The following is a 57671-nucleotide window of genomic DNA, read 5'->3' as shown; positions in this document are numbered from 1 at the left end:
CATTCCACCAGACCGCGCTCCGCCTGATCGTCATAGTCGGACGAGGAGCCGAACCAGGCCTCGAAGCCGTGGTCGCGGTCGCAGGAGAGGGCGTAACGGATCATAGGGGCAGGTCGAAGTCGCGGTCGTGGCGCAGGGCGGGCACGCTAGCGCGCGCCTTCTCCACGGCCGAAAGGTCCAGCCGGGCGTGCAGCACGCCCGGTTCGTCATGGTCAAGCCGGGCGATCACCTCGCCCCACGGGCCGACGACCAGGGAGCGGCCCCAGGTCTGGCGGCCGTCCTCATGCGTTCCGCCCTGGGCGGGGGCCAGGACAAAGGCGCCCGTCTCGATGGCGCGGGCGCGCAACAAGGCCTCCCAATGCGCCTCGCCGGTCGGGCGGGTGAAGGCGGCGGGGACGGCGATCAGCGTCGCGCCCGCCTGGGCCAAGGCGCGGTGCAGATGCGGAAAACGCAGGTCGTAGCAGATGGTCAGGCCAAGACGCCCCCAAGGGGCAGCGGCGACCACCGCCGCCTCGCCGGGCCGCACCGAGGCGCTTTCGCGATAGGTCTCGCCGTTCGGCAGGTCGACGTCGAAGACGTGGAGCTTGTCATAGCGGGCCGTGATCGCGCCGCTGGGGTCGATCATCAGGGACCGGTTGGCGGCGCGCGGGTCATCCGCCACGCCCGAGCGGACGATCGTCGAGCCGACCAACAGCCAGACGCCCAGTTCGGCGGCCAAGGCCTTCAGCCCTAGGACAGCCGGGTCGGCGCCTTCGTCCGACAGGGCGGCGTCGCGCAAGACGCGGCGTTGCTCGAGAAAGTTGGTCCCCTCGGGCGTCAGGATCAACTGCGCCCCCTCGGCCGCCGCCTGACGGATCAGGGGCTCGACATGCGCCAGCCCCGCGGCCGCCGTCGCCGGCGTCCGCGTCTGGATCAGCGCGATGTCGAGCGTGTCGGTCACCTAGGCCGCCAGCAGGGCGTCCAGCTCGCCCTTGCGGTCCAGGGCGTGGATGTCGTCCGAACCGCCGACGTGCTTTCCGTCGATGAAGATCTGCGGGAAGGTGGAGGCGCCGCCCGAGCGTTCGACCATCTCGGCCTTCTTGGCCGGATCGTTGGAGGCGACGATCTCCGTATAGGCCGCGCCCTTGCGGTCCAGCAGGGCCATGGCGCGGATGCAGTAGGGGCAGCCGGGTTTGGTGTAGAGGACGACTTCGGCCAAGGGGAACTCCTGAAGGCGGATGGGAAGGTTCTCCCTCACTTAAGCGGTTCGCGCGCGTTTTTCACCCTCGCGATGACGGCCAGGTCGACAGCGCGCGCTCCGGCCTCGATCAGCGCCCGCGCGCAGGCCTCGGCCGTGGCCCCCGTGGTCAACACGTCGTCGATCAGCAGCAACCGCCGCCCCTTGATCCGCCGCCGCCCGGCCTCGGTCACGGCGAAGGCCGCCTTGACGTTCAGCCGCCGTCCGCGCGCGGACTTGCCGCCCTGGCTGGCGGTCGGCAGAGGGCGGATCAGGGCGTCCGGCAGGTAGTCGAGCCGCGCCGCGCGGGCCAGCGGCCGGGCGATCTCGGCCGCCTGATTGAACCGCCGCGACAGCAGACGGGCGCGATGCAGCGGCACGGGGACCACGGCGTCGGCCGTCTCGATCAGGGGCGCGGCCGAACGGCTGATCCAGCGCGCGAACAGAGGGGCGAACTGCTGCTGGTCGCCATGTTTGAACTTGAGGATGATCCCGCGCGACGCCTCGTCGTAAACGCAGGCCGCCCGCGCCCGGCCGAAGGCGTAAGGGCTGGCGACGCAGGCCGCGCACCGCTCCGCCGCGAAGTCGCCGCCGTCATATTCGAACGCCGCGCCGCAACCGTCGCAGACCGGCGCCTCCAGAAAGGCCACCCGGCTCCAGGCGTCCGGCGACAGGCCCGCGGACGCCGCCGCCTCGCGGCTGTCATGAGCGACGGGCGGCAGCAGAATATCCAGCAGGCCCCGGCCCGTATCGCGCGCGCCGGATGCTAAAGGCGCAACGACGCCTTTCAATCGACCTCGCCAGCCCCCATCCTGAACCGACATGAGCGCCCCCTCTCCCTCCTCCGGTCCCCCGATCATCTTCGACGCCGCGCGCCGCGCCGCGCGCCTGAGCCGCGCCGCCCGACATTTCCCCGACGCCGACTTCCTGCACCTGCGCGCCGCCGACAATGCGGTGAACAGCCTCGAAGTGATCCTGCGCGAGTTTCAGACGCCCGTCGACCTGTCGCCTCACCCCGGCGTCTTCGCCCGCGCCCTGGCCGACAGCCCGGCGCGTGAGCGGGTGGGCCAGGTGCGCGCCGTCGGCTCGACGGCCGAGCGCGCCGCGCCGGGGGCCGGGCCTCTGGGGCTGGAGGACGGGTCGGCCGATCTGATCGTCAACCTGCTGGGCCTGCACTGGGCCAACGACCTGCCCGGCGCCCTGAGCCAGATTCGCCGCGCGCTGAAGCCCGACGGCCTGTTCGTCGCCAGCCTGTTCGGCGCCGCGACGCTGAAGGAGCTGCGCGGGGTGCTGACCGAGGCTGAGCTGGAGGTCAACGGCGGCGCCCAAGCGCGCGTCTCGCCCTTCGCCGATGGCTTCGACGGGGCGGCCCTGCTGCAACGGGCCGGGTTCGCCCTGCCGGTGACGGACGTGGACCGGGTGACGGTGCGCTATGGCGATCCCTTCGCCCTGATGCGCGACCTGCGGGCGATGGGCGAGACCAATGTGCTGGCCGGGCCGATCCGGCCGCTTAGCCGCGCCGTGCTGGCCCGCGCGGCCCAGCTCTACGCCGAGCGCCACGCCGAGGCGGACGGGCGCATCCCCGCCACCTTCGAGATGGTGCATCTGGCCGGATGGGCGCCGCACGAGAGCCAGCAGAAGCCCGCCAAACGCGGCTCGGCCAAGACGCGGCTGGCCGATGCGCTGGGCGTCAGGGAGCAGACCGGGGAAGAGGGCTGAGCCCCGCTCTTCCCTGGATCTAGGCTCCGCCGATAGCGCCGCTGATGGTCGTGGAGATGTAGTCGTACATGGCCGTGGAGCGCGCCGCGAAGGCGCTGACGGCGGCGATGATGACCAGGAAGATCAGGCCGCAGATCAGGCCGTATTCAATGGCCGTGGCGCCGCCTTCGTCGCGGTGGAACCGGCAGATGAAACCCTTCACGCCCGGCCCTCCCCTGTCGTCGGCCTGTCAGAGCAGATCGCGCAGCCAGGCGATCAGCGGTTCGTCGGCCGGAGGCATGGGATAGGCCGACAGCTTGTCCGGCTTCACCCAGGCCAGACCCGCGTGCTCGCGCGCCTCGACCACGCCGGACCAGCGCCGGCACAGGTAGAGTGGCATCAACAGGTGAAAGGATTCGTAAGCGTGACTGGTAAACACGAAGGGGGCCAGGCAGGCCTCCTTGACGTCGATGCCCAGTTCTTCCTTCAGCTCACGGATCAGGGCCTGTTCAGGCCGCTCGCCCGGCTCGACCTTGCCGCCGGGAAACTCCCACAGGCCCGCCAACTGCTTGCCCTCGGGGCGTTTGGCGATCAGCACGCGGCCGTCCGGGTCGATCAGGGCGACGGCGACCACCAGAACGGTGGGAACAGACGCCTCGCTCACGAGCGGTAATCCCCGTTGATCTCAACGTAGCGTTTGGTCAGATCGCAGGTCCAGACGGTGGCCGAGGCCCGGCCCGAGGCGACATGGACGGTGATGTCGATCTCGGCGTTCTTCATATAGGCGCTCATGACCGCCTCGTCGTAGGTCGGCGAGGGGGCGCCGTCGACGGCGGCGACGTGCGGACCGAAGCGGATAGCCAGGCGGTCGCGGTCGACCGCCTCCTCCGTCTTGCCCACGGCCATGACGATGCGGCCCCAGTTGGCGTCCTCGCCCGCGATGGCGGTCTTCACCAGCGGGCTGTCGGCGATCGACTTGGCCAGTTTGCGCGCCGAGGCGGGCGAGGCGGCGCCCTCGACCGTCACCTTGACGAACTTGGTTGCGCCCTCGCCGTCCTTCACCAGCTGGTGCGCCAGGTCGAGCATGACGGCGTCCAGCGCCGCCGAGAATTCCTTCAGCCGACGGTCGCCGACGCGGCCGATGCGCGGCGCGCCGGACGCGCCCGTGGCGAACAGCAGCGCCGTGTCGTTGGTCGAGGTGTCGCCATCCACCGTCACGCTGTTGAAGGTGGTGCGGACGTGCAGGTTCAGCAGGGCCTTCAGCACCGGCGGGGCGATGTCGGCGTCGGTGACGATGAAGGCCAGCATGGTCGCCATGTCCGGCGCGATCATGCCCGAGCCCTTGGCGATGCCGGCGATGCGGACCTTGACGCCCTCGATCTCGCACTCGGCGTAGGCGCCCTTGGGGAAGGTGTCCGTGGTCATGATGCCCAGACCGGCCTGCGCCCAGGCGTCAGCCTTCAGACCGGCTTCGACCTCGGGCAGGCGGGCGGTGATCTTTTTGTCGTCCAGCACCACGCCGATAACGCCGGTCGAGGCCAGCATGACGTCGCGCTGGCGACAGTCGAAGCGTTTGGCGACCTCGGAGGCCGTGCGGCGCGCGGCGTCGGCCCCGGCCTTGCCGGTGAAGGCGTTGGCGCAGCCGGCGTTGACGACCAGGGCCTTGACCCCCTCGCCGCCCTTGTCGGCGTCCAGATGACGCTTGCACCAGTCGACCGGGGCCGAGCCGACCTTGTGCCGGGTGAAGACGCCCGCGCAGGACGCGCCCTCGGGGAAGCGAAAGACCACCAGATCGTCGCGCTCATGCTTGTAGAAGCCCGCGCGCGCCGTGGCGATCTCGACCCCGCCGATCGGCGGAATGGCTGGGAAAGGCACGGCCAGGGGCGAGATCATCAGGCCCGGCTTGCCGGGCGAGGCGGCGACCGCCTGGGTGGCCGATTGCGTCGCGCGCTTCAGCGCCGAGGCCAGCGGATCCAGCGCCTTCTCGATGGCGGTTTCGATCTTCTTGCCGGTCGAGGCGGACTTGGAGGGCGGCTGGCTCATGAGGCGTTTCCGGCGGGAGAAGCGGAGGTTTTCTGGGCCGCAGGCGGGGCGGCGGACTCAACGGGGGCTGAAGGCGGGGCCGTCTTGGTCCCGTCCAGGGAGATCTCGACCTCGGCCTGGCCGCGCAGTTGCTCCAGCAACTGACGAACGCCTTCATAGGTCAGGTAGCGCACGATCTGCGGCCGCGCCTGCTCCAGCGTCGGCGGAGTTTCGACGCGGCGATCCTCGACCTTGAGCACGGCCCAGCCGGTCTCGGTCTGGATCGGACCGACGACCGCGCCCGGCGTCTGGCCCTGCAGGGCGGCGGCGTAGGGACCGGGCAGAACGTCGAGCGTCGAATAGCCCAGGTCGCCGCCGGAATAGCGGGTGGCGTCGTCGATGGAGCGTTGGGCGGCGACGGCCTCGAAGGCCGCCCCCTGCCCCAGGACGCCCAGGACGGCGTCCGCCTGTTCCTTGGTCGGCGCCAGAATCAGGCGCACCCGCACCTCTTCGGTCGCGCGGGCCAGCCGCTGCTGCTCGGCGTAGAGGCGTTCGACCGCCTGTTCGGACACGGCGCCGGACACCACCTTCTCGACCAGCATGTCGCCCAGGATGCGTTCGCGCACGGCCTGCAGGCGGCGCTGGGCGGCGGGGCTGGAATCGAGGCCGCGACGTTCGGCCTCGGCGGCCAGCAGCTTCTGATCGACCACCTCGTCCATCACCCGGCGAAACAGTTCGGATGAAGCGTCCAGGGGATCGTCCTCGCCGATCAACCCCTGCGCCACCGCCTCGCGGCGCACGTCTGAGGCCCAGACGGCGCGATCGTTGACCCTGGCCACGACGCGGTCGTTCTTTTCCGGCGCGGCCTCGTCGCCGCCGCGCCCGCAGGCGGCCACGCCCAGCGCCAAACCGGCGACGACGACCAGAAACAGGCTGTGGAGGGGACGTCGCGCTCGCATCGGACGCTCCGGGCAAGGGTCTGTGGACAGGCCGTCGAAACGGACATTCGCGCCTGAAACACGCCGCCTTAAAAAGGCCCTCGCGTTGACAGGGATAAGGGCGGTGCTTAAGTCCCGCCTGCGCCCAAGTCGAGGGGTTTTCGATCGTCTGCGCGGCCCTTCGCGCGCCCTCATCTGCAGGGAAGGCCCGGGGCCGGCGTGATCGCGGCCCTCCGACCGGGTGAAACTGTCTTTCTCAGAGCCTTCAGCCGCTCGACCGCCTGACCCGGATCGCCCATGCTCGGCTTCGCCAAGAAATTTCTCGGTTCCTCCAACGACCGCAAGGTCAAGGCCTTCATGGGCCAGGTCCAGAAGATCAACGCCCTGGAATCCAAGTTCGAGGCCTTCTCGGACGACGAACTGCGCATGATGACGCAGACGTTCAAGGATCGCATCGAAGCCGGCGAGAGCCTGGACAAGCTGCAGAACGAAGCCTTCGCCGTGGTGCGCGAAGCCTCAAAGCGCGTGCTGGGCCAGCGTCAGTACGACGTGCAGATGACCGGCGGCATGATCCTGCATGAAGGCGGCATCGCCGAAATGCGCACCGGCGAAGGCAAGACCCTGGTCGCCGTGGCCCCAGTCTATCTGAACGCCCTGGCCGGCAAGGGCGTCCACGTCGTCACCGTCAACGACTATCTGGCCCGCCGCGACGCAGAGCAGATGGGCCGCGTCTATCGCTTCCTGGGCCTTGAGGTCGGGGTCATCGTCAACGGCCTGTCGCAGGGCCAGCGCCAGATGGCCTACAACGCCGACATCACCTACGGCACCAACAACGAATTCGGCTTCGACTATCTGCGCGACAATCTGGTCTACGACCGTCGCGAGATGGTGCAGCGCGGCCACCACTTCGCCATCGTCGACGAGGTCGACTCAATCCTGATCGACGAGGCGCGCACGCCGCTGATCATCTCGGGCCCGACCGAGGACCGTTCGGACCTCTACAAGGTGCTGGACGCCCTGGTGAAGGAATTGATCAAGGACAAGGACACCTACGACCTCGACGAGAAGCAGCGTCAGGCCCTGCTGACCGAGCTGGGCTCGGAGCGGATGGAGCAGATGCTTCAGGACGCCGGCCACTTCGCCGAGGACACCGTCGACCTGTACGACCCGGCCAACGTCAGCCTGGTCCACCACACCAACCAGGCCCTGCGCGCCAACACGCTCTACACGCGCGACAAGGACTACATCATCAAGGACGGCGAGATCGTCCTGATCGATGAATACACCGGCCGCATGATGACGGGCCGTCGCCTGTCCGAAGGTCTTCACCAGGCCATCGAGGCCAAGGAAGACGTCAAGATCATGCCCGAGAACCAGACCCTGGCCTCGGTGACGATCCAGAACTATTTCCGCCTCTACGAGAAGCTGTCCGGCATGACCGGCACGGCCGCCACCGAGGCCCAGGAATTCCTCGACATCTACAAGATGGACGTCCTGGAAGTGCCGACCAACCGTCCGATCCAGCGCAAGGATTACGACGACGAGGTCTATCGCACCTTCAAGGAAAAGAACGCCGCCATCGCCGCCCAGATCGCGGAATGCCACGTTCGCGGCCAGCCGATCCTGGTCGGCACCGTCTCGATCGAGAACTCCGAAGAGCTGTCCGAAGTCCTGAAGACCTACAGCTACAAGGTCGAGCGTTCGCGCACCCTCAAGCCCGAATACGCGGGCCGCGAGAAGGAAGCGCAGAAGGTCGGCGACGCCGCCTATGACATCGACTACGCCACCGGCCGCGGCATTCCGCACAACGTCCTGAACGCGCGCCAGCACGAGCAGGAAGCCTACATCGTCGCCGACGCCGGTCTGCCGGGCGCGGTGACGATCGCCACCAACATGGCCGGCCGCGGCACCGACATCCAGCTGGGCGGCAACCTGGAGATGCGCCTGCAGCGCTGGAGCCAGGAACAGCGCAACATGGCCGTCGCCGTGACGCCGGAAGACCTTGCAGCCAAGGAAGCCGAGTTCAAAGCCGAGATCGCCGCCGCCAAGGAACAGGCCATGGCCGCCGGCGGCCTGTTCGTCCTGGGCACCGAGCGCCACGAAAGCCGCCGCATCGACAACCAGCTGCGCGGCCGCACCGGCCGTCAAGGCGACCCCGGCACCTCGAAATTCTACCTGTCGTGCGAAGACGACCTGCTGCGCATCTTCGCCGGCGACCGTCTGGACGCCATCATGAAATCCTTCGGCGTGGCCGAGGGCGAGGCGATCAGCCACCCCTGGCTGAACCGCGCCGTCGAGACCGCCCAGAAGCGCGTCGAAGCCCGCAACTACGACATGCGCAAGAACGTGCTGAAGTACGACGACGTCGTGAACGACCAGCGCAAGGCCGTGTTCGAACAGCGTCAGGAGTTCATGGACTCCGAAGACTTGTCGGAGCTGGTCGCCGACTTCCGCAACGACGCGATCAACGACCTGGTCGAACGCTATATGCCGCCCAAGGCCTATGCCGAGCAGTGGGACATCGACGGCCTGGACGAGAAGGTGAAGTCCACCCTCGGCCTCGAACTGCCGCTGCATGACTGGGCCGCCGAGGAAGGCGTCTCCAACGAGGAGATCGAGGAGCGCATCGTCGCGGCCGCCGACGTGCGCGCCGCCGAACGCCTCGAACTGATCGGCGCCGACCAGACGCGCGGCCTCGAAAAGCAGTTCATGCTGCAGATGATCGACATGCAGTGGCGCGAGCACCTGGTTCATCTGGACCACCTGCGCGGCGTCATCGGCCTGCGCGGCTACGGCCAGCGCGACCCGCTGAACGAATACAAGACCGAAGCCTTCAACCTGTTCGAGACGCTGCTGCACGACCTGCGCCACAACGTCACGCGCTGGCTGATGACGGTCGAGTTCCAGTTCCAGGCGCCGCCGCCGATGGAAATGCCCGAGTTCCAGGAAATCCACCTGAACCCCGGCACCGGCGAGAACGAGATGCTGAACCCGATGGCCCAGAACCCGGAAGGCCAGCTGACCGGCGACGACCGCTCCAAGCTGCCGGTCGAGGCCCTGCCCGTCGGTTGGGAGCGCACCAGCCGCAACGCCGACTGCCCCTGCGGCTCGGGCCGCAAGTTCAAGCACTGCCACGGTAGTTTGATCTAAGGCGCGCTGACGCGCGCGGCGCTACGCTCGCGACGCGGTCGCTCGCTGCTTGAACGCCAAAGACCGACTTGAGAGAGGCGGGTTCGCGAAAGCGGCCCGCCTTTTTCTTTGGCCGCGCCTTTCCTTACCGCTCATCCGTCTTTTCTGTTGGGCCGCCCGCTGATCCGGGTAAGGTCGGACCATGAACTACAAGCCCCTGTTCTCGCGTGCGCTGGGCCTCGATCCGGAACGCCTGCATTTCGCCGCCCACAGCCACCACCTGTGGCCCGACGTCAGCTTCGACGGCCAGGTCCAGGCCTGGGCCGAGGCCAACCGCTTCGCCGACCGCAAATGGGATCTGGTGTTCGGAGAGGTCATCCCGGAGGCGCAAGCGCATGTCGCCAAGGAACTGGGCCTGCCCTCGCCCGACAGCCTGATCTTCGCGCCCAATACGCATGAGATTCTGCTGCGCATCGTCTCGGCGGTCGACAAGGCGCCGGTGCGCATCCTGGCCACCGACGGCGAGTTCCACTCCTTCCGCCGCCAGTCGGAACGCTGGGAGGAGGCGGGACAGGCCGTCGTCACCCGCGTGCCCCTGGCTCCGTTCGAGACCTTCGCCGACCGCTTCGTCGCCGCGGCCAGGGCGGGCGGGCACGACCTGATCTTCGTCAGCCAGGTCTTCTTCCGCGCCGGCGGGCTGTTCGAGCGCATCGCCGAACTGGCGGAACTGGCCGACCCGGCGGGACCGTGGGTGGTGGTCGACGGCTACCACGGCTTCATGGCCACGCCGACCGATCTGTCGGCCGTGGCGGACAAGATCTTCTATCTGGCCGGGGGGTATAAGTATGCGATGGCCGGCGAAGGCGCCTGCTTCCTGCACGCCCCGCCCGGCTTCGGCCCGCGCCCGGTCGTGACCGGCTGGTTCGCCGAGTTCGGCCACCTAGAAGGCCCGCCCGGCGGGGTTCAGTACCGCTCCGACGGCGGCCGCTTCTGGGGCGCCACCTTCGACGCCAGCGCCCTGTACCGCTTCAACGCCGTGCGCCGGATGCTGGACCAGCACGGCCTGACCACGGCGACCATCGCCGAGCACGCCCGCGGCCTTCAGACCCGGTTCCAGACGGCGATCCAGTCGGACGAAGCCGGGGCGCTGGCCGAGGCCGAGATCCTGAACCCGGTCGAGGGGACAGCGCCGCGCGCCCGCTTCCTGGCCCTGCGCCACGCCGACGCGCCGCGCTGGAAGGCGGCGCTGCAGGAGATGAACGTCATCGCCGACGTGCGCGACGACGTGATCCGCTTCGGCTTCAGCCTGTATCAGAGCGAGGACGACGTGGAGAAACTGATCCACGCCTGCGCCCGCCTGAGCTAGGCCGTCAGAAAAACAGGCTGTCGGCGTCGCGCCGCGCCTCGGGCGGATCGGTGCGCCGGGACGAGGCGGGGCGCGCAGACGAAGCGCGGGGCGCGGGCGACGCCTTGGCTTCAGCTCGCCTGGGCGCCGGATCCCCCGGCAAGGACGGCGCCGGGGACGCAGCCCGCGCCGGAGCCGCAACGGGCGGCGCAGACGGCGCGGCGGTCTTGGCCGGCGGCGGGCCCAGGCGCGGATAGGCCGCCCCCTTCGGCTCGACCGCCCGGCGCGGCGCGACCACGGAGGGCGACGCCGGCGCCTCGACCGCATCCGCCGATGTCGCGGCCGAGGCCGCCAGCAGCTGCCGCGCTTGCGCCCGCGCGCGCGGATGATCGCAGCGGCACAGCATCAGCCCCGCCAACCCTCTCCAGATCAGCAGCGGGCGGCGCGGCGGCTCGGCCCAGCGGCGGGCCAGGCGCTCGATCTCGCGGACCAGTTCGGCGTCGTCCGTCGGCACGGGCCGAAGCTCATGGCCCTGGGCCTCGAGCTCGGAGGTGATCTGGGACAACCAGACGGCGCCGCTGGAATCGGGGCCGTCGTGATCATGGACGTAGACGGGCGTAAGGCCGAAAGCGGCGCCCCCGGCCGCCGCTTCCAGCCGCGCCTCGAACCCCTCGGGCGCGACGATCGGCTGAGGCTCATGACGCGCGACCGCCAGCCACCAGGCGGCCAGCGCTACCCCCAGCATCAGCAGGCCCAGAACAGCGCCGATCAGCGCCCCCAGAAGGATGCGCGGCAGTTGAGAAGAAGAGGCGGACGACGTCATCGTCCGTCAGGACTAGCATCGAACCGACGCACGACAACCCCTGAGGCTAGGGCGTGGTCTTCATAGCCTGGGCCGACCAGCGCACCACGACCTTCTCTTCCTGCTCGGCGCCGAGGCGGGCGTAGAAGCGCCGCGCGCCGTGATTGTCCGCGCGAACCTCCCAGCGGCCGCTCAGCCCCTCGCCCGCAGCCTCGGCCGCGAAAGCCCGCATCAGCGCCTCGCCTACGCCAGCGCCGCGCGCCTCTTCGGCCACGAACAGATCGTCGAGGTTGAGGTAGTCCCCGCCCCGCCAGATGCCGTAGACCCGCGTCCAGGAGACGAAACCCGCCGCCCGCCCCGCGATCTCGGCCAGAAGGAAGGCGGCGCGCGGCGGCTGGGTCGACAACGCCTGCGCCAGACTGTCCGGCGTGGCGGCGAGATAGGGAGCCAGGCCCTCATGCTCCGCCAGAGCGCGCATCAGGGCGTGGATGCGCCCGGCGTCCGTCGCCGTCGCGCGGCGCACCGTCAGGTCTGCGGTCATGGCGGCCCTCCCCCTCCCGGCTGGTTCCGTACGGCTTCTTGGCGCGACGGAGACGTTCCGCCAAGCGCAGGATTCAGACCGCCAGGTCGAACAGGGCGTCGCGCGTGATCTCGGCGTGGGTCATGGGGAACAGATGGCCGCCGCCCGCCGTCGTCTCGACCTGCATGGCCGCGCGACGCGCTGAGGGCCGAACCGCGCACAAGCTGCCCGTCTCGCCCTTGAGGATGCGCACCGCTCCCGGATAGCGGGCCAGCGCCCGCCACGGGTCGTGCGCCTGGGCGGCGTAGTTGGAGGCCTCCCACGCCGGGCTGCAGGTCAGCTCCAGACCTCGATCCGTCTCGGCCAGGCCGTCGGCCAGATAGTCGGCCAGCATCAGATCCGGCCAGCCCTTGAAGGCGCCGCGTCCGCGATAGGCGGCCAGGGCCTGTTCACGGCTGTCGAACACCGCGCGGCGCTTCAAGGTGCGCGAGACGATGGGAAAGCCACGCGACAGTCGGCCCGCCAGCGGCAGGTTCAGCGCCATCACCATGGGACGCGGCCAAATCACCGGGTCGAGCAGCAGCAGGCGCGACACCCGTTCGGGCTGCTCGGCGGCGGCCAGCAGGCCGCTGGTCCCGCCGATGGAGTGGCCGGCCAGAGCCACGGGCGGGCCGCCGATCGCCTCCAGCAGGCCGATCAGGTCGTCGCGGTGATCCTTCCAGCTGCGATGGCCTTCCGGCTCGGCGGGCAGGCGCGTCGCGCCGTGGCCGCGCAGGTCGGGCGCCCAGATGCGCAGGGCGCTGGACAAGGGCTGCAGCAGGGTGCGGTAGGTGCGGGCGTTGAAGCCGTTGGCGTGGACGAAGACCAGATCGACCGGCCGCTCGCGATCGCCGAAGTCCAGAACCGCCATCTCGCCGCCGCCCCAGCGATTGTCGATGGGGACGCTGATCCGGCGCGGCGCCGACAGGGCCAGGGCGTCCATCAGGTTCAGGCCGCCACGCGACAGGCCGGGCAGCGGCCATGCCCTTCTATGGTGGTGCGTTCGATGGCGTAGCCGGCGCCGGCGGCGGCGCGGGCGAAGGCGTCGCCGCCCTGGACCGCCACCTCTTCGGCGGCGCCGCAGCAGTCGCAGATCAAGAAGGCCGCCGCGTGGCCCTTGTCTTCGCCCAGAGCGTCAGCGGTGCAGGCGACATAGGCGCTGATGGAGGCGATGCGGTGCGCCAGGCCCCGACGTTCCAGGAATTCGAGCGCGCGATAGACGGTCGGCGGCTTCGCCGCCTGGCCGTCCAGGCCGTAACGGGCGATCAGGTCATAGGCCTTCACCGGCTCGCCCGCCGTCAGCAGCAGCTCCAGCACCCGGCGACGCGGGGCGGTCATGCGCTCGCCGTCGGCGGCGCAGCGCGCCTCGACGGCCGTCAGGGCGCGCTCCACCTCGGCGGCGCCGAGCTCGTGTTCAGCGTGTTCGTGATCGCAGGCCAGACCCATGGCCTACAGCTAGGAGGTCAGGGCCGCCGCTGCAACCGCATCGACGGTCGCACCCGCTCGGGTCGCCGCCCGCAGCCGGCGCAATGTGGCCAAACAGCGGCGTTTGCGGCGGCCCCGGCCATGGGCTAGAAGAACCGTCCTTTCTGTTCAGAAGATCCGTTTTTCATGACCGACGCCATCCAAGCGAACAGCCCCCTGTCGGGCAACGTCCTGTTCTATTCCCAGCCCGAACCCCTGTCGGCCGAGGCTCACGGCAAGCTGGGCGTGACCCCGGCGGACAAGCCCTACGCCTTCGTCGCCCAGACCAATGTGGTGCCGCTGACGGTGACGGAGTTCGCCCCGGCCGCCCTGTCCTATCCGGTCATCTTCGTCGGCGACGCCAAGCAGCCGGTCGCCGCCATGGGCCTGAACGCCGGCGAGAACCTGTTCATCGAGGACGGCGACTTCCGTCCCGACGCCTACATCCCGGCCTACGTCCGCCGCTACCCCTTCGTCTTCGCCAATGACGAAGAGCAGAAGCGTCTGGTGCTGTGCATCGACCGCGCCGCCCCCTTCGTGGTCGAAGGCGGCGAGACCCCCCTGTTCGAAAACGGCCAGCCCAGCGGCTACGTCAACTTCGGTATGGAGTTCTGCAACAACTTCGAGCAGGAGCGCGTGCGCAGCGAATCCTTCGTCGCCCTACTGAAGGAACTGGACCTGTTCGAGGTGCGCGAGGCCAACTACACCCCGCGCAACGCCGACGGCACGGCCGGAACGCCGCAGAAGATCGCCGAATACTTCGCCGTCTCGGAAGACAAGCTGAAGGCCCTGCCGGCCGAGAAGCTGGCCGAGCTGCGCGACAACGGCGCCCTGGGCCAGATCTACGCCCACCTGGTGTCGCTGCTGGGCTGGGATCGTCTGATCGCCGTGGCCCTGACCCGCGCCGCCAAGCAGCAGCCGGTCGCCGCCAACGCTTGAGCGGCGCCGAAAGGCTAAAAAACCAAACGCCCCGTCAGGAAACTGGCGGGGCGTTTTTTCTTATCCTTCTCCCCTTGCGGGAGAAGGTGGCCCGCCAGGGCCGGATGAGGGGTCTCTCCGAAGTTTGACGCCGGCTGACGGTCAAGGGCGCGAAACCCCTCATCCGTCCGGCTTCGCCGTCCACCTTCTCCCGCAAGGGGAGAAGGATTCTAGCGGCGCGCGACCAGGGCGCGGGTCAGGCAGGAGAAGACCAGCCGCCCCGCCTCGTCCAGCAAGTCCTGCTGGGCGATGACCACGCCCTTTTCGTCCCCGACCGGATCCTTGCCCATGATGGTCAGACGGCCGCGCAGAAGCTCGCCCGCCGGGGGACTGCGCAGGAAGCGAAGCCCGTCGACCGCCAGGGTCTTGGCCCCCGCCCAACCGCTGGTTCGGTCGGCGGCCAGGCGGCTCCATAAGGCGTAGACCATGGCCTCCGGCGCGCCGTAGGCGACGTCCCAGCCCGGCTGGAACCGCTCGGCGAACAGATCCAGCGCCGCCGCATCCACGGCGCAGGCGCCCAGAGGGATGACCTGACCGATCTCGAGATCCTCGAAATGGATGTGCAGCGGCTCGGTCATGCGCGGTCTTCCCTCCGTCAGGCGGCCGGTTCTTCCGACACCCTGACCATCAGCTTGCCGTCATGGTCGCCCGTGAACAAGCGGTTCAGCGAACCGACCGCCCCTTCCAGCCCGTCGTCGACATGGACCTTCCAGTGGATCTTCCCGTCGGCCAGCCACGGGCCCATCTCGGCGACCATCTCCTTGGCGCGATGAGCGTAGTCGAGGACCAGGAAGCCCTTCACGTCCAGGCGGTGGGTGATGATGCGGGCGAAGTTGGGCGAAGGCGGCATCCGCGTGGCGTTGTAGGCCGAAATCAGGCCGCAGACGGCCATGCGGCCGTGCACCTTCAGCCGGTTCCAGACGGCGATCATGATGTCGCCGCCGACGTTCTCGAAATTGAGGTCGATGCCGTCGGGGGCCAGGCGATCCAGGGCGTCGCCGACGTCCTCGTTCTTATAGTCGACGGCGCCGTCGAAACCGAGCTCCTCGGTCAGCCAGCGGCATTTCTCGGCGCCCCCGGCGATGCCGATTACGCGGCAGCCGCGCTGCTTGGCCACCTGACCGGCGATGGAGCCGACCGCCCCCGCCGCCGCCGAAATGACCAGGGTCTCGCCAGCCTTCGCCTTCAGCACGTCGGTGACGCCGAAATAGGCGGTCATGCCGGTCATGCCCAGAACGGACAGGTTGGCCGTCAACGGCAGGCCCGGCGCGCGGTGGACCGGCCGCAGCCCCGCCTCGGGCACGACGGCGTAGTCGGCCCAGGCCCCCGACAGGGGCATGACCAGATCGCCTTCCTTGTATCGCTCGCCGCGCGACTGCTCGACCACGCCCAGGGTCAGGCCGCGCATGACGTCGCCCAGGCCGACAGGCGGCAGATAGCCTTCGGAATCATTCATCCAGGTGCGGTTGGTCGGGTCGATCGACAGATAGACGGTGCGAACCAAAACCTCGCCGTCCTTCAGATCGGGCAGGACGCTCTCGACCAACTCCAGATCGCCGTCCTGAATCAGGCCGTGCGGCCGCTGACGCAGGATCCATTGTCTGTTGCGCAGGCTCATCAATCGATCTCCCAAAGCGTTTTCTTTCAGAACCCATAGTGACGCCTCGTCGCCAGAGGGCAAGCGCGACGGATCGACCGTTCGCCCCGGCCTGCCGACAAAAAAGAAGGCGGACCCGTTCAGGATCCGCCTAGGAGTCGCATCATCGAGAATGAGGCGAGGGCGAAGACCGGCCGAGCCGGTCCGGGGGAATGACCCTCGACAATCAGACAACGGCGAACGCGAAACTCGGTTCCAAAGGGCGCGGACCGCCCGGCGCTCCTCCCCGTCGGAACGGCGGAGCGGGGGCGGCGTTGGCCCTAGAGGTTTCCAGACCGCGAAAAAGGAGGCGAGCCGATGACCCACCAAGACCCGCATTCCCACTCCGCCGACGCCGTGCACGAGCACCAGGCAGTGGAGGCTCAGTATGTGCGCCAAGGCCGAAGCGGACGCCGCATCCTGGTGCTGCTGATCGTTTCGGCCGGGGCCGCCGCCATCCTGCTGCTGGGGTGGTGGGCGATCAACAACGCGGGGCTCCAACGCACCTCGGAAGCCACCGACGCGACGCCCGAACCCTCGCCGGTTGTGCAGACCGACCCTGCGGTCCGCCCCGCGGGGCCGGAAGCCGCGCCGCCGCCTGTCGAACCGCCTCCGGCGCCCTGATGCGGTTTTGAACGAAAAAGGGCTCCGCTGCGGCGGAGCCCTTGATCTTGGCCGAAGAAATTCAGCTCGATCAGGCGGCCTGCTTCTGGCGCGACGGATGGAAGAACAGCGCCTGGCTGATCGCCGCCTTCACCGTCTCCGGCTGGAAGGGCTTGGTGATCAGGAAGGTCGGCTCGGGGCGCTCGCCGGTCAGCAGCCGCTCGGGGAAGGCGGTGATGAAGATGACCGGCACGTCGAACTTCTTGAGGATGTCCTTCACCGCATCAATGCCCGACGAGCCGTCGGCCAGCTGGATGTCGGCCAGCACCAAGCCCGGCGTGTGGCGCGACACGGCGTCCACAGCCTCGTCATGGGTGGTGGCGGTGCCGGTGACGCGGTGGCCCAGCTCCTTCACCAGGCTTTCGATGTCGGCCGAGATGATGGCTTCATCTTCAATGATCAGGACGTCGGTGGCCAGCTCGGCGTCGATGTCCGACTGGGCCTCGGCGATCAGCCGTTCGACCGTGCGCGGATCGACGGCCAGGATCTGGGCCGCCTCGGACGGCGTGAATCCTTCCAGCGCGGTCAGCAGGAAGGCCTGGCGCGAGCGCGGCGAAATCCGCATCAGGCGATGGGCGGCGTCGTCGCCCTCAGCTGCCGCGCCGTCCTCGAGCTGGGCGCCCGTGGCCGCCCAGATGGTGTGGAAAACATGATATAAAGCCACGCGCGGCGTCATGTCCGTCGGCAGCTGGCGCTCGCCCGCCGCGAGGGCTTCAAGGGCCACGCGGACGTAGTTGTCGCCCGTCGCCTGGTCGCCGGTCAGCGCCCGGGCGTAACGACGAACGTAGGGCAGATGAGGCGCTAGTCTGGCCAGAAGGCTCATATTGGTTCGTTCCCCGACAATCTTCGCGCCGCATGTCTAATGGCGCACCAGCGGATTGAACGTGCCAAATGGGCCGCGGTTCCCGCACCGTCCGCCAGCTTGAGCATAAAAACGTCCGGCGTTAGGAACTCTATGCGAGAGGCGGCGTTTTCCGTTTCTACAGGCGTTTCAACTGGCTTGGGCGGCAGCCGTAAACTCGATGATCAACACCAAGGACACCCCCGTTCACCCCGACGGGACACCGTCGAATGAGCGAGGGCTTGAAGAGGTCCGCCTGCGTCAGCAGGCGATCGGCGTGAAGCTGCGCCACATGTTCGACGAGGTCGTGAACGAACCTGTTCCCGACGAGTTCCTCGAGATTCTCAGGCGCGCCGACCAAGCGTCGTCCACCAAGGAGGGACAGTGACCAGCACCCCATCCCGGCCCCCGTCGGCCGATGACGGCGCCTTCAAGGCCGAACTGGTCACCCTGATTCCCCACCTGCGCGCCTTCGCCCGCACCCTGACCGGCGACCCCACCGCCGCCGACGACCTGGCGCAGGAAGCCATGATGAAGGCCTGGGACGCCCGCGCCAGCTATCAGATGGGCACGAACATGAAGGCCTGGACCTTCATGATCCTGCGCAACCAGTTCTACTCCGAGAAGCGCCGCTCCTGGCGTCAAACCCAGCTTGACCAGGAAGCCGCCGAACGCACCCTGATCGCCGTCGACGATCCCGAGGCGCCCGTCGCCCTGGACGAACTGCGTCAGGCCTTGCAGACCCTGCCCGAAGAGCAGAGGGAAGCCCTGATCCTGGTCGGGGCCGGAGGGTTCGCCTATGAGGAGGCGGCTGAGATCTGCCAGTGCGCCGTGGGCACGGTGAAGAGCCGCGTGTCGCGCGCCCGCAAGGCGTTGCAGGCCACCTTGGAGCGCGGCGGCTACGCCCGCGACGGAAAGTCCGCCGGGGATGCGATGCGATCCATCCTGGCCGACGCCGACAGGCTGAGCGGCTCCGGGCGGAGATAGTCGTGCGGCGGATCGGCCGGGTTCTGGGGCGAAAGCTCGGATGGCCCAGCGTGCAGGGAATCCGCTTTCGCCTGGGCGTGGCCATGGCCATCGCCCTGCTGCCGATCCTGCTGCTGGCCATGATCCAGACCGAGGCGGGCTTCCGCCGCCAGGCCGCCGAACAGCGCATCGATCTGCAACTGGCCGCCGACCGCAGCGCCGCTCACGCCAAGAACAACATCGACAGCGCCGTGGTGCTGTTGCAGGCCCTGGCCCCCGAAGGCGTCGGCTTCTATTGCGAGCCGCGGCTGACGACCCTGGTCGAACGGATGGACAGCATCGCCGCCCTGGCCCGTTTCAGCGCGACGGGCGAGCCGGTCTGCGCCTCCCGCTCCAATCCGCCGCCCTCCGGCGCCGAGGTGCGCGAGCGGTCCTGGTATCAGCGGCTGAGACGCGGCGAGAACGTCGTCATGGAATGGACCGCCGGGAAGCCGAACGCCCTGTTGGTCGCGGTCCGCTCCGAACGGCCCATGGGCGCCTTCCAGGGCGCCATGACCGCCATTCTGCCGCTGGCTGCGCTGCAGCCGGACATTCGCGATCCCGCCCTGCCCCTGGGGGCCCAGGCGTCGGTGATCGACGCGTCCGGACGAGTGCTGACCACGACCGACGCCGAATCCTTCCAGCTCAACGATCCCCAGGCCATCGTCGCCTGGGCCGCTGAGGCCCAACGCGGCGACACCACCCTGTTCGAGGCGAAGGACGCGCGCGGCCGCCGCCACGTCTATGCGGGGGCGCCGCTGTCGGGGCGCGACGTCTTCGTCCTGCTGTCGGCGCCCGCGCCGGGCCTGCTGTCCTGGGCGCGGCTGAACCCCTTCGGCACCCTGCTGCTGCCGCTGGCGGCCTGGCTGGCGACCTTCGCCGCCGTCATGCTGTTGTCGGAGCGGATCGTCGTGCGCTGGCTGATCTATCTGGAGCGGGTGGCCGCCATCTATGCGCGCGGCCGCTTTTCGGTCCGCCCCGTCCAGGCCGAACACGCCCCGGCCGAAATCCGCGTCCTGGCCCGCACCCTCGGCGCCCTGGGCGACAACATCACCCGACGCGACAAGGCCCTGCTGGAGGCCCTGGACGAGAAGGACGCGCTGATGCGCGAAATCCACCACCGGGTGAAGAACAACCTGCAGATCATCTCATCCCTGCTGTCGATGCAGCAGCGGGCGGTGACAGACCCCAGCGCCCGCGCGGCCCTGGGCGACACCCGCCAGAGGATCGCCGCCCTGGCCCTGATCTACCGCATTCTCTACCAGAGCGAGCACGTCCGCGAAGCCGACTCCGAGACCTTCCTGCGCGAACTGGTTGGCCAGCTGATCGCCGGAGAAGCGATGCGCGGCCCTCTGGTGACCACGACGATCCAAGCCGATCCCCTGGTCATCGACCCCGACAAGCTGGCGCCCCTGGCCCTGTGGGTGGTGGAGGCCGTCTCCAACGCCCAGAAGCACGCCTTCGCCGAGCGCGGCGGCGACCTTCAGGTCCGCTTCCGGGTCCAGGGCGACACCAGCGTGCTGGAGGTGCAGGACGACGGCCCCGGCGTCGCCGACGCCGCCGGGGCGGGGGTGGGCCGCACCCTGATGATCGCCTTCGCCAAACAGCTGCGCGGCGAGGCTGAGATCGTCCCCGCGCCCGACGGGGGCTCGATCGCCCGCCTGACTTTCGTCACGCCCGAAGCCCACGGATCGGCCCATGTGCGCGAGGTCGCCGCCTTCCGGGTCAGTGGAACCCGACCTTGAGCGTGGCGTTCAGAAAACCTGAGGGCTTCCGTCCCGACCGTCCCATGTCTCAGGAGCATTCCATGCGCAAAATCATCATCCTGGCCGTCGCCGCCGCGGCCCTGACCACCGCCGCCTGCAACACCATCCAAGGCGTCGGCAAGGACACCCAGGCCGCCGGCCAGGCCGTCGAAGGCGCCGCCCGCGACGCCAAGAACTGATCCCCTTCCGATCAGGAGACTGCGCCTGGACCCCGCCGAGAGCATCGCTCGGCGGGGTTTTATTTTTCACTGGCGCGACCTTGGCGGCTCATTTAGCGTCGCCGCGCCCCATGAAGGGGCCAGGACTTTGAAAAGAAGATGCGCGTCGGCTGCCCCCGAGAAATCAAGACCAACGAACATCGCGTCGGCCTGACGCCCGCCGCCGTACGCGAATACGTCGCCCACGGCCACGCCGTCGTCATGGAGACGAGCGCAGGTCTCGGCGCGGGCTTCTCCGACGCCGACTACGTCAAGGCGGGCGCCCGCATCGCGCCGGACGCCCGCACCGTCTTCGCCGGCAGCGACATGATCGTGAAGGTCAAGGAGCTGCAGCCGACCGAGTTCTCCCTGCTGAACGACGGCCACATCCTCTTCACCTATCTGCATCTGGCGCCCGATCCCGAACAGACCAAGGCCCTGCTAGCCTCCGGCTGCGCGGCCGTGGCCTATGAGACGGTGACCGACAAGAACGGCGGCCTGCCGCTCCTGGCGCCCATGTCCGAGGTGGCGGGGCGCATCGCCGTCTTCTCGGCGGCCGAGACCCTGCTCAAGCACAAGGGCGGCATGGGACTGCTGTTCTGCGGCGTGCCGGGCGTCGCGCCGGCGCGCGTGCTGGTGCTGGGCGGCGGGGTCGTGGGACTGAACGCCGCGCGCATGGCCATGGGTCTGGGCGCCGAGGTGGTGGTGCTGGAACGCTCCATTCCCCGGATGCGCCAGATCGACGAAGTGACCGGCGGCCGGGTCATCACCCGCTATTCCTCGCTGCACGCCATCGAAGATGAACTGCCCAAGGCCGATGTGGTGATCGGCGCCGTCCTGACGCCGGGGGCGGAGGCGCCGACCCTGGTGCGGCGCGACCAGCTGGCGTCGATGAAGAAGGGCAGCGTCCTGATCGACGTCGCCATCGACCAGGGCGGCTGTTTCGAGACCTCGCGCCCGACCACCCACGACCAGCCGACCTATGTGGTCGACGACGTGATCCACTACTGCGTCGGCAACATGCCCGGCGCCGTGCCCCGCACCAGTTCGGAAGCCCTGAACAACGCCACCCTGCCCTTCGGCCTGGCCCTGGCCGACCGGGGGCTGGAGGCCCTGCGCGCCGACCCGCACCTGGCCAAGGGGCTGAACGTGCTGAAGGGCGAGATCACCCACCCAGCCGTGGCCCAGGCCCTTGGGATGGAATGGCGCGACCCCTTCGGCGTCTGGGCGCGCAGCTGAAATCCCACCCGTGAATTTCGGCCGCCTGTAATTCGCCGCGCTTCTGGGCCATAAGGCGCCCATGAAGTTCCTCGATCAGGCCAAGATCTATATTCGCTCCGGCAACGGCGGCGCGGGCTCCGTCTCGTTCCGTCGCGAAAAATTCATTCCCAACGGCGGTCCCGACGGCGGCGACGGCGGCAAGGGCGGCGACGTCTGGGTCGAGTCGGCCGACGGGCTGAACACCCTGATCGACTTCCGCTATCAGCAGCATTTCAAGGCCGCGACCGGCAACCACGGCCAGGGCCGCCAGATGCACGGGGCCAAGGGCGAGGACGTGGTCCTGCGCGTGCCCGTCGGCACCCAGGTGCTGGACGAGGACAAGGAGACGGTGCTCGTCGATCTGGACGAGCCGGGCATGAAGGTGAAGCTGCTGTCCGGCGGCAACGGCGGCTGGGGCAACACCCGCTTCAAGGGGCCGGTCAACCAGGCGCCGCGCCACGCCAACCCCGGCCAGGAAGGCCAGGAGCGCTGGATCTGGCTGCGGCTGAAGCTGATCGCCGATATCGGCCTGGCGGGCCTGCCCAATGCGGGCAAGTCGACCTTCCTGTCGGCCGTCTCGGCGGCGCGGCCCAAGGTGGCGGACTATCCCTTCACCACCCTGACGCCGAACCTGGGCATGGTGGACCTGAGCCCGTCGGAACGCTTCGTCATCGCCGACATCCCCGGCCTGATCGAAGGCGCCAGCGAGGGCGCCGGGCTGGGCACCCGCTTCCTAGGCCACGTCGAGCGCTCGGCCAGCCTGATCCACCTGATCGACGGCACCCAGGACGACGTGGTCGAGGCCTATCGCATCATCCGCGGCGAGTTGGAGGCCTATGGCGAGGGTCTGGGCGACAAGACCGAGATCCTGGCGCTCAACAAGATCGACGCCCTGACGCCCGAGGCTCGCGAGGAGAAGGCGGCGGAGCTGGAGGCGGTCGCCGGTCGTCGGCCTTATCTGGTGTCCGGCGTCTCGGGCGAGGGCGTGACCGAACTGCTGCGCGCCGCCTGGGCCGAGGTGAAGAAGACCCGCGGCGAGGTCTCGGACGAGGGCGAACATGTCATCCCCGAAACGCCGGGCGGCTGGCAGCCTTAATCCGTCACATGGCCGGATGACGGGGGCGTCGCCGCCCCCTATGTTCGCGCCATGACCGACGCGCCCGCCGAAATCCCCGCCCGCCCCCTCACGCAAGACGGGCCGCCTCTGCGGCTGTGGATGATCGACGCCTCGGCCTACATCTTCCGCGCCTATCACGCCCTGCCGCCGCTGACCCGCAAGTCGGACGGCCTGCCTGTGGGGGCCGTGCAGGGCTACTGCAACATGCTGTGGAAGCTGCTGAAGGACATGAAGGGCGAGGACGGGCCGACGCACCTGGTCGCCGTCTTCGACCATTCGGAGAAGACCTTCCGCAACGATCTCTATGACCAATACAAGGCCCACCGCCCCCCGGCGCCCGAAGATCTGGTGCCGCAGTTTCCCCTGGTGCGCGAGGCGACCAAGGCCTTCGGCGTCCACTGCGTCGAGATGGCGGGCTATGAGGCCGACGACCTGATCGCCACCTATGCCTGTCAGGCGCGCGACGCGGGCGGCGAGGCGGTGATCGTCAGCTCCGACAAGGATCTGATGCAGCTGATCGGCGACGGCGTGGTCATGTACGATCCCATGAAGGACCGGCGCCTGGAAGAAGAGGCCGTGTTCGAGAAGTTCGGCGTCACGCCGGACAAGGTGGTCGAGGTTCAGGCCCTGATCGGCGACAGCGTCGACAACGTCCCCGGCGCCCCCGGCATCGGCCCCAAGACGGCGGCCCAGCTGATCCACGAATACGGCGACCTCGACACGCTTCTGGCGCGCGCCAGCGAGATCAAACAGCCCAAACGCCGCGAGACCCTGATCAACTTCGCCGACCAGATCCGCCTGTCGCGCGAACTGGTGAAGCTGACCTGCGACGCGCCGATCCCTGAACCGATCGACGACTTCCTGATCCGCGATCCGGACCCTGAAACCCTGTCGGCCTTCCTGGAGACGATGGAGTTCAAATCGCTGGCCCGCCGCGTCGGCGACGGCAAGGCGCCGCAGAAGGAAGGCTCGGCCTTCACCCGCCAGCCGAGCGCGCCCGTCGCCACCCCGCGCTACGGCCAGACCGAGGTCGCCGCGCCGACAGAGACCCATGCGATCGATCGGGATCGCTATGAATGCGTGCAGACGCTGGAAGACCTCGACCGCTGGATCGCGCGGGCCAGGGCGGCGGGCGTGGTCGGCTTCGACACCGAGACCGACGCCCTGTCCTCGACCCACGCCGGGCTGTGCGGCGTGTCGCTGGCGGTCGGGTCGAACGAGGCCTGCTACATCCCCCTGACGCATGAGCATGAGCCGACCGGCGACGGCGGGCTGGACTTCGGCGACGGCGGCGACGCGCGCCCGCCCCTGCAACAGATCGACAAGCCGACGGCCCTAACTCGACTGAAAGACCTGCTGGAAGACCCATCGGTGCTGAAGGTCGGCCAGAACATCAAATACGACCTCGCCGTCATGGCCCGGCGCGGCGTTCGCGTCGCCCCGATCGACGATGTGATGCTGATCTCCTACGTCCTCGAAGGCGGTCTGCACGGCCACGGCATGGACGAGCTGGCGCGGCTTCACCTCGGCCACGAGCCGATCCCGTTCAAGAGCGTGGCCGGGACCGGCAAGAGCCAGAAGAGCTTCAAACACGTCGAGCTGAAATCGGCCGTCTGCTACGCCGCCGAGGACGCGGACGTGACCCTGCGCCTGCATCGCCTGCTGAAGCCGCGCCTGGCGGCCGAGGGCCTGTCGAATGTCTATGAGACGCTGGAGCGCGGCATGCCCGCCGTCCTGGCCGACATGGAGCGGGCCGGGGTGCGGGTCGACCCGGACCGGCTGCGCTCCTTGTCCTCCACCTTCGGTCAGCGCATGGCCGAGCTGGAGGAAGAGGCGCACAAACTGGCCGGTCGCCCCTTCAACGTCGGCAGCCCGCGCCAGATCGGCGAGATTCTGTTCGGCGAAATGAACCTGCCCGGCGGCAAGAAGACCGCCAGCGGCCAATGGGGCACCGACGCCAGCGTGCTGGAGGATCTGGCCCAGAACCATCCCCTGCCCCGCACCATCCTCGATTGGCGCCAGCTGTCCAAGCTGAAGGGCACCTATACCGACGCCCTGGTGGCGGCGATGGACCCGCAGACGAACCGGGTCCACACCTCCTATCAGCTGGCGGCGGCGACCACCGGCCGTCTGGCCTCGTCCGACCCCAACCTGCAGAACATCCCGATCCGCACCGAGACGGGCCGCCAGATCCGCCAGGCCTTCATCGCCTCGCCCGGCCATGTGCTGATCAGCGCCGACTACAGCCAGATCGAGCTGCGCCTGCTGGCCCACATCGGCGACATCCCCGAGCTGAAGCGCGCCTTCAAGAGCGGCCTCGACATTCACGCGGCGACCGCATCCGAGATGTTCGGCGTCCCGGTCGAAGGCATGCCCAGCGAGACGCGCCGCCGGGCCAAAGCCATCAACTTCGGTATCATCTACGGCATCAGCGCCTTCGGCCTGGCCGCCCAGCTGGGCATCGACCAAGGCGAGGCCGGGGCCTACATCAAGACCTATTTCGAGCGCTTCCCCGGCATCCGCGACTACATGGACAGGACCAAGGCGCTGGTGAAGGAACAGGGCTTCGTCACCACCGTTTTCGGGCGGCGCATCCACATTCCGGCCATCCACTCCAAGTCCGGCGCCGAGCGTCAGTTCGGCGAGCGCGCGGCCATCAACGCCCCGATCCAGGGCGCCGCCGCCGACATCATCCGCCGCGCCATGATCCGCATGCCGGGCGCCCTGGCCGAGGCCGGGCTTCAGACCCGCATGCTGCTGCAGGTCCACGACGAACTGGTGTTCGAGGCCCCCGAAGCCGAGGCCGAGCGCGCCGTCGCCGTCATCCGCCGCATCATGGAAGGCGCCGCCCTGCCCGCTGTGGACCTGAGCGTGCCGCTGGACGTCGAAGCCAAGGCCGCCGGCAACTGGGACGACGCGCACTAAATCCGCTTATCTTTGAATAGGGACGAGACATGAGCCTGGACCCCGAAATCCGCGACAATGAAGAGGCCAAGCGTTACGAGCTGGAGGTCGACGGCGAGACCGCCGTGGTCATCTACAACCCCGTCGCGGGCGGCCGGCTGATCACCGAGACCATCGTGCCTGTCCCGCTGGAAGGACGCGGCATCGCCAGCCGCATGGCCAAGCACGTGCTGGCCGATCTGAAGGCGAAAGAGCTGCTGATCCTGCCGACCTGCCCCTTCTTCTCCGGCTATCTGAAGAAGCACCCGGAATACGCCGATCAGGTGCATCCGACCTATCGGGCCATGCTGGGCCTGTAGGGCATCGCTTCAAGCCCCGCCGCCTGCTAGGGCGGGGCGATGAAGTCTTCAGACATCGACGTCCTGATCGTCGGCGCCGGCGCGGCCGGCATGATGTGCGCCATCGAGGCGGGCAAGCGCGGCCGCCGCGTGCGCGTGATCGACCACGCCCGCGCCCCCGGCGAAAAGATCCGCATCTCGGGCGGCGGGCGCTGCAACTTCACCAATCTGGGGACCGGCGGCGCCAATTTTCTGGGCGAAAATCCGCGTTTCGCCCTGTCGGCCCTGCGCCGCTTCACCCAGCACGACTTCATCAAGATGGTCGATCGCCATGGCATCGCCTGGCACGAAAAGACCTTGGGCCAGCTGTTCTGCGACGACAGCGCCAAACAGATCATCCGCATGCTGACAGACGAGATGAAGGCGGCGGGCGTCACCCTGTCTCTGGGCCTCGGCGTCAAGGCGGTGGAGCGCGCGGGCCAGCGGTTTCAGGTCGATCTGGACGACGGATCGCGCGTGACGGCGGCGTCGCTGGTCGTAGCCAGCGGCGGCAAATCCATTCCCAAGATGGGGGCCACCGGCTGGGGCTATGAAGTCGCGCGGCGCTTCGGCCTTCGCGTCACCGACACCCGGCCCGCGCTCGTTCCTCTGACGTTCGAGCCAGGGCTGCTGGAGCAGCTCAAGCCCCTGGCGGGCGTGTCGGTCGACGCCGTGGTGCGGCACAAGGCGCCCAAGGATGCGGGCGCCGGCCGCCCGGCCAAGGAAACCGTCTTCCGCGAAGGCCTGCTGTTCACCCATCGCGGCCTATCGGGGCCGTCGATCCTGCAGATCAGCTCCTACTGGCGCGAGGGTGAGGCGATCACCGTCGATCTGGCCCCCGACCGGGACGCGGCCGCTGAAATTCTGGCCGCCAAGACCGAGAACGGCAAGCAAGCGGTCCACACGGCCGTCGGCCACGTCGTGCCGCGCCGTCTGGCCGAGGCCCTGTGCGCGCGCGAAAACCTGTCGGGCAAGCTGGCCGAGGTCGGCGACAAGAAGCTGCGCGCCCTGGCCGAAAGGATCAACGCCTGGACGGTCAAGCCCGTCGGATCCGAAGGCTATCGCACCGCCGAGGTCACCCTGGGCGGGGTCGACACCGCCGCCCTAGACCAGCAGACGATGGAGGCCAAGGCTGTGCCCCGCTTGTTCTTCATCGGCGAGGTCGCGGACGTCACCGGCTGGCTGGGCGGCTACAACTTCCAGTGGGCCTGGTCGTCGGGCTGGGCGGCGGGCCAGCACTGCTGACGGCGTGAAAACAGAACCTGCGGCGACGCGGCGCGTTGTCGCGCAGGCGGGCGATCCCTACCTCTTCTGCTCTAGCGGGACGGGCCCCTCTGGCGGCGCTTCGGCGGCGTGATGTCGGACCGCATTCAACGACGAAAGAGGATGTCATGCCCCTGCTGATGTGCCCGAACGACAATGCGCCCATGCAGACGCTGGACCGCCACGGCGTCCAGTTCGACATGTGCCCGACCTGCCGCGGCGTCTGGCTGGATCGCGGCGAGCTGGAGAAGCTGATGGCCGCCGCCGGCGATGAAGGGCGCGCCGCCGCCCCTGCCTACGCCCCGCCGCCGCAACCGGCCCAGCCGCAGCCCCAACAACCCTGGGGAAGCCAGCCGACCTATCGCGAGCCGCCGCGTCATCGCGACGACCGCTATGACCACGACCGTCGCCGCGACGACGACTACCACTACCGCAAGAAGAAGAAGCGGCTGGACATCTTCGACATCTTCGACTGACGCCGAAGAGCGGTCAGGCCACCAGGCCGACCGCCTGCATCAGGGGCCGCAAGGTCAGCACCGCCTGCGGCTCCGCCCCCAGGGCGGCGCGGGTGTCCGGCGCGCGCAGCAGACGCAAGGCCTCGGCCCGCGCGCGCTCCGCGACCGGGCCCGTCGGACCGGTCTCGGCCGCCGCCAGTCGCAGCAGGGCCGCCAGCTTCTGAGGGATCGGCGCCGGCGCGCGAGCGATCTGCATCGTCAGCCGGGCGTCGGCCTCGACCGCGCCGCCGACCAGCCCCAGGGCGTCGACGACAGCCTGGGTCTCGCGCTCGGGCAGACCTGCGTTGCGCACCGCCCGTTGCAGAATGACCAGCGACAGCAGACGCTGCCCCGGCGGCGCGGCTTCGGTCGTCAGGCGGCCGCGCAACTCGGTCTCGAAGCGCAGGGAGGCGACGCAGGCGTCCAGCCAGCGCGCCGCCGCCCGCTTGTTGGCGCCGCCGGTGACGTTCTCGCACAGGCGGGTCAGGCGCTCGGCCTCGGCCAGGATAGACGTGCAGTCGGCGACATAGGCGGCGACGAAATCGGCGGCGACCAGGCTGCGCGAGCGCTCGATGAAAGCGGTCTGCACCTCTTCCAGCGTCAGCAGCCGCCCCGCCGTGGCCGTCAGGGCCGTGGCCAAAGCGCGCAGGATGTCGATCTCGCCCACGGCGTCGCCCGGCCGCAGGCGGCGCTGGCTCATCAGCTCGCGCAGCACCATCCGCGCCAGGGCCGCCGCCAGCAGGGGGAACTCGCCCGCCGCCAACCGCTCGCCCAGTCGCGCGGGCGGGCCTTCCACCGGCGGCACCAGCAGGGTCAGGCGCGGGTCATGAGCCAGGATGGCCCCCACCTCGCGCGGAGCGACCATGCGCACGGCCGCCGCCAGGCTGGAGCCCTGATCCAGACCGGGGCCGAGAATCTGGGCCAGGCCCGCGCGCGATCCCAGAAGCTCGCACAGGATCTGCTCGACCGCGACGAACACCAGGGCGCGCGGCGGCCCCTCCATCGGCGCCCGATCGCAGATGTCCATCAGCCGCTCCAGCCGCGCCCGCGCCCCCGTCAGGCCGCGCAGCGATCCGGCCACCGCCCCGCCCATGAGAAAGGCCCGGTCCGCGGCGCCGGTCAGGCTGCGCGCCAGATCAGCGACGGATCGCGTCTCCAGATCGGCGAACGTCCGGCTGCGGCCCGCCTTCAACAGCCGCTCGATCGCCTGTTCGGCCAGGCGCTGATAGTGGCGCATCAGTTCGTGCACCGATTGGCCGGGAACGGCCTGGGCCTCAGGCACGGCGACCTTCTGGATGGCGTGCTGCAGCTCCACGCCCGACGCTTCCAGCCGTTCGGCCAGATCCGGCCGGTGCAGCAGCTCGAAGGCCGTCGCGCCCTGGCGACCCAGCCAGTCTTCCAGGATGCGGCCGATGGTCTCGCGCGCATGGGGGGCGTAGAGATCCTGCACCCCGCGACAGGCGGGGCCGCGCGGTTCGACCGGCGCCGGGCGCTTGCGCTTCAGCTCCGGCGCGCCTCGCGTCAGGACGACGACGCTGGCGAACTCCATGGTCTCGGGGTCCAGGGTCTCCTTGGTGACGCGCACGGCCACGGCCTGACGGTCGCGCATCAGATCCTCGGCCGTCTCCATGGCGCGGCGGCGGTCCTCCATCGCCTGCGACAGGGACCAGTCGTCCGGCGGCGTGCGGCGGATGTAGATTTCGTAGTGAACGGGACCAGCCATGGCGCCTTCGTGGACAGCGAGACGGCTATTCTGACTTTCCAGGCTTTAAGGCGAGGTTTCGTCTTTTCCTCACACGGGTTGAAAGGCAGAGTCGCGCAAACCATTTTGCGGTGGCCGTAAAGTCACCGCGAATGCATAGAACGGTTACGCTTGCCGTGCGTTACCGGATACGGCGGCCGATCACGCGATCGCCCCGCCCGCACTAAGGAGAAGCCCTTGGCTAACATCACCCTGGTCGACGACGACGAGAACATCGTGGCCTCCGTCTCACTGGCGCTGGAAAGCCACGGCCATACGGTGACCGCCTATCACGACGGCGCCTCGGGCCTGGAAGCGCTGGAGACCACCCCGCCGGACCTGGCCATCCTGGACGTCAAGATGCCCCGCATGGACGGCATGGAAGTGCTGCGCCGCCTGCGCCAGACCTCCAGCATTCCGGTCATCATGCTGACGTCCAAGGACGAGGAGATCGACGAGATCCTCGGCTTCAACCTCGGCGCCGACGACTATATCCACAAACCCTTCAGCCAACGCCTGCTGATCGAGCGGGTGAAGGCCCTGCTGCGCCGCGCGGGCGTGGAAGGTCTGGACCCCGTCGATCCCGCCGCCGTCGAAGCCGGCAAGGCGATCAAGCGCGGCAAGCTGTCGATGGACCCGGCGCGCCACGAATCGACCTGGGACGGCAAGCCGGTGAAGCTGACCGTCACCGAGTTCCTGCTGCTGCAGGCCCTGGCCCAGCGCCCCGGCTTCGTGAAGAGCCGCGACAATCTGATGGACGCCGCCTATGACGATCAGGTCTATGTCGACGACCGCACCATCGACAGCCATGTGAAACGGATGCGAAAGAAGTTCCGCATGGTCGACCCCGAGTTCGACGCTATCGAGACCCTGTATGGCGTCGGATACCGCTACCGCGAGAGCTGAACCTGAAGACGCCCCGGCGCGGCGCCGATTCCGCTTCGGCGGGTCGCGCCTGGGCGGCTTCATTCTGGCCCTCAATCTTCTCAGCCTGCTGATTCTGTTCGGCGGCGCCCTGCTGCTCAACGAGTGGCGGCGCGGTCTGATTGAGGCGCGCCAGGAATCGCTCGGCGTCCAGGCCGAACTGCTGGCCAACGTCCTGGGCGAACTGGGCATCACCCAGGGCGACCCCTATCCCATGCTGGACGATCGCGCGGCCGCCCTGTGGCTGCGCGACAACTTCATCCCGGCGGGCCAGCGCGCCCGACTGTTCGACATGGACGGCATCGAAGTGTCGGACTCCTTCCGGGTCAGCGACACCATTCCCGGCGCCCCTCTGCCCCCGGCCAACCCGGCAGGCACGGCCCTGGCGCCGTCCGAACCGTCGCCGCGCGAGACCGCGCGCCTGGCCCGCGCCGATGCGGAACTGTCGGCCGAGGTCGAGCGCGCCCTGCAGGGCACGCCTCAGGCCGCCATCCGCCGCAACGAAGAGGGCGAGCGCGTCGTCTCCGTCTCCCTGCCCGTGCGCCATGTGCAACAGGTGCTGGGCGTGCTGACCCTGGAAGCCGGCGACGTCAACGCCACCTTGGACGCGCAACGCCGCGCCCTGATGCCCTTCGCCCTGGTGGCGTTGGCGGTGAACCTGCTGGCGTCGCTGGTGCTGCACCTGTTCGTGGCGCGGCCGGTGATGCGGCTGTCGGCGGCGGCGGATCAGGTGCGCCTGCAGCGCGCCCGCGCCATCTCCCTGCCCGACCTCGAGGATCGTCGCGACGAGATCGGCGATCTGGCCCGCGCGCTTGAATCCATGACCGACACCCTGTCGACGCGCATGGACGCCATCGAGCGGTTCGCCGCCGACGTCAGCCACGAGATCAAGAACCCCCTGACCTCGATCCGTTCGGCGCTGGAGACCCTGCCCCTGGTCAAGACCGATGAGCAGCGGGCCCGCCTGACCAATCTGCTGCAGCAGGACGTGCGGCGGCTGGATCGCCTGATCACCGACATCTCCAACGCCTCGCGCCTGGACGCCGAACTGTCGCGCGACCGCCCGCGCGCCATCGATCTGAAGGAGCTGCTGGGCGACATCATCGGCGTCTATGAGGCCGGACAGAAGCCGGGCGAGCCCCCGGTGCGCTTCGTCTCGACCGCCGACAGCGCCCGCGTCATCGGCCGCGACATTCCTCTGGGGCAGGTGTTCCGCAACCTGATCGACAACGCCCGCTCCTTCAGCCCGCCCGACGGCGAAGTGCGGGTGAGCCTGGAGCGTGACGACAGCCAGCCCGACCTGCCCCTGCGCGTCCGCGTCGAGGACGACGGCCCCGGCATCCCGGCCGACAACCTGGAGACGGTGTTCGAGCGCTTCTACACCTCGCGGCCCAAGGGCACGGCCTTCGGCGCCAACTCAGGCCTGGGCCTGGCCATCGTGCGCCAGATCATCGACGCCCACGGCGGGCATGTCCACGCCGAGAACCGCACCGGCCCGGACGGCGCCGTGGTCGGCGCCCGCTTCGAGGTGCGGTTGCCGGCGACGGGCAAGCGCCCGTGATCCGACGCTCATGACCGCGCCGCGCCAGCCCCTGCACGCCACCGTCGTCGCCACCCGCCTCGACGGCGCCTGGCGCGGCGTGCTGATTCAGGGACGATCCGGCGCGGGCAAGAGCGACCTGGCCCTGCGGCTAATGCAGAACGGCTGGCGGCTGGTCGGCGATGACTGGGTCGAGGTTTTCGCCTGCAAGGACGCCCTCTACGCCGCCGCGCCCGCGACCATCGCCGGACGGATGGAGGTGCGCGGCCTGGGCGTCGTCAGCCGGCCTTTCCTGCCCCTGACGCGGATCACCCTGTCGCTGCACCTGACCCATGAACCGGTCGAGCGGATGCCCGAAGCGGACCAGGACGTGATCGACGGAATCGCTATTGCGCGCCTGGTTCTGGACCCGCGTCCGGCCTCGGCGCCCCTGGTCGTGGCGGCGGCGATGGCGCTCGTCGCAAAGCGTCCGTTAGGGCGCGACGACGGCGCCCTTTGATCCGCGCCGCGATTGCCCTATGAAACGAGGCTTGTCGCTCGTCGAGGCGAGCTGGGGATGTCTTTGGTGAAGCCTATATGATCGGGCTGGTGATCGTCACCCACGGGGGCCTGGCCTCCGAATTCCTGTCGGCGATGGAGCACGTGGTGGGGCCGCAGCGCGGCGTCGCCGCCATCTGCATCGGCCCTGAAGACGACATGGAGCGGCGCCGCCGCGACATCGTCGACGCCGCCGCCGCCGTCGATGAAGGCGAGGGCGTCATCCTGCTGACCGACATGTTCGGCGGCACGCCGTCCAACCTGGCCATCTCGGTGATGGAGCAGACCGGCGCCGAGGTCATCGCCGGGCTGAACCTGCCCATGCTGATCAAGCTGGCCAGCGTGCGCGGCCGCGAGACGCTGGAGGCCTGCGTGGCCCACGCTCAGGATGCGGGCCGCAAATACATCTCGGTGGCGTCGTGGGTGCTGGCGGGCGAGAAATGAGCGACGTCGCCCCTTCCGCCCAGGCGGTGCTGAACATCTGCAACCAGCGCGGCCTGCACGCCCGCGCCTCAGCCAAATTCGTCAAACTGGCCTCCGAGTTCGAATCCGAGATCCAGGTGACGCGCGACGGCGTGACCGTGGACGCCCGCTCGATCATGGGCCTGCTGATGCTGGGCGCCGGGATCGGCTGCGGCGTCGAGGTCAAGGCCGAGGGGCCGGACGCCGCCGAGGCCGTCGCCGCCCTTACCGACCTTGTGGCGCGTCGCTTCGACGAGGATCAATAGCCGTCAGGTCGGGCGGCGTGCGGACCACGCCGGCGCATTCGCCCTCCAGCGGCACCCGAACCCCTTCGCCGGAACGATCGGTCCGGTCGCGGAACAGGGCCGCGCGCGCCAGGATGATCAGCGTCACCGGCGTCGTCACCGTGAAGAAGACCGCCACCAGCAGCTCGACCGGCATGAACCGCCCCTCGGCCGCGGTGAAATAGACCACCGATCCGCCCAGGATCAGGAACATGCCCAGCGTCGCCCCCAGCGTCGGGGCGTGAACCCGCTCGTAGAAGGTCTTGAGCCGCACCAGGCCTAATGCGCCGATGAAGGTCAGGCCGGAACCGGCCAACACCAGCCCCGCCGCCAGCAGCGCCGCCCAGGCCGGGACGTTTGCGGGAAAGCCGCTCATTCGATCACCTCGCCGCGCATCAGGAATTTGGCCAGGGCGACCGAGGAGGTGAAGCCCAGCATGCCGATGATCACCGCCGCATAGAAATACAGATGGCTGCCCGTCCGCACCCCGAAGGCGACGATCAGCAGCATCCCCGCCTGATAGAGGGTGTCCAGGCCCAGGATGCGGTCCTGGGCGCGCGGCCCCTTGGCGATGCGCCAGACGCCGATCAGGGCCGCACCGGCCAGGAACAGCTGCGCCAGAACCAGCGCCCAGTAGAAGACGGCGCCGCTCATTCGAAGATCTCCATCAGGCGGCGCTCATAGCGGTTCTTAATGCGGTCCTCCCAGTCGTCGCCCTCCCGCAGGTCGAGGATGTGCAGCAGGAGCACGCCCGTCGCGTCCTCATACTCGACCCAGATGGTGCCCGGCGTGCTGGTGATGATCACCGCCAGCACAGCCAGGCCGTAGCGGTCGCGCATCTCCAGCGGAATATGGACAAAGCCCGAGACGCGGCTGTCGCGGGAGGCGTTCAGTCCCAGCACGACCAGGGCGACCTCCCAGTTCGACCGGATGATGTCGCGCATCACCACCACGGCGAAGCTCAACAGGGTCAGCGGCTTTCTGACGCGAACCGGTTCGACCTCCAGAGCGCGCATGATGTGGGGCGCGGCCAGGGCCATCAGCAGGGCCAGCGCCAGGGACGGCGGCGCGGCCGACCCGCTGAGCAACAGCGAGGCCCCGAACAGGGCCAGCGACAGGATGGGGTGCGGCAGGACCGCCCGGATCATGAGCCGCCTCCCAGCACTGCGCGCACATAGGCGTCGGGCCGCACCAGCCAGTCGGCCGTGTGGTCGGCGTAGGCGAAGCCCGCCTCGCCGAAGATCGCCAGGAAGATGCAGGCCGCCAGCAGGCCCGCGATGGCCACGCCCTCGGCGGCGCCGACCACGACCGCCGGCTCGGCGTCGTCGTCCCGCGCCCACAGGGCCGCCATGCCCAGGCGGGTCAGCCCGATCAGGGCGCCCAGCGACGCCAGGGACAAGGCCGCGATCACCGTGTAGCCCGCCCAGCCGCCGACGCCCGACAGGGCGTCCATCATCGCCAGCTTGCCGATGAAGCCCGCCAGCGGCGGCAGGCCCGCGATCATCAGGGTCGAGATCAGGAAGGCGCCGCCCAGGGCCGCCACGGCCGCCGGGATGACGAGACCGGGCTCGTTGCGCTCTTCGTCGTCAAAGGGGTCGATATATTCATCCTCGAACACGGCGCGGCCCGAACGCGCGCCGGGATCCTGGCCCCGGTTCAGCACCTCGGCCAGCATGAACAGGGCGCCGCAGGCCAGGGTCGAGCCGACCAGGTAGAAGACCGCTCCGCCCAGGACATCGGCGTTGCCGATGCCGACGGCCGCCAGCACCGTGCCCGACGAGACGATGACGGCGTAGGCGGCGGCGATCGACAGGTCGCGCGCGGCGATCATCCCGGCGGTGCCGAAGCCGATGGTCGCCAGCCCGCCCAGCAAAATCCACAACTGACCGAACCCGGCCGAGGCGCCGCTGTCCGGCGCGAACAGCAGGAAGCTGAGGCGGATGATCACATAGGCGCCGACCTTGGACAGGATGGCGAAGACGGCCGCCGCCGGGGCGCTGGCCGCCGAATAGGTGGTGGTCAGCCAGAAGCCCAGCGGCCACATGGCGCATTTGGTCAGGAAGGCCACGCCCAGGACGGCCGCGCCGACGTGGAACAGGCCCCGGTCCGCCTCGGCGATCTGGGGGATGCGCACGGCCAGATCGGCCATGTTGAGGGTGCCAGTCACGCCGTAGATCAGGCTGACCCCGATCAGGAACAGCATGGAGGCCGTCAGGTTGACGGCGATATAGGCCAGGCCCGCCCGGATGCGCGCCTCGCCCGACCCATGCAGCGCCAGGCCGTAGGAGGCCGCCAGCATGATCTCGAAGAAGACGAAGAGATTGAACAGGTCGCCCGTCAGGAAGGCCCCGTTGACCCCCATGACCAGCAACAGGAACAGTGCGTGGAAACGCGGCCCCGCTCGGTCCCAGCGCGCCAGGGCGAAGATCATGGAGCAGGCGCCCAGGACGCTGGTCAGGGCCACCATCAGGGTCGACAGACGGTCCGCCACCAGGACGATGCCGAACGGCGCCGGCCAGTCGCCCAGTTGATAGACGCGTGCGGTGTCGCCCCCGCCCGTCGCCCCGGTCGCGCTCTCGTGCAGCAGGGCCAGGGCCATGGCAAGGATGGCCGCCATGGCGAACAGGCTGAGGCCGCCCTTCAGCAGGCGGCGGCGCTCGTCGAACAGCAGCATGGCCGCAGCGATGACCATGGGCAGGACGATCGGCCCGATGATCAGATGTTCCTGCCAGTCGGTCATTCGGGCGCCTCCTGGCCGTCGACATGGTCGCTGCCGGTCTCGCCGCGCGAGGCCAGCAGCACCACCAGGAACAGGGCCGTCAGGGCGAAGCTGATGACGATGGCCGTCAGCACCAGGGCCTGGGGCGTCGGATCGGCGTAGAGGGCCGGGTCTTCCGCGCCCTTGCTGGTGATCGGCGGCGCGGCCGAACGCAGCCGCCCCATGGAGAAGATGAACAGGTTGACCGCATAGGAGACCAGCGACAGGCCGATGATGACCTGGAAGGTGCGCGGGCGCAGCATCAGCCACACGCCCGAACCGGTCAGGACGCCGATGGCCAGGGCTAGGACGATCTGGGTCATTGCGCCCCTCCCTTCTGCTCGGCCTCGGCTTCCGCTTCGGCCTCGGCTTCCTCGATGCGCGCGCGGCGCAGCGACTGGTGAGCCAGGGCGACCAGCACCAGCACCGTGGCGCCGACCACCAGCACCACCACGCCCAGGTCGAACAGGACGGCGCTGGCCAGCGGCACGCGGCCCAGCAGCGGCAGATCGGCGTACTGGAAATAGGTGGTCAGGAAGGGCTGATCGAAGATCCAGCCCACCGCCCCGCTGAGCGCGGCCAGCAGCAGGCCGACGCCGATCCAGATGATCGGGCGGATCTCCAGCCGCTCCTCCACCCAGCGGGCGCCGGACGACATGTATTGCAGGATGAAGGCGATCGACAGCGCCACCCCCGCCGCAAAGCCGCCGCCGGGCAGGTCATGCCCGCGCAAGAACAGGTGCACGGCCAGCAAGATGATGAAGGGGAACAGCCAGCGCATCACCACGCCGGGGATCAGCATGGTGTCGCTGAGGGTGTCGCCCTCGGTGCGGCCTTCGCGGGCGCGATCCGAGGCGTCCTGCACCCGCTTCTGCATCGGCTGGGACAGGCTGTCGCTGGCCGGGCGGAAGCGACGCAGCAGGGCCAGCACCGTCAGGCCGACGACGCCCAGGACGGTGATCTCGCCGAAGGTGTCGAAGGCGCGGAAGTCGACCAGGATGACGTTGACGACGTTGCGGCCGCCCGCCTCCTCATAGGCCTTCTCGACGAAGAAGCGCGACACCCCTTCGACCGGCGGGCGCACCATGACCGCCCAGGCGATCAGGGCCACGCCGGCGCCGGCGCAGACGGCGATCCCACGGTCCAGACGACGGCGCCAGCGGGCGCGGCGCTGCTCAGACTCGGGCACATGGATCTCGGCCAGCCGCTTGGGCAGCCAGCGCAGGCCCAGCAGCAGCAGCACCGTCGTCACCACCTCGACCACCAGCTGGGTCAGGGCCAGATCGGGCGCCGACAGCCAGACGAACGTCAGACAGCTGGCCAGGCCGGCCCCGCCCATCAGGATGACGGCGGCCAGGCGGTGATATTTGGCCTGCCAGGCGGCGGCCAGGGCGCAGGCCCCGCCCGCCAGCCACAGGGCGGCGAAGGCCAGGTTGTGCGCTTGGGGAACGCGGAACTCGGGCCAGGTCAGGACGAAGCCGCCCGCCGCCGCAACGACCGCCGACAGCAGGGCCGTCAGCAGGATCAGGCGCAGTTGCGGCTGCAGGCGCTGCGCGCCCAGCCAGCGCACGATCCACTGCGACAGGTCCATCAGGATGACCTGGGACCGCTCGAACAGATAGCCGCCGTTGAGCCGCTTCATGCCCCAGGGGCCGCCGCGCGGATTGGCGTTCAGCGCCTTGCCGAACACGGCGTAGAGGCCGATCCCGCCCGCCATGGCGATGACGCTGAGCAGCAGCGGCAGGTTGAAGCCGTGCCACAGGGCCAGGCTGTAGTAGGGCAGGTCGAAGCCCAGCATGGTCACGGCGGCGCTGCGCAGGAAGGGACCGACGGTGACGGCGGGAAAGACGCCGACCAGCAGACACAGGGCCACCAGCACCTCGATCGGACGCCGCATCCAGCCCGGCGGCTCGTGCGGGACGCGATCCAGCTCGGTCGGCGGCGGGCCGAAGAAGGTCGTATGGATGAAGCGCAGCGAATAGAGGACGCTGAAGGCGCTCGCCAGGGTCGCCAGCACCGGCAGGGCCTGGTTCAGCGCCGAGGTCTGAGTGCTGGCTAGGGCCTCGGCCAGGAACATCTCCTTGGACAGGAAGCCGTTCAGCAGGGGCACGCCCGCCATGGCGGCGGCGGCGACCATGGCCAGGGTGGCGGTGATCGGCATGAAGCGGATCAGGCCGCTGAGCTTGCGCATGTCGCGCGAGCCGGCCTCGTGGTCGATGATGCCCGCCGCCATGAACAGCGAGGCCTTGAAGGTGGCGTGGTTGATGGTGTGGAAGATGGCGGCGATGGCGCCCAGGTCCGATCCCAGGCCCAGCAGCAGACAGATCAGGCCCAGGTGGCTGATGGTCGAATAGGCCAGCAGGCCCTTCAGGTCGTGCTGGAAGATGGCGCACCAGGCGCCGACCAGCAGGGTCGTCAGGCCCAGGCCGCCGACCACGAAATACCACATCTCGGTCTCGCCGAAGACGGGCCAGAACCGCATCAGCAGGAAGACGCCCGCCTTCACCATGGTCGCCGAATGCAGATAGGCGCTGACCGGCGTCGGCGCCGCCATGGCGCGCGGCAGCCAGATGTGGAACGGGAACTGGGCGCTCTTGGTCAGGGCGCCGATCAGGATCAGCCCCAGGGCGACAGGGTACATCGGGCTGGCCAGGATGACGTCGCGCGCGCCGATGACGGCGTCCAGCTCATAGCTGCCGACGATGCGCCCGATCAGGATCATGCCGACCAGCAGGGCGACCCCGCCGGTCGCGGTGATGGTCAGAGCCATGCGCGCGCCCTCGCGCGCCGAGGCGTTCTGGTGCCAGTAGCCGATCAGCAGGAAGGAGAAGAGACTGGTCAGCTCCCAGAAGACGACCAGCTGGATCAGATTGCCCGACAGCACCACGCCCTGCATGGCGCCCATGAAGGCCAGCAGGAAGGAGAAGAAGCGCGGCACCGGATCCTTCGGCGACATGTAGTAGCGCGCATACAAGACCACGAGCGCGCCGATCCCCAGGATCAGGGCGCTGAACAGCCAGGACAGGCCGTCCAGGCGAATGGTCAGATTGACCCCCAGCGACGGCAACCAGGCCAGGGTCAGCTTCAGCACCTCCCCGTCCTGGAACCTGGGCCAGAGCACCGCCAGACAGCCGACGCTGATCAGGGCGATGATCCACGACAGGACGGCCGCAGAGGTCCGTGCGTGACGCGGCAGACCCGAGGCGATCATGGCCCCGATGAAGGGCAGGAGCAGGATGACGAGCAGGAGGAAGCTGGCGGGCACGGGCGTGTCGATCATCTCCGAAAGATTTTGGGACGGCGTCCGAAAGGCTGCGGATCGCGCCTCATCGTTCTGCCAGAGTTTTTCCTAAGGGAAATGACGCGCTTGCGTCAAAGCGACGAGTTGGCGCGATTGTGACCGTAGCAGGAGCGATTAGGAGGCAAAAAGACTAAGATTGATTCTGATAATCGTTCGCATTAAAGCGAGCCCAGTTTCAACCGGGGTTTCGCCGATGCGCTCGCTACTCATGATTTCCGTCGGGCTGACCGCCCTCGCCGCCGCCGCTCCCGCCATCGCCGCGCCCGCCGTCGAGGACCATGCGATCGATCTGAACGAGCCCGTGCGCGTGGCGCCGGTCACCGTCGTCGGCACCCGCACCGAGCGCCGCGTCGACGAGGTGCCCGCCAGCGTCACCGTCATCACCGCCGAGACGATCGAGACCAACCTCGTCACCGACATCAAGGATCTGATCCGGTTCGAGCCGGGCGTCAGCGTCCCGACCAGCCCCGCCCGTTTTTCGGCCGCCCTCTCGGGCGCCGGGCGCGACGGCAATTCCGGCTTCACCATCCGCGGCATGGGCGGCAATCGCGTGCTGATCGTTCAGGACGGCGTGCGCGTGCCGGACGGCTTCGCCTTCGGCGCCCAGTCGGTCGGTCGCGGCGGCTACAACGACCTGGATCTGGTCAAGTCGGTCGAGATCCTGCGCGGTCCGGCCTCGGCCCTCTATGGGTCGGACGGCATCGCCGGCGCCGTCAGCTTCACCTCGAAAGACCCGTCCGACTTCATCGAGGCGGGCCGCAACTTCGGCGCCCGTGCGCGCGTCGGCTACAACTCCGCCGACGAGGGCTGGACCGAGGGCCTGGCCCTGGCCGGGCGCAGCGGCGCCTTCTCGGGCCTGCTGGCCTACACCCGCCGTGACGCTCAGGAGACCGAGAACATGGCCGAGACGGGCGGCGTGGGCGCGGCCCGCACCCAGCCCAACCCCCAGGACTTCGCCTCCAACGCCGTGCTGGCCAAGCTGGTCTGGGACGTGAACGATCATCACACCCTGCGCCTGACCTACGACCACTTCGATCAGGAGATGGATGGCGAGGCGCTGAGCAGCTACTCGGCCACTGTCGTCGGCCTGACCGCTCATGACGAGACCCAGCGTGATCGCGTCAGCCTCGACTGGCGTTTCGATGACGTTCTGGGTCTCGATTCCGGTTCTGTGGCCGCCTTCTGGCAGGATTCGACCACGCGCCAGTTCACCTATGAAGACCGCACGCCTGCGGTCGACCGCTCCCGTGACGTGACGTTCGACAATGCCGTCTGGGGCCTGGCGGCGCAGGGGTCCAAAAGCTTCGGCGGCGAGGCCGTCCGCCACCGGATCACCTTCGGCGCCGACTGGTCGCGCACGACCCAGGAAGGCGTCCGCGACGGCACGGTCCCGCCGATGGGCGAGCCCTTCCCCGCTCGCCCCTTCCCTAAGACCGAGTTCGACCTGGCGGGCCTGTTCATTCAGGGCGAGATCGACCTGCTGGGCGGCCGCCTCAGCATCATCCCGGCCCTGCGCTACGACTGGTATGAGCTGACGCCCAAGAAGGACGCCCTCTTCCCCGCCGCCGCCGAGAAGCAGAGCGACAGCCGCCTGTCGCCCAAGATCGGCGCCATCTACTGGGCCGACGACCATTTCGGCGTCTTCGCCAACTACGCCCAGGGCTTCAAGGCGCCCTCGCCGATGCAGGTGAACAACTTCTTCGCCAACCCGGTGTTCGGCTATGAGTCCATCCCCAACCCGGACCTGAAGCCCGAGACCAGCGAGAGCATCGAGGGCGGCTTCCGCTTCCGTAACCTGGACCTCTTCGGCGGGAACCTGTCGCTGCAGACGACGGCCTTCCGCACGGAATACGACGACTTCATCAACCAGGTGGTGGTGCGCGGCACGGGCCGTCCCGGCGTCGATCCGCTGATCTATCAGTACGTCAACCTGACCACGGTGAAGATCTGGGGTCTGGAAGCGCGCGGCGACATTCATTGGGACAACGGCTTCTCGACCATCGTCGCCGCCTCTTTCGCCGACGGCGAACAGGAGACGGAGGGCGAGCGCGGCGCCCTGACCAGCGTCGATCCGATCAAGCTGGTCGGCGGCCTGAACTACGCCGCGCCTTCGGGCGTCTGGGGCGGGAGCGCCACCGTCACCTGGTCGGACAAGAAGTCAAACCACGAGTGCGGCGGCGGCCTGTGCTGGCCGGGCGAGCGCTTCACCCTGCTGGACGTCACCGCCTATTGGAACGTGGCTGAGCGGGCCACCCTGCGCGCCGGCGTCTTCAACGTCTTCGACGAGAAATACGCCTGGTGGAGCGACGTGCGCGGGCTGAACCGCCCCGCCGTCGGCGCCAGCCCCGGAACCCTGGACGCCTTCACCCAGCCGGGCCGCAACGTCGGCGTTTCGCTGAGCGTGCGCCTGTGACGGACTTGAAATCACCCGCCGCCAAGGAGCCTTCCATGCGCGCCATTCTGCTCGCCGCCGCCCTGTTGACCGGGGCCGCGCCCGCCGCCCTGGCGACCGCCGCCGCCGCCCAATCGACGCAAGCCGCCGCGCCCGCCCGCAGCCCTCAATTCGAACGCGACCGCCAGTCGATCCTGGCCCAGGCCGGCGCGTTCCGCGTCCATTTCGACATGCGCGAGAACGTCAGCTTCAGCGCCGACTACGACCCGCTGGAGGAACAGCTCTCCGGCGGGACCGAGATCGTCCGCCTGGTCTATGACAACGGCGACCGCATCAGCCTGCAGCACATCCTGGTGATGGAGCACGGCGGCCACAGCGTCGTCGTCAAACACTGGCGCCAGGACTGGACCTATCAGCCGCAGAGCGTCCTGACCTATGTCGGCGACAACAGCTGGCGCACCACGCCCGTCCCCGCCGCCGAACGTCAGGGCGCCTGGTCCCAGACGGTGTGGCAGACGGACGATTCCCCACGCTACGGCGGCGTCGGCCGCTGGACCTATGAGAACGGCTTAAGCGCCTGGACCTCCGGCCCGACCTGGCGGCCGCTGGCCCGCCGCGACGCGGTGCGCAACCCGGTCTACGACCGCTATCTGGGCGTCAACCGCCACATCCTGAAACACGACGGCTGGGTCCACATCCAGGACAATATGAAGCTGTCGGGCAAGGACGGCGGCGAGCCGGTCGCCATCGTCCAGGAAGACGTCATCAACAGCTATGACGCCTCCACCGCCTTCTCGCCCAAGGCGGGCGACGACTACTGGGCGGCGACGAAGTGTTACTGGGCGGCCGTGCGCGACGCCTGGGACGCAATCATCGCCCGCGACGGCGGCGTCCGCGTCGCAGAGGAAGCCGAGACCGGCGCCATCACCGCCCCGCCCCTGATGAAGCTGGCCGATCAGGTCCAGGCCGGCGAACTGACCACCGAGGCGGCCGTCGCCCAGGCCCGCGTCCTGATCGAGGCGACCGCCCGCTGACGCAAAACGCCCCCCGCTCCGGCAAGGGAACGGGGGGCGCTTCAATTCAGGCCTTGGATGTCAGGCGTCAGCCTTCGCCCATGCCCTCGGCCGGGCGCGGGGCGCCGCCCGCCCGCACCGCCGCCTCGATACGGCCGCCGACGTCCGGGTCGATGCTCTTCCAATAGTCGAAAGCGCGCTCCAGCACCGGGGAACGCACGCCGCCCAGCAGGCTGCCCGCCACCTGATCGACCAACTGGGCGCGCTGGTCGTCGTTGAACACCTCGCGCACCAGAATACCCGGCTGGGTGAAGTCGTCGTCCTCGGCGTGCAGCGTATAGGCGCTGCGGACCAGTTCGCCGTCGGCCTCCCAGCCGTCATGAACCGGGCCGGTCTCGTCCGACCAGATGCGGCCGCCGCTGTTGGGCGCATAGACCGGCTGGGCGCCCGAGTGGTGATAGGCCATATGCCCGTCGAACATATAGGTGTTCACCGGAACCTTGGGCTGGTTCACCGGCAGCTGGTGGAAGTTGGTCCCGATGCGGTTCCGCTGGGCGTCGTTATAGGCGAAGGCCCGGCCCAGCAGCATCTTGTCCGGCGACAGGCCGATGCCGGGCACGGTGTTGCCGGGCGAGAAGGCCGCCTGTTCGATCTGGGCGAAGAAGTTCTCCGGATTGCGGTTCAGCGTCATCACGCCGACCGGGATCAGCGGATAGTCCTTGTGCGACCAGGTCTTAGTCAGGTCGAAGGGGTTGAACCGATAGGTCGCCGCCTCGGCGTAGGGCATGACCTGAACCGACAGATCCCAGACCGGATGCTCGCCGCGCGCGATGGCGTCGAACAGGTCGCGGCGGTGGAAGTCGGCGTCGGCGCCCGACATGGCGGCGGCCTCGGCGTTGGAGAAGAAGGCCATGCCCTGGCGGGTATGGAAGTGGTACTTGACCCAGAATTTCTCGCCCGCGGCGTTGATCCACATATAGGTGTGCGAGCCGTAGCCGTTCATCTGACGCCAGGTGCGCGGCAGGCCCCGCACGCCCATCAGATAGGTCACCTGGTGCGCCGACTCGGGATTGTTGGTCCAGAAGTCCCACTGCATGTGGTTGTCGCGCAGCCCGGAGTCGGGCAGCCGCTTCTGGCTGCGGATGAAGTGGGGGAACTTCATCGGATCGCGCACGAAGAAGACCGGGGTGTTGTTGCCGACCAGGTCGTAGTTGCCCTCGTCCGTATAGAATTTCAGCGAGAAGCCGCGCACGTCGCGCCAGGTGTCGGGGCTGCCTTGCTCGCCCGCCACGGTCGAGAAGCGCGCCAGCATTTCGGTCTTCGCGCCGGGCTGGAACAGCGAGGCCTTCGTATAGGCCGAGACGTCGTGCGTGGTTTCGAACACGCCGAACGCGCCCGAGCCCTTGGCATGGGGCTGGCGCTCGGGAACCTTCTCGCGGTTGAAGTGCGCCATCTGCTCCAGGAAGTGCACGTCGTGCAGCACCACGGGCCCGTTCGGCCCGACGGTAAGCGAGTTCCGATCACTGACCGCCGGAGCGCCTGCGCCCGTCGTGGAGCCTGATTTCTGTTGGGTCATCGCCTGTCTCCTCTGCCGCCCGCCGCGTCACCCACAGCCGAGCTTGGCTTATGAGATGGACCAGAGGCGTGAAATTGCAACCGTCCCTGTCGCTGAAAAGACAACTGCTCTGACGGGTCGGTAAAGCGCCCATGACGGCGCAGCCGATCTCGCCGGATCAAGCTCCGGGTCAGCGATCTCAGCAGGCGACATCTGGCAGAACGACCTTAGGCCCCAGCCGTTCCGGCCAGCGTCACAGCAGGCGGTGCGCGGCCTGGAGCGCCTCGGCGGCCTGCGCCTGGCCGGGGACGACTGCAATCAGAACCGCCGTCGCCAGCGCCAAACCCGCAATCGTCAGAGGCGCGATCGCCCGTGGTGAAATAGCGAACTTCATGCCCGTCAGCCCCCGTCTGCGATGACGCTGAAAACTAGGGCGGCTCCATCATGATCCGCGCACATTTCCACGGCGGTCCGGCCAAGTTTCAGCGACAAAAGTTTGGCGGAACATCGCTCGACAGATGATCTTCTATGTTGACGTCGGTTTGCGACAAGGCCCCGGAGCCGAAGCCTGCGCTTCCACTCCGGGCGACCCTATCGCCTTAGAACTTGCCGATCAGGTTCACGAACCAACCGCGTTCGTCATAGCTGAGGTCGCCCAGATCATCGGAGTAGTCGGTGAAGTTGTAGCCTAGGCCCAGCTTCACGTGATCGCCGAAATGGCGATAGACCCCGACCAAAGCGCCCAGACGGCTGTCGTGAGCCTCCTTGATCGACAGCTCGCGCACCTCGACCAGGACGTCCCAGCGGCGGACGATCTGATAGTCGGCGCGCACGGCCCAGAAGACCGCCTCGCTGTCGAACCAGGGCGCGCTTTCATCACGCGAGGCGCGCAGTTCGCCCAGGCGCCAGGCGACCTTGGCCCCGACCGCCAGACGCGGCGTGACCTGATAGGTGCCGTCGATCGCGGCGATGTGGCTGCGCTGGGCGTAGTCCAGCGACTGACCCAAGGCGTCCACCTGGGCCGGCGACGGCAGGTCGGCCAGATAGGTGTACTTGGCCAGCAGGTTCAGCCGGTCGTTGTCGACCGGGCGATAGGCCCCGGCCAGCGCCAGCTCGTAATAGTCAGCGTTCATGGCCATCGCCTGATCCGAGTTGGACAGGGAGATGTTGGCCTTGGCGAACAGGCGCAGCGACGGCGTGGCCTTGTAAGTGACCTGGTTGCGGGTGGCGACCGTGGTGCGCTCGCCGACCGTGTCGCCCTCGTCCTTGCGGTATTCGAGCGCCGAGGCCCAGCGCAGGCGGTCGCTGCCATAGTCGGCTGTGGCGCCGATGGCCATGCGGTCGATCTCCTGACCCAGGGCGTCCGCCAGAGAGCCGGTCTCGTAGCGGGCGCCGAAGGTCCAGGCCTCGATGGGGCTGAAGTCCACGCCATAGGCCTGGGTCCAGCCTGTCGGGCCGTCGCCGTGGTCATAGCGTTGTTCGGCGAAGACGCTGGTCTTCTCGCCCATCTGCTGACGCGCGCCGCCGGTCAGGCGACCCAGGCGACCGCCGGTCATGGCGTCCGGGTTCTCGCCGGCCAGGGCGTAGCCCAGATAGAGGCTGCCGCGATCCGTCATGGCGAAGTCGGCCCGCACATCGGCGCCGAAGTCCATGTCGCCGTCCGAGACCTCGCCCTTGAACCTGAGCCGGTCGTGGACCTGATATTCGCCGCCGAGGCCGAAGCGGTCGTTCGATTCCCGGCCACCGTCGTGGTCCAGCGTCGCCTGGGCAAAGGTCCAGACGGCCCAGGGGGCGTCGCGCTGTTCGACGTTCGGGATCTCAGGGTTCGGCGTGTGGCGGTAGCCGACCGAGACGGCCGCGTCGGTCCGCGTGCCCTCGCTAGGCGGCGGCACGTACAGCGGGCTGTAGGGCGTGCGCTGGCCCTGCTGCTTGTCCGAACGGACGCCGATCGAGCCGAACCAGCCCGCCGCCGTTTCGCGACGCAGGCCGACCTCGACCGCGTGGCGCTCGGTCAGGCGGCCATCGGTGACGTCGCCCTTGGCCTGAAGGCGAACCGTGTCGCTGAGCGCCATGTCGAAGACGCCGCCGTACTGATCCAAGGTCTCGCCAAAGGTCAGCTCGCCGGGGGCCGAGAAGCCGGCCTCGCGCGTCTTCCAGTAGCCGCCGAAGCGCCCGTCGCGCTCCAGTCCCAGTTCGTCCAGCTGACCGGCGAAGGTCAGGCTGACGGCGTTGGCCTTGTCCGCCTCGGTCTGGACCTTGGTGAAGTCATAGCCGCCGGTGGACGACAGGAAGGCGCCGTCGCCGGGCCCGTCGGCCTGGGCGAACTCCAGCTTCACGAAGCTGTTGGGCGCGTGCTGGTACAGCAGGTCGGCGCCGAACAGATCCTGCGACGCCTGATCCTCGCCCTGGTGATAGGCGCTGCCCGCCACGCGAAGACGATCGTTCAGCCAGTGCTGCGCCCGGCCGCCCGTGGTGAAGGCCTCAGGACGGGTCAGGCCCGGCGAGTACTCATAAGTGGCCACCACCCAGACCGGGTTCCCAGCCAGCGACGACTGAGACACGAAGCTGTTGGCGTCCGCCGTCATCGGCGGCGGGTTGCGCATGACGACCCGGCCCTGAAGGTAGTTCACCTCATAGTCGCGGGCGGCGATCAGTTCCTGACGCTCCAGCACCAGGCCGGAATCCTTGTCGCGAACTTCCAGGAAGACCCGCTCCGAGCCCGGCGCGATGTCGCGGTTGCGGAAGAAGTAGACCGACCCCCCGGTCGAGGCGAAGTCCTCACGGCTGGCCACTGTGCCGGGGTCGGCGGCGAAGGCGGTGACCTCGGTGCGACGCTCGCCGGTCGCGGTCACCGCATCGCTGCGCCAGTCCAGATTGGCGCCGTAAAGGGTCCGCTGGTGACGGATCAGCTCATTGCCGCCCAGACGACTCTGAAACACGCCCCACATGGCGTCGGTGTTCTCATTCTCGGCCCGCACATAGAAGCGGCCATAGGTCGGGGCGTCCTCGACCGTGACCGAGTCGTCGCCATAGACCGGATAGTGCATCTCCGGGTCGATGCGGCGCAGCAGCGAGCGCGGGTCTTTTTCCAGGAAGCCGTCGAACAGGCTCTTCAGCGGCTGCTCACCGGTGTCGGCCGAGGCAGTCAGGCGCCAGTCGTTCTTCACCACGCCCTTGAAGTAGAAGGCCAGACGGCCGTCGACGAAGTCGTTGCGGTGACCGCCCGCATCGCCCAGCAGTTCATGCTTGGCGGCGTCGAAGCTGCGGCTGCCCGCCGTGATGTCGGCGATGCCGACGAAGAAGCGGTCGGTGCGCGGCAGGACGATCTCGCGCACCAGATCGACCGGGGCCTGACCGGGACGCGCCACCTGAACGGCGACGGCGGCGGTGTCGGCAGGGACGATCTGCTGGACCATGAAGCGGCCCGTGCGGTCGACCGGAACCACGGTCCCGAAGGCGGTGACGCGGGTTGCAGCGTCCTCGACCTCGCCGCTGAGGGTGACGGCGGCGCCCTTGACCGAGATGGCGTCGACGACGCGCATGTTCTCGAACAGAGGCCCTGCGTGGATGTCCGGCTTGGCGACATTCACCGCATGGGTCACGTCCAGCGTCAGGGCCGAAGTCTGGTCGTAGCGTCCCTCGGCGTCATAGACGCGCAACACATAGCGATAGCGATGCTCACCCGGTTGATCACGCTCGGTCGTCCACAGCACCGGCTCGCCCAGACGCACCGGAATGACGGTCAGAGGCGTCTCCTCGACGCTCTGATCGGCGCGGAAGATGCGAACCTCGGCGCGATCAATATAGGCCGCATAGTTGCTGAGGGTGAAGAAGCGCACGGCGTCGCCGGCGCGGATCACAGGCTGGTCGGCGACGATGCTGAGCACCGGACGCACGTCGAAGGCCGTGGCCTGAACCCGCACATCTGATCCAGCCAGGGCTATGTCCTGACGGCGCTGGCGATCGGCGCGCAGATCGTCGCCGCCCTCCCCTTCCCCGTCGATGCTGACGCGGAACGGCCCGGCCGCCCCGCGATCCGCCGCTTCCAGGTTGGAGCCGACGCCGCGACGCTCCAGCGCCGCATCGTCCGCCACCGGACCGCAGGGACGGTCGGTGTCGCGTCCGCAATAGACCTTGCGATCGTTAGCGACGGCGTCCTGGGCCTGGACGCCCGTCGCGAGGGCGATGGCTGACCCGCCCATCAGCAGGGCGGTCAGCAGTTTGTTCGACGCGCGGATCATTGCACGCCTCCCTCACGAGGGGTGGACAGGACGACGGTCTCCTCTTCGACGACCAGTCGGTAGCGGCCGCGCTCGTCGTTCCAGCGGTCCTGGAGGCGACGACGGACCTGGGCGACGCGGTCCTTGATCAGGTCCGCATCCTCGCCGCGCGAGGCATAGGCCAGACGCAGAACCGAAGGACGCTCGGTCAGGGTCGCGATCAGGCTCTCGAACTGCTGTTCGAACTCCGGACGCAGAGCCTCGCCGTCGAAGGCCTCGCCGTTCAGGTCCAGACGGACCACGCGGTGCAGGCCGGCGCCGAAGTTCAGGCGGGCGAACTTGCCGCGCGTCAGGCGCACCGTTTCCGGATTGCCCGAGGTGACGCGGTAGCCCGTCGGCAGGGTTCGGTCGTCCAGCTTCACGATGAAGTTGGAGCCGCGGTCCTCGTTCGGAATCATCGGGCAGGTGATGTGATACCGGCCCTCGGCGTCCGTGGTGATCAGCAGACCGCGCGCGGTCGCCAGACGCACCCCCGGCAGACCCGGTTCGCCGTCGTCCTGAACGCCGTTGCCGTTCCGGTCGTCGAACACCTTGCCCAGGATGTCGGTGCAGTCGAAGTCGGGGTCGGGGATCATCCGCACCGTGGCCTCGGCCAGGTTGGAGATGACCTGATCGACGATCGGGTTCACCGCAAAGGCGACGTTGGTGTGCTCGCCCTCGACCACGCCCGAACCGACCACCAGGATCAGCTCCAGTCGCTTGGTCTCGCCCGCCGCGAAGGTCAGGTCGTTCCAGGTCAGCAGGCGGCCGTTCTGGATCGGCTCGACCGCCGCGCCGTCGATGCGAGCGCTGCCCTCGCGATAGCGGAAGCCGGCCGGCGTGCGATCAGTCAGAGTCACGCCCGGCACCGTCCCGGCCAGCGTATTGCGGGCCGTGATGACGTAAGGGACCAGACCGCCGCGCACGACGTTGACCATCGGGGTCGTCTTGGTGACTTCGATCGCCCCCTCCAGGATCGGGTCCAAAGGAATGTTGTTGTTGACGACATTGGCCGAGACGCCCGGCGTCAGGTTCAGCGACAGGACATAGCCGGTCGTCATCGTGCCGGTGGCGCAGGTCTCGGCCGTACCGACGGGCGGGGGCCCGTTGCTGGTCGAGACCAGCATGGGGTCCGGCGTCGCATGGACCGTCAGCGGCCCGACGCATGGCGGCAGGATGCTGGACGGCTGGATCGGGTTGTAGCTGCCGTTGGGCGGCGTCACAGACAGGGTGTAGACGCCCGCCGGAGCCGCATTGAGCAGTTGGAAGTAATACAACCCGAGGGCGTCGACGGTCTGGCGCGCGGAGCCCGAGCCGCCCAGCAGATGCTGGGCCGGATCGAAGCCGGCGGGACCATTGATCTCGACCACCGCGCCCTGCACCGGGGTCCGGCGGACAGCGTCATAGACGACGCCCCAGGGATCCAGCGGCAAGGACTGCTGCGGCACGGTCGCGCCGGGCTGCAGGGTGACGCCCGTCAGTTCGCGATCCTTCAGCGTCGCGCCGCCCGCGTTCGAGGCCGAGACGACGCCGTCGACGAAGGTCGCGCCGGTTTCGTTCGGACGTGCGCCGCCGTAGGCCGCATTGTTCTGCGGATGGCGGAAGCGAACCGCATAGCCCGAGCCGGGCGCCACGCCGGTGAAGGCGTACCCGCCGTCAGCGCCGGTACGGACCGTGTCCATCAGCACACCATTCAGGAACAGCTCCACGGTCCAGTCGGACTGAGGGGCCTCACCGCCGCCGCGTGCGCGGTCATGGTCGGCGTCCATCCAGACCGAGCCGGAGATGGCCGCATCCGCGCCGCGCTCGCCGAACAGATAGCCGGTCGCCTCGGCTGCGGGAGCCAGGACGATGCCGGAGATGACGTCGCCGCCGTCCGACAGACCGCCGGACGTGCCGGGCGTGTCGAGACCGTCGTCATAGCCATCCGGCTGGGTCTCCGTGACCGTATAGGCGCCGCCCGGCAGATCGGTGAAGCGATAGGCTCCATCGGGCCCTGAGACGACTGTGCGGGTGACGCTTTCGCCGCGCGCATCCGTTCCCGTCAGCGTCAGGGTGACGCCGCCGATTACAGGCTCGTTCGCGTCGTGGACGCCGTTGTTGTTGGTGTCGTTGTAGGTCAGACCCGACAGCGCCCCTGTCCGCTCGCCGAAGTCGACGGTGGGAGGCGTCTGATCGGGGCGGATGGTCACAGGCACGCGATTGGAGGGGTTCTCCGGTCCCTCGCCGTAACCTTCCGGCTGAATCTCGACCACGACGTAGTCGCCGCCGCGAATGTCGCCGAAGCTGTAGGAACCGTCCGGGCCGGTGGTCGTCGTGGCCACCAGTTCGCCCGAGGGCTTGCGCAGTTCGACCACCACGCCTTCCAGAGGACGGTCCCCAGCCCCATTGGAGCCGTCCAGGTTCACGTCCACATAGACCGTGCCGTTCAGCCCTTGCCCCCGCTCGCCAAAGGCGTAGTCGGTCGCGTCCACGCCCGTCGGAAGGACGATGCCGTGGATACGATCGCCGTCGACCTCAACCAGACCGCCGACCGAGCCCGCGCTATCGCGACCGTCGGCGAAGCCTTCAGGCTGGGCCTCCGTCAGTTGGTAGTTTCCAGCCAGCAGGTCGTCGATGCGCCACTCGCCCGTCGCGTCCGTCGTCGCCGTGCGCGTGACCGATTCACCGGCCGCGTCCGTCCCCGTCAGGGTCACGATCACGCCCGCGATCGAGGCCTCGCCCGCCTGGCGCACGCCGTCGTCATTGGCGTCGACGAAGACATGGCCCGCGATGCTGCTGACCGTCTCGCCGAAGTCCACGACCTGGGCGGCGCCCGGCGTCAGATTCACCGCCACCTCATTGGGCGTCGATGAGCCGTAGCCGTCGGGCTGGATCTCGCGGACCGTGTAGTCGCCGCCGGGCAGGTCGATGAAGCTGTAGGTTCCGTCCGGTCCGGTCGTCGTCGTGGCGATGACCACGCCGTCCTTGACCAGTTCGATCGTCACACCGGGAATCGGAGGCTCGCCGCCGCCGTTCACGCCGTCACGCTGCGGATCCTTGTAGACCGTGCCGGTGATGACCACCGCGCGTTCGCCGAAGACATAGTCCACGCCCTTCTGGCCCGCCTCCAGCGTGATGGCGGTGATGGCGTTGGCCGCCGCAGAGGCGTCGAACACCGTATTGGGCGCCACGCCGCCGACGCTGCCCACGCCTTCACGGCCGTCGGCGAACTGGGTCGGCTGGCTTTCCGTCAGGGCGTAGGTTCCCTTCGGCAGATCATCGAACCGATAGGCGCCGCCCGCGTCTGTAACGACGACGCAGGTCTGGGCCGGGTCGAGCGCCGCGCGCCAGGCGCAGATGTCCTGACCGTCCGCCGTCACGCCCGACAGGATGACGGTCACGCCCGACACGGCGGTCTCGCCGGGTTGGCGCGCGCCGTCGTCATTGGCGTCGATGAAGACGCCGCCGGCCAGCGAGCCCGGCAGTTCGCCGAAGGCGTAGTTGGCCCCTAGGCCGCCGGTCGGCAGGACGATGCCGCGGATGACGTCGTTTCCGACCTCGCCGCCGACGCTGCCCACGCCTTCCTGACCATCGAAGAAGTTCGACAGGGGCGGCGTGTTCTGGGCCTGCTCGGTCAGGGTGTAGCCGATCGCGTCCGACCCCGGAACGCCTAGGAAGATAAAGCCGCCCGTCGCATCGGTGACGGCCGTGCAGTCAGCCAGATCGCAGACGTTCTGACCGTTCGCCGTCGCGCCCGACAGGGTCATGGTCACGCCCGGAATCCCGGCCTCGCCCGCATCGCGGACGCCGCTGGCGTCGCGATCGATATAGACATAGCCGCTCAACCCCTGGCCCGTACCGCCGAAGTCATAGTTGGAGGCGGTCGAGCCGGCGACGACGACGACGTCGCTGATGCTGACCGCCGTCAGGCCGGGCGAGGCCGCATTCGGCCCCGCCACGCCGTTCGACGTCCCGCCCAGGGCGCCGACATAGGCGCCCGTATGAGTCAGACCCGGCGCGGGCGTGATCGCCAGCTGATAGTCGCCGGGACGCAGCACCTGGCAGATCGGCGAGGCGTCCGCTGCGTTCGGGAAGCGGTACAGGCCCGTGGCCGTAGTGGTGATGGAGCAATCCACCGCCTGCCCCAGGTCGTTGGTCCCGCTCAGTCGGACGATCGCTCCGGCCAGGCCGGTCGTTTCCGTCGTCGCGCGCGTCGCATCGGCGTCCGGGTCGAGGAAGACCATGCCGCCCAGCGTCGAGGTCGGCAATTCGCCGAAGTTGCGCTCGGTCAGATCGGCGCTGGGCGCCACGAGACCGATGCCGAAGCCTTCCGGCGCCGGACGACCGCTGGAGCCGGGGATCACGCCGCCCGCGCCGTTGGCGTCCAGGCCGTCGGACGCGCCATTTGGCTGGATCAGCTGCGTGATCGTGTACTCCGCCGCACCCGAAGGCGGCACGGAGTTGAAGACGTAATGACCGTCGGCGTCGACCGACGCGGTCAGATTCACCGCCCCGCCCGCATAGTCAGCGCCCGTCAGACGGATATGCGGCGTCGAGGCGAAGTCGCCGGGCGCGAAACCCGACTCGCCCGCGTCGCGCAAACCGTTGTTGTTCACGTCGCGATAGACGTAGCCCGACACCCGAGCGGCGCCGATCTCCTGGAACAGATATCCCGTCGCCTGAGTGACGGCGGGCAGGTTAATGTCCGCGATGACGTTAGTCGCCGGCGTGCTGCCGTAAGCGGCGTTGTTCACTACGCCCCCCGCCGAGCCGACGGTCTCATTGCGATCGAATACGCCAGCAGGCTGGGTCTCCACGATCTGGTAGACGCCTTCAGGCAGGCGATCGAAGACGAAGGCGCCCGTCGCGTTCGTATCCGTGGCGCGCGCCGTGACGGCGTTGCCGAAGGCATCGGTTCCGGTCAGCGTCAGACGGACTCCGCCCATGCCTTCGCCGCTGTCGACCACATCGTTCAGATTGTCGTCGCGATAGACCACGCCCGCGATCGAGGACTGGGCGACACGGGTCGTCTCGGTCTTGGAGTTGTTGTTCGGATCGGTGTCGCGGCTGATCTCCACGCCATCGCCGTCCCGCCCAGGAGCGATGCGAGCCGTATTGATCAGATTCGCATCCAGCGCGCCGGCGTAGGGATAGGCCGCCTTAGCGAACACAGTCAGGGTCACGACGTCGCCGTTGCCGGGGAACAGGCCGTCCAGCACGCACAGGACGGTGCTCGTGCCCGAGCAATTCATCGCCGAAACGGCCGCCGAACCGCTAGTCGTGACGGTCTCGCCGCCCACACGGGTCCAGCCGCTGGGCAATTGGTCGGTGACGCGCACCTGGGTCGTCGGCGAGACGCCGTTGTTGCGCACCACGATGCGATACTCGACCGGCTGGCTGATCTGAACCGGGGAATCCGTGACGCGGGTCTTGCTGACCACCTCGAGATCCGTCGCAGGCAGGACCGTCGTCGTCTGGACCGCCGTATTGTTGGCCAGCTCGCGGTCAGCCTGGCTCACCGTCGTATTGTCCTGCTCCCGCGACACGATCTCGGCGCTGTTGGAGAAGGTCATGGGCCCGGTCGGCGCCGGGCCCGTCACCGCCATATGCAGGCGGAAAACGACCTGGCGACGCTCGTCCAGATAGTTCAGCGCCGGATCGGTCCCGTGCAGGCGGCATTCGATGTTGGCGCCGACCGTCACGCAGGCCGGAGCCGGGGGCGTGTAAAGGGTCAGGCCGCTGTTGGCGCCCACAGGGTTCACCTCGAACCGCGACAGGCTCATCGTGTAGCCGGCCGGCGGAGCGGGAATGTCCGTAATGACGATATTGCCCGCGCGCGACGGGCCGAAGTTGGAGGCGCGCAGATCATAGACCAGTTCCGAGCCGAAAGGCATCGGATCAAAGGCGGCGCTCGGCTCCTGCTTGGTGACGGCCAGGTCCATGATCGGAGCGGACACGTCGTGAGGCAGTTCCACGCTGTTGTTGCTCGTGTTCGATTCCGTCGTGGTCGTCGTCACCGTCGCCGTGTTGACGTGACTGATCGGGAAGCCGGAGGTGGCGCCGCCGAAGGGGAAGCGGGCCCGGACCTCCTGCCTGATCTGATAGGTCTGGCCGCGGTTGATCGTCCCCATGTCACAGGTGATCTCGCCGTTCGCATCGGTCTTGACGCACGTGGCCCCGCTCTTGGTCGTGGTCGGCGGCCCGATCAGTTCAAACCGCGCCGGATCGATGACGTCCTTGACCACCACGCTCGCGGCCGGGTTCGGCCCCAGGCCGCGCACGCTGATGGTGTAGGTCGCCACCACGCCCACCTGCGCCGGGTTGGGCGCGATGGTCTTGGCGTTCAGGGTGATGTCCGTGATCGGCGCGATGTCATAGGCGGCCGTCGACTGGTTGTTCGCCAGATTGAGCTCAGTCGTGTCCGGCGAAGTCACGCGGGCGACGTTGTCGAAGCGGCCGCTTTCAACCGGTCGACCGATGCGCACCACGGCGCTTTCGCTCTCGCCAGCGGCCAGGTCGGTCACGGTCCAACTGATACGGCCGTTCGAGGCCGTATAGGCGGGCGCGCCCTGCGAAGCCGACGCCACGCCGAAGCCCGTGATAAAGCCGCCGCCATTGATGAAGTTCGGCAGGTCGTCGGTGACGACCACGGTGCGCGCGACATCGCCGCCCAGGTTGCTGACCGTGAAGCGAATATAGAAGGCGTTGTCCGTGACGGCGACCGGCAGGTCCGGCGTCTGTGACCACGGGCCTGTAGGGCTGAGGCCGACCTCCTTGACGATCGACAGGTCAGCGGCGTTCGGCGTCGAGCGCGAACCCGCCGTGGCGCAGTCATTATCGACATTGGGGTCTGAGGGCGTGGCCGTCGAGCCCCCCGTCGCGCCCGTGCAGGCCCGGTTGGACAGGTCCAGGTCGATGCCGCTGCCCGCCCTCGTCTTCAGCGACAGAACGGCGTCCGCGCCCACCACCAGAGATCCCGGCCCCGCCAGTTCACAGACGATCTCAAGCCCGGTCTGCGAACAGACCCAAGGCGCATCCGCTGACACATAGGTCTCATCCGCCGTTACCGTGTCGGTGATCCGGAGCGGGTTGGCGGGACTATAGTTAAGAACAGACGGCCCGTTGTTGCGGACGCTGATGGCGCTGGTCATGATCTCGCCGGCCGCCACCGGGTTCGGCCCCTTGGTCTTGGCGACGCTCAGATCCGAGCTCGGTTCGGCGATGCGGTAGCCGGCGCTGGCCGTGTCGTTGCCGCCCACAGGATCCGTCACCCCGGCTGGCGGCGTCACCTTGACCGAATTGACGACCGAGCCCGACGTCGCGGCGATCGCGGTCACGGGAATCTGGAAATTCTGGCCCTGGCCGACAGACAGGCCGCCCGCGACGCAGGTGACCGTCTGCCCCACGGCCGAACAGCCGGCGGGAAGCGAGCCGATCTCGAACTCCGGCGCGATCTCATCGACGATCAGCGCACCGGTCACCGTCAACGGTCCCAGGTTTCGCACGCCTAAGGTGATGGTCGTGCTGTCGCCCCGGATAATGGTCGACGCCATGGACTTTTGCGCAACGAGGTCCGCGCCCGGTTCAATCGTCGTGATGACCGGAGGCGCAGTGTTGTCGTTCGGCGCCGGGTCCAAAACCGTCGGGCTGGTCAGCTCGACGAAGGCGTTGTTGGTGATGGTGCCGCCGCTCGCCAGCACCCGCCCCGTCACCTTCACCGGCGGCAACGCCCCCATGGTCGACGGTCCGGTGTAGTCGCACGTCACGATTCCGGCGGAGTGGCCGCAGGTCCAGTGGCTGCCGCTAGCGGACATGAATTCGAAATCGCTGGCCGCCGGCAGGTTGTCGATCAGCCGAATAGCGCCGGTGGCGTCCGGGCCGCTGTTCGTGACGTTGAGGGTGTAGGTCAGGATTCCGCCGCCGGGGATGGAGCCGTCCGACTCCCCGTCATCCTTGAGGACAGAGAGATCCGCCCCCGCCTGAACCGCTGGCGAGACCACGAGCGTGTCGTTGAGCGGGTTGCTGTCGACATTGGTGTCGCTGGCGATCGTCGCCGTGGACGTGCGCGATCCCGTCGCCACCGCGTCAGCGGCAAAGCCGAAGCTGAAATCCCCAGCCGCCAGAGTCGGCAAGGCGCACGTCAACGTCTGGCTCCCGACAGCACCCGTCAGGCCGCAATAGGACGGCAGATCGCCCGGCCGCACCGCGAAGTGCGAGGGGACCGCGACGGTCACGACAGCGTCGCCGACCGACCCTGGCCCATTGTTCGTCACACGTATGGTGAAGCTAGTCTGCGCGCCGTTCGCAACAGGATCGGGCGACCAGGTGTAGTCGGAAACCTGAAGATCCGCCGCCGCCGCAACGCCGGCCGCCCCCGTCAAGGCCAGAGGCGCCAGGATCCGCGCCATGCGCAGCGCCACGCGCTTGAAGGAGTTCAACAGTTGCAACACGTCTCGGCTCTCCCGTTCGACAGGAAAATCGGAGAGCGATCCAGTGCGACCATGCAGCATTGCGCCGGGCCCATGGACGAGCCCAGCTTGCGAACCGGCTTTCGCCGCTCCGCGCCACCATTGCGCTTCATCGCCCCCGACAGGTCGAATGAGCCGCCCTGTTAGCGCCAAATGACGTCTACGGTCACGCTTGAATTTTAATTAAGTTATTGATTTCACAAAGATTTACAATTTTGCACTTGCCCGGTTCTGCTTGAGAAAGTTACCGAACCGGCGGTCAGCAATGAGGCTCGCAGGCCATTGCCGCACCCGTTGCTTCGGGCGCATACAGCAGAAAGCCCCGAGGCGTATGCCATCGGGGCTTTTTAAGCTTGGGTGCGGGAGCAGGATTTGAACCTGCGACCTTCAGGTTATGAGCCTGACGAGCTACCGGGCTGCTCCATCCCGCGGCAAGGCGGTGAGTAAAGGAAGAAGGTTCGAGAAGTCATTCATGTGTGTCGGGTAGACCCGGCGGCGACCTACTCTCCCGCGCCTTAAGACGAAGTACCATCGGCTCTGGAGGTCTTAACGACCGAGTTCGGAATGGGATCGGGTGGGGAACCTCCGACAGAGCCACCAGGTCAACCCGACACACATGAATGAGAAGATATTGTCTATGATTTCGACAAGTAAGATCGAATGAGTTTTGCTGAGAAACGATCAAGCCGATCGGATTATTAGTACCAGTAAGCTTCACACGTCACCGCGCTTCCACACCTGGCCTATCAACGTGGTAGTCTTCCACGATCCTCAGCGAAGC

The 57671-nt window shown here is 68.4% G+C and carries 48 protein-coding genes, 1 tRNA gene and 2 rRNA genes (1 of these 51 running past the window's edge); 22 read left to right on the top strand and 29 right to left on the bottom strand.

What is annotated here, in order from left to right; translation table 11 throughout:
• The 4 genes in view from ACU5AP_RS11840 to ACU5AP_RS11825 are tightly spaced (at most 35 nt apart) and all read right to left on the bottom strand, a layout consistent with a single transcriptional unit that may run on beyond the window.
• Positions 1–104, bottom strand: partial view of a DUF1178 family protein gene (locus ACU5AP_RS11840; RefSeq protein ID WP_046654424.1) — the start only. The gene continues 340 nt to the left of window position 1, outside the view; 104 of the gene's 444 nt are visible here — the first part of the coding sequence; it begins with the start codon at positions 102–104; the stop codon falls past the left edge of the window.
• Complete coding sequence (locus ACU5AP_RS11835; protein WP_128719330.1) at positions 101–940, bottom strand: carbon-nitrogen hydrolase family protein; 840 nt, start codon at positions 938–940, stop codon at positions 101–103. Before ACU5AP_RS11835 ends, ACU5AP_RS11840 begins: the two co-directional genes overlap by 4 nt.
• A complete protein-coding gene (grxC, locus tag ACU5AP_RS11830) occupies positions 941–1198 on the bottom strand; it encodes a glutaredoxin 3 (RefSeq protein WP_128719329.1) in 258 nt (85 codons plus the stop codon).
• A 35-nt stretch (positions 1199–1233) separates the two neighbouring features.
• Positions 1234–2040 (bottom strand): phosphoribosyltransferase family protein, encoded by an 807-nt coding sequence (locus tag ACU5AP_RS11825; RefSeq protein ID WP_446681275.1) that lies wholly within the window; start codon positions 2038–2040, stop codon positions 1234–1236.
• On the opposite strand from ACU5AP_RS11825, the gene ACU5AP_RS11820 reads away from it, so the two are divergent.
• Positions 2039–2935: a methyltransferase domain-containing protein gene (locus ACU5AP_RS11820; protein ID WP_128719328.1), complete on the top strand. Its 897-nt coding sequence runs from the start codon at positions 2039–2041 to the stop codon at positions 2933–2935. The genes ACU5AP_RS11825 and ACU5AP_RS11820 overlap by 2 nt on opposite strands.
• Before the next feature lie 19 nt (positions 2936–2954).
• Here the strand turns inward: ACU5AP_RS11820 and ACU5AP_RS11815 are convergent, their stop codons facing one another.
• From ACU5AP_RS11815 to ACU5AP_RS11800, 4 genes are read right to left on the bottom strand one after another with little or no spacing between them, the layout of a single operon-like run.
• Positions 2955–3137 carry a Flp family type IVb pilin gene (locus tag ACU5AP_RS11815; RefSeq protein WP_003164181.1) on the bottom strand — a complete coding sequence of 61 codons (183 nt, stop codon included), beginning with the start codon at positions 3135–3137 and terminating at the stop codon, positions 2955–2957.
• Positions 3138–3164: 27 nt separating this feature from the next.
• On the bottom strand, positions 3165–3578 hold the full coding sequence (locus ACU5AP_RS11810) for a (deoxy)nucleoside triphosphate pyrophosphohydrolase (RefSeq protein ID WP_312051753.1): 414 nt from the start codon (positions 3576–3578) through the stop codon (positions 3165–3167).
• Complete coding sequence (gene argJ, locus ACU5AP_RS11805; RefSeq protein ID WP_312051754.1) at positions 3575–4957, bottom strand: bifunctional glutamate N-acetyltransferase/amino-acid acetyltransferase ArgJ; 1383 nt, start codon at positions 4955–4957, stop codon at positions 3575–3577. Before argJ ends, ACU5AP_RS11810 begins: the two co-directional genes overlap by 4 nt.
• Positions 4954–5895, bottom strand: coding sequence for a peptidylprolyl isomerase (locus ACU5AP_RS11800; RefSeq protein ID WP_046654418.1), 942 nt, complete (start codon positions 5893–5895; stop codon positions 4954–4956). Before ACU5AP_RS11800 ends, argJ begins: the two co-directional genes overlap by 4 nt.
• Before the next feature lie 276 nt (positions 5896–6171).
• On the opposite strand from ACU5AP_RS11800, the gene secA reads away from it, so the two are divergent.
• Together secA and ACU5AP_RS11790 are read left to right on the top strand one after the other, a co-directional pair.
• Positions 6172–9024, top strand: a complete 2853-nt coding sequence (gene secA / locus ACU5AP_RS11795; RefSeq protein WP_088410968.1) for a preprotein translocase subunit SecA — start codon at positions 6172–6174, stop codon at positions 9022–9024.
• A gap of 181 nt (positions 9025–9205) precedes the next feature.
• Positions 9206–10369: a kynureninase/PvdN C-terminal domain-containing protein gene (locus ACU5AP_RS11790; RefSeq protein ID WP_446681274.1), complete on the top strand. Its 1164-nt coding sequence runs from the start codon at positions 9206–9208 to the stop codon at positions 10367–10369.
• A gap of 4 nt (positions 10370–10373) precedes the next feature.
• On the opposite strand, the gene ACU5AP_RS11785 is transcribed toward ACU5AP_RS11790, so the two are convergent.
• The 4 genes from ACU5AP_RS11785 to ACU5AP_RS11770 form a co-directional block, all read right to left on the bottom strand.
• A complete protein-coding gene (locus ACU5AP_RS11785; RefSeq protein ID WP_446681273.1) occupies positions 10374–11171 on the bottom strand; it encodes a hypothetical protein in 798 nt (265 codons plus the stop codon).
• Between the two features lie 46 nt (positions 11172–11217).
• Positions 11218–11691 carry an N-acetyltransferase family protein gene (locus ACU5AP_RS11780; RefSeq protein WP_446681272.1) on the bottom strand — a complete coding sequence of 158 codons (474 nt, stop codon included), beginning with the start codon at positions 11689–11691 and terminating at the stop codon, positions 11218–11220.
• Between the two features lie 73 nt (positions 11692–11764).
• On the bottom strand, positions 11765–12652 hold the full coding sequence (locus tag ACU5AP_RS11775; RefSeq protein WP_446681271.1) for an alpha/beta fold hydrolase: 888 nt from the start codon (positions 12650–12652) through the stop codon (positions 11765–11767).
• 5 nt (positions 12653–12657) lie between these two features.
• A complete protein-coding gene (locus ACU5AP_RS11770) occupies positions 12658–13155 on the bottom strand; it encodes a Fur family transcriptional regulator (RefSeq protein WP_446681270.1) in 498 nt (165 codons plus the stop codon).
• Positions 13156–13320: 165 nt separating this feature from the next.
• Between ACU5AP_RS11770 and ACU5AP_RS11765 the strand changes: the two genes are divergently transcribed.
• Positions 13321–14112 (top strand): SapC family protein, encoded by a 792-nt coding sequence (locus ACU5AP_RS11765; RefSeq protein ID WP_003164192.1) that lies wholly within the window; start codon positions 13321–13323, stop codon positions 14110–14112.
• A gap of 209 nt (positions 14113–14321) precedes the next feature.
• Here the strand turns inward: ACU5AP_RS11765 and ACU5AP_RS11760 are convergent, their stop codons facing one another.
• Positions 14322–14729, bottom strand: a complete 408-nt coding sequence (locus ACU5AP_RS11760; RefSeq protein WP_046654409.1) for a MaoC family dehydratase — start codon at positions 14727–14729, stop codon at positions 14322–14324.
• A gap of 17 nt (positions 14730–14746) precedes the next feature.
• A complete protein-coding gene (locus tag ACU5AP_RS11755; protein WP_003164194.1) occupies positions 14747–15769 on the bottom strand; it encodes an NADP-dependent oxidoreductase in 1023 nt (340 codons plus the stop codon).
• A gap of 336 nt (positions 15770–16105) precedes the next feature.
• On the opposite strand from ACU5AP_RS11755, the gene ACU5AP_RS11750 reads away from it, so the two are divergent.
• On the top strand, positions 16106–16411 hold the full coding sequence (locus ACU5AP_RS11750) for a hypothetical protein (protein ID WP_046654408.1): 306 nt from the start codon (positions 16106–16108) through the stop codon (positions 16409–16411).
• A 70-nt stretch (positions 16412–16481) separates the two neighbouring features.
• Here ACU5AP_RS11750 and phyR read toward each other — a convergent pair whose 3' ends face one another.
• Positions 16482–17273: an anti-anti sigma factor/receiver protein PhyR gene (gene phyR / locus ACU5AP_RS11745; protein ID WP_003164196.1), complete on the bottom strand. Its 792-nt coding sequence runs from the start codon at positions 17271–17273 to the stop codon at positions 16482–16484.
• A gap of 199 nt (positions 17274–17472) precedes the next feature.
• Here phyR and nepR point away from each other — a divergent pair, with 199 nt between their 5' ends.
• From nepR to ACU5AP_RS11695, 10 genes are all read left to right on the top strand, one after another.
• Positions 17473–17679: an anti-sigma T factor NepR gene (gene nepR / locus ACU5AP_RS11740; protein WP_003164197.1), complete on the top strand. Its 207-nt coding sequence runs from the start codon at positions 17473–17475 to the stop codon at positions 17677–17679.
• A complete protein-coding gene (locus ACU5AP_RS11735; RefSeq protein WP_003164198.1) occupies positions 17676–18278 on the top strand; it encodes a sigma-70 family RNA polymerase sigma factor in 603 nt (200 codons plus the stop codon). The genes nepR and ACU5AP_RS11735 overlap by 4 nt, the downstream gene beginning before the upstream one ends.
• Positions 18279–18328: 50 nt before the next feature.
• Positions 18329–20041: a sensor histidine kinase PhyK gene (gene phyK / locus ACU5AP_RS11730; protein ID WP_128720692.1), complete on the top strand. Its 1713-nt coding sequence runs from the start codon at positions 18329–18331 to the stop codon at positions 20039–20041.
• 62 nt (positions 20042–20103) lie between these two features.
• Positions 20104–20241, top strand: a complete 138-nt coding sequence (locus ACU5AP_RS11725) for an entericidin A/B family lipoprotein (protein ID WP_025976938.1) — start codon at positions 20104–20106, stop codon at positions 20239–20241.
• A 138-nt stretch (positions 20242–20379) separates the two neighbouring features.
• On the top strand, positions 20380–21498 hold the full coding sequence (gene ald, locus ACU5AP_RS11720; RefSeq protein WP_128719318.1) for an alanine dehydrogenase: 1119 nt from the start codon (positions 20380–20382) through the stop codon (positions 21496–21498).
• A gap of 61 nt (positions 21499–21559) precedes the next feature.
• Positions 21560–22615 (top strand): GTPase ObgE, encoded by a 1056-nt coding sequence (gene obgE, locus ACU5AP_RS11715; protein ID WP_128719317.1) that lies wholly within the window; start codon positions 21560–21562, stop codon positions 22613–22615.
• A gap of 51 nt (positions 22616–22666) precedes the next feature.
• Positions 22667–25561, top strand: coding sequence for a DNA polymerase I (polA, locus tag ACU5AP_RS11710; RefSeq protein WP_128719316.1), 2895 nt, complete (start codon positions 22667–22669; stop codon positions 25559–25561).
• Between the two features lie 29 nt (positions 25562–25590).
• Positions 25591–25899, top strand: a complete 309-nt coding sequence (locus ACU5AP_RS11705; protein ID WP_003164207.1) for a GNAT family N-acetyltransferase — start codon at positions 25591–25593, stop codon at positions 25897–25899.
• A gap of 39 nt (positions 25900–25938) precedes the next feature.
• Positions 25939–27162 (top strand): NAD(P)/FAD-dependent oxidoreductase, encoded by a 1224-nt coding sequence (locus ACU5AP_RS11700; RefSeq protein WP_128719315.1) that lies wholly within the window; start codon positions 25939–25941, stop codon positions 27160–27162.
• Between the two features lie 146 nt (positions 27163–27308).
• Positions 27309–27656, top strand: a complete 348-nt coding sequence (locus ACU5AP_RS11695) for a TFIIB-type zinc ribbon-containing protein (protein ID WP_128719314.1) — start codon at positions 27309–27311, stop codon at positions 27654–27656.
• Between the two features lie 13 nt (positions 27657–27669).
• On the opposite strand, the gene ACU5AP_RS11690 is transcribed toward ACU5AP_RS11695, so the two are convergent.
• On the bottom strand, positions 27670–29397 hold the full coding sequence (locus ACU5AP_RS11690; protein WP_446681269.1) for a hypothetical protein: 1728 nt from the start codon (positions 29395–29397) through the stop codon (positions 27670–27672).
• A 216-nt stretch (positions 29398–29613) separates the two neighbouring features.
• Here ACU5AP_RS11690 and ACU5AP_RS11685 point away from each other — a divergent pair, with 216 nt between their 5' ends.
• The 5 genes from ACU5AP_RS11685 to ACU5AP_RS11665 all read left to right on the top strand — a co-directional run bounded on the left by ACU5AP_RS11685 (position 29614) and on the right by ACU5AP_RS11665 (position 33144).
• Positions 29614–30321, top strand: a complete 708-nt coding sequence (locus tag ACU5AP_RS11685; RefSeq protein ID WP_003164209.1) for a response regulator transcription factor — start codon at positions 29614–29616, stop codon at positions 30319–30321.
• A complete protein-coding gene (locus ACU5AP_RS11680; RefSeq protein WP_046654401.1) occupies positions 30290–31900 on the top strand; it encodes an ATP-binding protein in 1611 nt (536 codons plus the stop codon). Before ACU5AP_RS11685 ends, ACU5AP_RS11680 begins: the two co-directional genes overlap by 32 nt.
• A gap of 10 nt (positions 31901–31910) precedes the next feature.
• A complete protein-coding gene (locus ACU5AP_RS11675) occupies positions 31911–32378 on the top strand; it encodes an HPr kinase/phosphorylase (protein ID WP_128719312.1) in 468 nt (155 codons plus the stop codon).
• A 77-nt stretch (positions 32379–32455) separates the two neighbouring features.
• On the top strand, positions 32456–32860 hold the full coding sequence (locus tag ACU5AP_RS11670) for a PTS sugar transporter subunit IIA (RefSeq protein WP_003164212.1): 405 nt from the start codon (positions 32456–32458) through the stop codon (positions 32858–32860).
• Positions 32857–33144 (top strand): HPr family phosphocarrier protein, encoded by a 288-nt coding sequence (locus ACU5AP_RS11665; RefSeq protein WP_087139155.1) that lies wholly within the window; start codon positions 32857–32859, stop codon positions 33142–33144. The genes ACU5AP_RS11670 and ACU5AP_RS11665 overlap by 4 nt, the downstream gene beginning before the upstream one ends.
• On the opposite strand, the gene mnhG is transcribed toward ACU5AP_RS11665, so the two are convergent.
• The 6 genes from mnhG to ACU5AP_RS11635 are packed head-to-tail and all read right to left on the bottom strand — an operon-like array spanning position 33104 to position 39200.
• On the bottom strand, positions 33104–33538 hold the full coding sequence (gene mnhG / locus ACU5AP_RS11660) for a monovalent cation/H(+) antiporter subunit G (RefSeq protein WP_046654396.1): 435 nt from the start codon (positions 33536–33538) through the stop codon (positions 33104–33106). The two genes, ACU5AP_RS11665 and mnhG, sit on opposite strands and share 41 nt — an antisense overlap.
• Positions 33535–33816: a K+/H+ antiporter subunit F gene (locus tag ACU5AP_RS11655; RefSeq protein WP_003164215.1), complete on the bottom strand. Its 282-nt coding sequence runs from the start codon at positions 33814–33816 to the stop codon at positions 33535–33537. Before ACU5AP_RS11655 ends, mnhG begins: the two co-directional genes overlap by 4 nt.
• Positions 33813–34310 (bottom strand): Na+/H+ antiporter subunit E, encoded by a 498-nt coding sequence (locus ACU5AP_RS11650; protein WP_003164216.1) that lies wholly within the window; start codon positions 34308–34310, stop codon positions 33813–33815. Before ACU5AP_RS11650 ends, ACU5AP_RS11655 begins: the two co-directional genes overlap by 4 nt.
• Complete coding sequence (locus tag ACU5AP_RS11645) at positions 34307–35902, bottom strand: monovalent cation/H+ antiporter subunit D (protein WP_440229285.1); 1596 nt, start codon at positions 35900–35902, stop codon at positions 34307–34309. Before ACU5AP_RS11645 ends, ACU5AP_RS11650 begins: the two co-directional genes overlap by 4 nt.
• Positions 35899–36243: a Na+/H+ antiporter subunit C gene (locus tag ACU5AP_RS11640; RefSeq protein ID WP_003164218.1), complete on the bottom strand. Its 345-nt coding sequence runs from the start codon at positions 36241–36243 to the stop codon at positions 35899–35901. Before ACU5AP_RS11640 ends, ACU5AP_RS11645 begins: the two co-directional genes overlap by 4 nt.
• Positions 36240–39200: a monovalent cation/H+ antiporter subunit A gene (locus ACU5AP_RS11635; RefSeq protein WP_446681268.1), complete on the bottom strand. Its 2961-nt coding sequence runs from the start codon at positions 39198–39200 to the stop codon at positions 36240–36242. Before ACU5AP_RS11635 ends, ACU5AP_RS11640 begins: the two co-directional genes overlap by 4 nt.
• A 214-nt stretch (positions 39201–39414) precedes the next feature.
• Here ACU5AP_RS11635 and ACU5AP_RS11630 point away from each other — a divergent pair, with 214 nt between their 5' ends.
• Together ACU5AP_RS11630 and ACU5AP_RS11625 are read left to right on the top strand one after the other, a co-directional pair.
• Positions 39415–41634, top strand: coding sequence for a TonB-dependent hemoglobin/transferrin/lactoferrin family receptor (locus tag ACU5AP_RS11630; protein WP_446681267.1), 2220 nt, complete (start codon positions 39415–39417; stop codon positions 41632–41634).
• 35 nt (positions 41635–41669) lie between these two features.
• Complete coding sequence (locus tag ACU5AP_RS11625) at positions 41670–42647, top strand: DUF6607 family protein (protein ID WP_128719309.1); 978 nt, start codon at positions 41670–41672, stop codon at positions 42645–42647.
• A gap of 67 nt (positions 42648–42714) precedes the next feature.
• Here ACU5AP_RS11625 and ACU5AP_RS11620 read toward each other — a convergent pair whose 3' ends face one another.
• The 7 genes from ACU5AP_RS11620 to ACU5AP_RS11590 form a co-directional block, all read right to left on the bottom strand.
• Positions 42715–44202 (bottom strand): catalase, encoded by a 1488-nt coding sequence (locus ACU5AP_RS11620; protein WP_040344677.1) that lies wholly within the window; start codon positions 44200–44202, stop codon positions 42715–42717.
• A 232-nt stretch (positions 44203–44434) separates the two neighbouring features.
• Complete coding sequence (locus ACU5AP_RS11615; protein ID WP_003164223.1) at positions 44435–44575, bottom strand: hypothetical protein; 141 nt, start codon at positions 44573–44575, stop codon at positions 44435–44437.
• A gap of 205 nt (positions 44576–44780) precedes the next feature.
• On the bottom strand, positions 44781–48422 hold the full coding sequence (locus tag ACU5AP_RS11610; RefSeq protein WP_446681266.1) for a hypothetical protein: 3642 nt from the start codon (positions 48420–48422) through the stop codon (positions 44781–44783).
• A complete protein-coding gene (locus tag ACU5AP_RS11605; protein WP_446681265.1) occupies positions 48419–56872 on the bottom strand; it encodes an SdrD B-like domain-containing protein in 8454 nt (2817 codons plus the stop codon). Before ACU5AP_RS11605 ends, ACU5AP_RS11610 begins: the two co-directional genes overlap by 4 nt.
• Positions 56873–57244: 372 nt before the next feature.
• Positions 57245–57321, bottom strand: a tRNA-Met gene (locus ACU5AP_RS11600).
• A gap of 56 nt (positions 57322–57377) precedes the next feature.
• Positions 57378–57492, bottom strand: a 5S ribosomal RNA gene (rrf, locus tag ACU5AP_RS11595).
• A 75-nt stretch (positions 57493–57567) separates the two neighbouring features.
• A 23S ribosomal RNA gene (locus ACU5AP_RS11590) occupies positions 57568–57671 on the bottom strand; the annotation flags it as partial.

The organism is Brevundimonas sp. RM1 (assembly GCF_052907225.1).
The sequence above is the reverse complement of the archived record's forward strand: the minus strand, read 5'-3'. Positions and strand labels throughout refer to the sequence as shown.

Bases quoted from the DNA above. Each gene is read 5' to 3' on its own strand.
- ACU5AP_RS11820 (WP_128719328.1), top strand. From the start codon at position 2,039: ATGAGCGCCCCCTCTCCCTCCTCCGGTCCCCCGATCATCTTCGACGCC.
- ACU5AP_RS11825 (WP_446681275.1), bottom strand. From the start codon at position 2,040: ATGTCGGTTCAGGATGGGGGCTGGCGAGGTCGATTGAAAGGCGTCGTT.
- argJ (WP_312051754.1), bottom strand. From the start codon at position 4,957: ATGAGCCAGCCGCCCTCCAAGTCCGCCTCGACCGGCAAGAAGATCGAA.
- ACU5AP_RS11800 (WP_046654418.1), bottom strand. From the start codon at position 5,895: ATGCGAGCGCGACGTCCCCTCCACAGCCTGTTTCTGGTCGTCGTCGCC.
- secA (WP_088410968.1), top strand. From the start codon at position 6,172: ATGCTCGGCTTCGCCAAGAAATTTCTCGGTTCCTCCAACGACCGCAAG.
- ACU5AP_RS11790 (WP_446681274.1), top strand. From the start codon at position 9,206: ATGAACTACAAGCCCCTGTTCTCGCGTGCGCTGGGCCTCGATCCGGAA.
- ACU5AP_RS11785 (WP_446681273.1), bottom strand. From the start codon at position 11,171: ATGACGTCGTCCGCCTCTTCTTCTCAACTGCCGCGCATCCTTCTGGGG.
- ACU5AP_RS11780 (WP_446681272.1), bottom strand. From the start codon at position 11,691: ATGACCGCAGACCTGACGGTGCGCCGCGCGACGGCGACGGACGCCGGG.
- ACU5AP_RS11775 (WP_446681271.1), bottom strand. From the start codon at position 12,652: ATGGACGCCCTGGCCCTGTCGGCGCCGCGCCGGATCAGCGTCCCCATC.
- ACU5AP_RS11770 (WP_446681270.1), bottom strand. From the start codon at position 13,155: ATGGGTCTGGCCTGCGATCACGAACACGCTGAACACGAGCTCGGCGCC.
- ACU5AP_RS11765 (WP_003164192.1), top strand. From the start codon at position 13,321: ATGACCGACGCCATCCAAGCGAACAGCCCCCTGTCGGGCAACGTCCTG.
- ACU5AP_RS11760 (WP_046654409.1), bottom strand. From the start codon at position 14,729: ATGACCGAGCCGCTGCACATCCATTTCGAGGATCTCGAGATCGGTCAG.
- ACU5AP_RS11755 (WP_003164194.1), bottom strand. From the start codon at position 15,769: ATGAGCCTGCGCAACAGACAATGGATCCTGCGTCAGCGGCCGCACGGC.
- ACU5AP_RS11750 (WP_046654408.1), top strand. From the start codon at position 16,106: ATGACCCACCAAGACCCGCATTCCCACTCCGCCGACGCCGTGCACGAG.
- phyR (WP_003164196.1), bottom strand. From the start codon at position 17,273: ATGAGCCTTCTGGCCAGACTAGCGCCTCATCTGCCCTACGTTCGTCGT.
- nepR (WP_003164197.1), top strand. From the start codon at position 17,473: ATGATCAACACCAAGGACACCCCCGTTCACCCCGACGGGACACCGTCG.
- ACU5AP_RS11725 (WP_025976938.1), top strand. From the start codon at position 20,104: ATGCGCAAAATCATCATCCTGGCCGTCGCCGCCGCGGCCCTGACCACC.
- ald (WP_128719318.1), top strand. From the start codon at position 20,380: ATGCGCGTCGGCTGCCCCCGAGAAATCAAGACCAACGAACATCGCGTC.
- obgE (WP_128719317.1), top strand. From the start codon at position 21,560: ATGAAGTTCCTCGATCAGGCCAAGATCTATATTCGCTCCGGCAACGGC.
- polA (WP_128719316.1), top strand. From the start codon at position 22,667: ATGACCGACGCGCCCGCCGAAATCCCCGCCCGCCCCCTCACGCAAGAC.
- ACU5AP_RS11705 (WP_003164207.1), top strand. From the start codon at position 25,591: ATGAGCCTGGACCCCGAAATCCGCGACAATGAAGAGGCCAAGCGTTAC.
- ACU5AP_RS11700 (WP_128719315.1), top strand. From the start codon at position 25,939: ATGAAGTCTTCAGACATCGACGTCCTGATCGTCGGCGCCGGCGCGGCC.
- ACU5AP_RS11695 (WP_128719314.1), top strand. From the start codon at position 27,309: ATGCCCCTGCTGATGTGCCCGAACGACAATGCGCCCATGCAGACGCTG.
- ACU5AP_RS11690 (WP_446681269.1), bottom strand. From the start codon at position 29,397: ATGGCTGGTCCCGTTCACTACGAAATCTACATCCGCCGCACGCCGCCG.
- ACU5AP_RS11680 (WP_046654401.1), top strand. From the start codon at position 30,290: ATGGCGTCGGATACCGCTACCGCGAGAGCTGAACCTGAAGACGCCCCG.
- ACU5AP_RS11675 (WP_128719312.1), top strand. From the start codon at position 31,911: ATGACCGCGCCGCGCCAGCCCCTGCACGCCACCGTCGTCGCCACCCGC.
- ACU5AP_RS11670 (WP_003164212.1), top strand. From the start codon at position 32,456: ATGATCGGGCTGGTGATCGTCACCCACGGGGGCCTGGCCTCCGAATTC.
- ACU5AP_RS11665 (WP_087139155.1), top strand. From the start codon at position 32,857: ATGAGCGACGTCGCCCCTTCCGCCCAGGCGGTGCTGAACATCTGCAAC.
- mnhG (WP_046654396.1), bottom strand. From the start codon at position 33,538: ATGAGCGGCTTTCCCGCAAACGTCCCGGCCTGGGCGGCGCTGCTGGCG.
- ACU5AP_RS11655 (WP_003164215.1), bottom strand. From the start codon at position 33,816: ATGAGCGGCGCCGTCTTCTACTGGGCGCTGGTTCTGGCGCAGCTGTTC.
- ACU5AP_RS11650 (WP_003164216.1), bottom strand. From the start codon at position 34,310: ATGATCCGGGCGGTCCTGCCGCACCCCATCCTGTCGCTGGCCCTGTTC.
- ACU5AP_RS11645 (WP_440229285.1), bottom strand. From the start codon at position 35,902: ATGACCGACTGGCAGGAACATCTGATCATCGGGCCGATCGTCCTGCCC.
- ACU5AP_RS11640 (WP_003164218.1), bottom strand. From the start codon at position 36,243: ATGACCCAGATCGTCCTAGCCCTGGCCATCGGCGTCCTGACCGGTTCG.
- ACU5AP_RS11635 (WP_446681268.1), bottom strand. From the start codon at position 39,200: ATGATCGACACGCCCGTGCCCGCCAGCTTCCTCCTGCTCGTCATCCTG.
- ACU5AP_RS11630 (WP_446681267.1), top strand. From the start codon at position 39,415: ATGCGCTCGCTACTCATGATTTCCGTCGGGCTGACCGCCCTCGCCGCC.
- ACU5AP_RS11625 (WP_128719309.1), top strand. From the start codon at position 41,670: ATGCGCGCCATTCTGCTCGCCGCCGCCCTGTTGACCGGGGCCGCGCCC.
- ACU5AP_RS11620 (WP_040344677.1), bottom strand. From the start codon at position 44,202: ATGACCCAACAGAAATCAGGCTCCACGACGGGCGCAGGCGCTCCGGCG.
- ACU5AP_RS11615 (WP_003164223.1), bottom strand. From the start codon at position 44,575: ATGAAGTTCGCTATTTCACCACGGGCGATCGCGCCTCTGACGATTGCG.
- ACU5AP_RS11610 (WP_446681266.1), bottom strand. From the start codon at position 48,422: ATGATCCGCGCGTCGAACAAACTGCTGACCGCCCTGCTGATGGGCGGG.